Below are 55,800 nucleotides of genomic sequence, written 5' to 3' on the forward strand. Positions count from 1 at the left end.
ATATTGTCACCTTCCATCTAAAGGTAAATAAAATCATGCCAAATATATGCTAAACAAGGGGAAAAATCTCCTTGTTGAAGGTAGGTAAACTTTGGGCATTGTCTGCCAAACTTAGCGTTGCACACCTGTATAGTACAATTATACTATATAGAATTCAGTTGTGTAGGCATAGTCCATCGTAGATATCGCTCTGCAATGAGGTGTTATGCTGCGATCGCGGATTTCTGCCATACTGCTGACTTATTTACGCACCAGGTTTGAAATAATCAAAAAGGCGATCGCCTGAATCTGCGCGAATCAATGCTACAACTACATCTGGTAAGGCGGTTATACTGGGATAAACTAAATAACGTGGTTCCCAATGGGGACGGAACTTCTCTCTGTAGGCGTGCAGTCCCTTGAAATTGTAGAAGCGATTCAAGTGCCCGTAAAGATAGTGCAATCCTCTCTCTAAGCGGCGTGATTCTGGGTTGTCTCCAACTCCTGCAAGGGCAGAAAGACCGAAATTAAAGCTGTCGTAGCCACCCTCTTTAAAATGTTGAAGCAGGGAAATAAATAGAAAGTCCATTGTGCCATTTTCGATGGAAGCGCGATGTCGCATCATGTCAATAGTGGCTTCGTTGAGTTGATACTCCCGGAGAATGTTGGCAAAGGCGCTGATGTTACCTTCAGGATTATGCACCACAGCAATTTCGCACTCTCGCAGGTAAGCTTCGTCAAACCAACCCAAAGAAAAGTGTTTTTCCGAACCCTGTACCATCTTCAGCCATTCATCACTTACAGATTTGAGCTGGTGCAATAAATCATTGGCGATGGGTGGTTGGTAAAACTCGATTTGGTATCCTAGCTTAGTTAGACGACTGATGGATGGTCTAAAGTTTTTCCCGGCTTTACCTTGTAATGTAAAACTTTTCAGGTCAACGATCGCTTCTTCTCCAATCTTGAGTACCTTAAACCCCAATGATCTATAAAGCTCAACATCATCGGGCAAAGTTTGGTAAAACCCTGGATACCAGTCGTTGCGTTGGCAAAACTGCCAGAAAGCAACAATTGTCTCTTTGCGGTCTTCAATGGGGCCTATGGGATCTCCTAATGCGATCGCACCCCTACCTTTAGGAACATAGGCAATTACACTATTACCCGAAGGACTGAAATAATAACTTTTATCATTTAAAAGTGTGATCGCTGCTAAAGAAGAACGTCCATATTGTTCGACAATTTCTTTTGCTCTTTTTCGCTCATTTGGCGTTGCTAAATTACGCCAAAACACAGGTTGCAACAGCATTACCATTGCGTATGTAATAGTAACTCCGGCAATAATATAAATAGAATTAGCAAAAAATTCTCCAAATTTGCTCTTTGGTTGCAGTCCCCAATTATCCTCAATGAAGAACATTGCTAAAGTCTGAAGTACAGCTTCACGCCAATTAAAATTTTCTGAAAATTTGCCGTCTAGCAAGTAAAATCCAATAGTTCCGTATGCCAGAGTAAATAGTAAGGCACCGATAAGCACTCGAACTCCCCGTGCAATGGAAGGACGGTCTGATTGCGCCGTGAAAAAATGGCGCATCAAGATTAACTGCACCAATAGAACTCCAGAGAGGAGACTTTCTTCATAGTCCAGTCCCTTAAGCAAGTGGCTAAAAATGGAAATTACTAGTAAACTAATAGTCAGTAACCATGCTATTCGTTTTCGGCGTAATAAGTTAGTAGCAAGTGTGAGTAAAACAAACCCAGTCAACGCTGCAAATATATGACCACTAGCACGAATATCAAACGGAAAAAATTCTTTCAGCCAGTGATTTCGCCCATATAGGTTAGGTGTCACTGCTGACAACAAATTTACTACTCCGACTAAACCTGTAAGGAAAGCTGCACTCCAAAGTCCAATCTGAGTTTTTAAATTATTGGTCATTAGTCTAAAAGTATTAATTAGAAGTTAGGAAGTTAGGAAGTTAGGAAGTTAGGAAGTTTTTGCTCTACGACTCTCTTTAGAGACTAAAAATAATAAAGAAACCAATTTTACAGGCTGTATTACCTATACCGATTAAGTTTTAATGTTTTGAATTTTCTCCATAACACGTTAATTTTAATGCCTTGTACCAATTCTTTGTGAAACTGCACAAAATTAGTCTTGGTAAGACTTGGGGCTTAGGCAGCTGGTTCTATGCAACCTCACAGCTAATTAGTATTAGCACAAGGGAAGCGGTAGAACCTGATTTTTAAAATTCTAACTCCTAATTCTTAACTCTTAACTTTTTTAAATTGTTCTCCTACATACGAGAGCGAATCTTTAAGATGCTTGTGGAAGTAGTTCCAGCCTATATCTGCACCTGACAAACCATGACCGCCTGGAAAGGCATAAAATACGTGAGCAATGCCTAATTTGTTTAAGGTTTCGTTGAAAGCTTTGGTAGAAGCCAGCAAATTAGTATCGTTCAGACCTGCATCCAGGTAAACACGTAATTGCTTTCTATCTTCAGGTGGTAGCTGTTGCACGATTTGTTGGGGACTATTTTGTGAACCGCTATTATCGGTAAAATAACCGCTATGGCTAAACAGAATATGAAAGTTGTTAAGATAGCGTAACCCGATATTTAGTGCCCCCCATCCCCCAGAAGACAGACCTCCCAACGCCCAAAACTGGGGTTGTTCTAAAGTGCGGTAGCGCGACTTGACAACCTGCACTAATTCTGAGCCAATCAAAGTCCCCATTTTGCCATTCGGCCCATCAAAGTAATCGGGATCGTATAAGGGACTGGAACCGCGATTATCATTACCATCAGGTGTAATCACAAGTGATGGCGGTAATTTTCCAGTTTTATAAAGTTCATGTAGTACGTCTAAGACTGCATACTTATCAGCATAAGCACGGGCATCATCATGACCACCGTGGAGCAAAAATATTACAGGGTAGCGCTTTTGCAGATTTTTATTATAGCCAGGGGGCAAAATCACGCCGTAGTTGCGGACTGCACCCATCGCTTGGGAGTTGAAGGTTGCTAATTGAAACTTCAGCCCAGTATCTGCCTCTTCTTTGGGTGGGTCTAGTTGTGGCGCACCCAAGATAAATACATAATAATAACCAGCAGAAGTTAGGAGTGCGATCGCTCCTACCAAACTAATTAAAAGTTTAGAAATCTTCATATTTATTTGGCGTTCCCAAAAATCACCTCCCGAAGAACTCACTATAGTTAATCTGATGAGAAATGGCAGCAGAGTTTTCCATATTGATGATTGATATTTAAATCTCAACGGTTTTGCAAAATAGAATTATTTCAATTGTTAATTGCTAATTGTTTTGAATATTTTTACGCTCATTAATACCTAAATTAGTAGCCTTATGTGCATGTGCTATTTCAGCAGATTTAAATTGTTTGCCCACAAATGTCAAAGAATCAGCTAAATGTTCTCGCCAGTATTGCCAAGTATGACTGCCAGGAAACTGACGAAACGAATTAGAAACTTTTAGGTTATTTAATACTTTAGAAAAGTTTTTGGCCGCATCGATTTCTTCAATATCTGATGTTCCAGAATCTAGGTAGATTCGCAACCTTTTCTTAGCTGGTGTGGGAATGCTTTTAATATAAGTTATTGGGCTATTTATCGGCCCGCTTTTATCATGAAAATAACCACTATGACTAAATAAAATTGAGAAATGATTCACGTTGTGTAATCCCACATTCATTGCACCCCAACCACCAGAAGATAAACCACCTATTGCCCAAAAATCTGGATTAGTTAGTGTCCGATAACGGCTTTGCACAACTTTTACTAACTCATCGCCCACGGCTGTGGAGACTTTACCGTTAGGGCCATCAATATATTGAGGATCCCAATAGGGACTAGAGCCACGTTTGTCGTTGCCATCTGGTGTGATAATGATGCTGGGTGGCAACTTACCTGTAGTATAAAGTTGTTCCACAGTCTTAAGAGCTTGTCCCTTGCCTTGAATAAACCAATCAGTGGGATTACCATGTCCACCGTGGAGGAGAAAAATTACAGGATATCTTTGTTTTGGATTTTGCTCATAGCCAGGGGGTAAAGAAACGCCGTAAGTGCGACTTGCACCCATTAATTTACTATTGTAGGTTGCAATTTTGTAGGTTAAGTGAGTAGCTAAGTCGCCAGTACTAGACTGGGTTGGAATCACGGAAGGCGTTGTTTGTACATCCGGCTGTTGAGGTGGTTTTGCTACAACAGTTGGAGATAAATTACAGCCAACTAGGGTTAATACTGAAACTAGCAAGAGAATTTTTGATTGTTTGTAGTTCATTTTTGAAGGGCATTGGACAGTCTATGCTGGCAACCATCAAGTTTACGCAAGTAATTTGTCAATGTTGTGTCAACAGGATGTAAACTTTGCGACTTGTTGTAAGTTAAAAGTCAAGAGTTAAAATAAGTTTCTTTACGATGCTTAAAAAGCTGCAAATCAATTTCAGCACACTGTTCGGCTTGTCGTTGCTGGTGCTTTCTTTGTGGGCGATCGCTAACGAACTGCACGAGTATAATTATCGTGACATCCTCAACTCTCTAGCTGCTATCCCCAAAAGCCGCTTAAGCTGGGCAATTTGGCTGACAATCTTGGGCTATCTAGTGATGATTGGGTACGATATTTTGGGTTTTAGTTACATTAATCGTTCCCTAAGTTGGAACAAGATTGCTTTAACCAGCTTTATTAGCTCTGCATTTAGTAATACCATCGGTTTTGCTTTGCTGACTGGTAGCGCTATCCGTTATCGATTTTACTCCAGTTGGGGAGTGTCAGGAGTTGCGATCGCTCAAGTAATTGCTTTTGCCAATTTTACTTTTTGGCTGGGGATGTTTGCCGTTGCTGGTTGCTTATTTCTCATCAATCCCCTGAAAATTCCTACTCAACTACATTTACCTTTTGTCACTGTGCGTCCCATCGGCGTAATTTTTCTGCTATTGGTCGCTGCTTATTTGGTAGGAAGTATTTTTATTAAACAACCGTTAATAATTCGGGGACAAGAATTTCGATTTCCTGATTTTAAGATATCCCTTATCCAGATAGCAATTTCTAGTCTTGATTGGATTTTAGCAGCAGCAGTTCTTTATGCTGTGCTTCCCAGCAATATATCTCTGTCCTATCTGGACTTTTTGGGTATTTACTTACTAGCGATGTTTGCAGGAGTTATTAGTAATGTCCCCGGTGGTTTGGGAGTATTTGAAACTATAATTTTGCTGATTCTCTTATCCAAAGTTTCGGCTGCGGCAATTTTGGGATCAATCCTAGCTTATCGGGGAGTCTATTATTTCTTGCCTTTGCTAGTAGCATCGGGTTTGCTAGGACTTTATGAAATTATATTTAGAACCCGTAATTTAAAAAATATCAATAAACTGTAAAATTCCGCTTCAGTATGAACACTAACAATTAAATACCCGACTTATCGGATAAGTCGGGTATCTTAGGCTTTCAAATAATTCAAATTTATAAACGCTGTTAATTTCAAATGCGATATCTTCACAACTAGCGGCAAAAGTTCATAATTTTTGCTGAGGCGATCGCCAATTTAATTCCATAACAATAGTAACAGTTAGTTGGAAATTTTGAATTAGATTTTCATTAATCATTATCAAAATTCCGTTTTCCAGTTTGAGGATAGGAATAATCATGAAAAACAAAGTATTGTTTGGTGCTATTTTTATAGCAACTTGGGTAGGAACACTGATTCCTGGTGCTTTAGCTGCCTCACCCTGTTCTGTGGGACAAAAGGCTGAGGTTCTTTGGAAGCAAGCATGGTATCCAGCAACGGTACTTAAGGTTAATGATGATAAGTGCTATATTACATACGATGGTTATGATAGTTCCTGGAATGAATGGGTTGGCACTGCACGCTTCCGGGCATCATTTCAAGCTGGAGATTCAGTGAGAATTTTGTGGAAGGGGAAATGGTATCAAGGGCAGGTTTTAGAAGTTAGTAACAATCTTTATAAAATTACTTATGATGGCTACGATAGCTCTTGGGATGAGTGGGTTGAGCCTTCTAGAGTAAGCAGATAAAGAATATTTCTGTCGGTTAACAACTTAAATGTCATCTTAACAAGTTAATATCGCTGGAATATTCAAGGCTATAATCCTCACTGCACCAATGATTATAGCCATTCGCCCTGTATTATGGGGGTTCATTTAGGTTTTGATGCACCAAGTTCTTTGGTTGTCGCTTTCGCTATGCTTTATGCTTACCAAAAAAGTATACCTGGAAATATAAACTTCATTGTGAGTGGGGAACTTTTGGTATTCCAGAAAATTTGTTTACTGATGGTGGAAAGGATTTTCGCTCGGAGCATTTAAAACAAATTGGGTTTCAAATTGGGTTTGAATGCTATTTGCGCTTTAGCGAAGCGGCTTTGAAGGAACCTCGCCTCAGTGAAGGTGGCATTGAAGAACGCAGTTTCGGCACTACAAAACGCCTTGCCATTTCTACCTCCTTATTTAGAAGCAGATCAGCATGTTATTTGTATTTAGTGGGATAGGCTAATAGATGTAATTCTGTCATTTGGCACAGATTATGATATTCTGAGTTTACAATACCATTTTTATGGCGGGATGTGGCGCAGCTTGGTAGCGCACTTCGTTCGGGACGAAGGGGCCGCTGGTTCGAATCCAGTCATCCCGATTTGTTGTTGTAGATTGCCATCAAAACCTATTATCAATAGGAAGCAATAAGAACTGATAAACGACGTGTTTCTTACTCCCTTTAAAGTCAATATATGTGCTGTGGGACTATGGATGCGGTGAAGTGCGTAGGCGCAGCCAGTCGTAGACATCGCCATTTTCCTAGATTAGGCATTAAACAGATAATTTTACCAAATCGCTCTTACTATAGAACCCATTTGACATCTTTTACTGTCTTGAAGTAAAGTGACCGCAAAAGTCGTATCCAGCAGTTATGCCATACTCTAGCAGCCTGACAGACGAAGAATGGATAACCCTCGAACCTTTACTGCCTCAAATATTGCCGACTAAGAAGCAGACGAGACGACCTAACTGCACAAAGCGAGAAATTTTGGATGGGATCTTCTATCAACTCAAGAATGGCTGCAATTGGGAAGACTTGCCCAAGGACTTGCCCCCCTACTCGACGGTATATTGGCATTACAAGCAGTGGCGCTCTGTTGGAGCGCTTGACAAACTGATGAGCATCTTACACGCTCAAGTACGCGAACAGGTGAAAAAAAAGCCAAATGGACAACGTTGCTAATCATCGACTCTCAAGCGGTAAAAAACACCTGTAATGCCAGCGCTGCATCGAAGGGATATTGTTTCTACAAATCGACGAATGGCATTAAAAGGCATCTAGCCGTTGATACCCTGGGGTTCCCTTCTTTACTCACTGCACTAAAGCGAATGTATCTGATGATACGGGTTTGATTGAGATGTTGACTAAAAACATCGATTATTTCAAGTCAAAACCCGTTAATATTCCCAAGATCACCATCCTGCTAGATCACGGTTATCACCCTGAGCATCTGAAGGAGGAGTTAGAAAAGGTTTATCCCCAAATCATGACGAAAATCAGGTTTGAACTTTCGGCAAAACCATCGAAACTAGAATTGAAAGACCAAGGTAAATCTGGGTTTGTTCCCGTTGCTGCCAGATGGGTTATTGAGCGGTCAAATGCTTGGATGGAAAGATGCAAAATCCTCGTCAAGAACTTCGAGAGAACTTTAGCTAATGCGACTGCCAAGGTTAATCTTTGTTTTATTCGGTTGATGGTTAATAGGCTTGCTGCACCTTCTTAGATGTCAAATGGGTTCTATAGTAATAATATCTGATTTTTGAATAAAACTTACGATTAAACCTTATAAAATTGGCTTTCCAGTCTCAGGATATTTTCAAAAATCAAATCCAAATCTTATATTTGCAAAAAATAAGAAAGTTCAAATAATTATCTATCAAACTATTATGCAAATTTTCAATAATTGGAATGTAATTGCTAAGGGTTGGTATATTGCCTGTTCTAGTCATGAAATACCAAAAAGAATAGCAAAATCTGTAGAATTATGTGGCCATAGAATTGCCATTTTTAGAGGTGAAAATGGGCAAGTGCGGGCTTTGGATGCTTACTGCCCTCATTTGGGTACAGATTTAGGGATTGGAAAAGTTGATGGTAATTGGATTCGTTGTAAATTTCATCATTGGGCGTTTGATGAAACAGGTATTTGTCAAAATATACCCTGTCAATCAGAAATTCCTACTCAAGCTAAATTACAGGCTTATGCAACAGAGGAAAAGTATGGATTTATCTGGATTTATCCAGATACTAAAGCACCAGAGAAAGTGGCTGATTTCGATGAGCTAAATACTAAAGAAATTGTTACACAAGCTGATATTGCTTTTGAAAGAAGTTGCCATCATCATATTTGTATGATGAATGGGATTGATGCTCAACATTTAAAAACAATTCATCATTTAGATATCAAAATGGATCTGTCGCTACATTGCAGCGACTTAGGCACGCAAATTGACTTTACAATGCGGGGACAATTCCCTCAAACTACCTTTAGAGAACAATTAGGTCAAAGATTTCTTGGTTCTACATATCAGTATTCAATGCGTTATGCTCATGGTTGCATTGGTTTGTTAACAATAATGAAAGATGTCAGGCTTTTTCCCCCACTATATATGATATATGCTTATACTCCAATTGCCGCTGGAAGAACCAGAATTCAACCGATTTATGTAACTGAAAAACGTAAAGGTATTGTGGGATATCTGCTAAATCAGTTTTTGCTATTCTGTACTCGCTTGGCTTACTATATGCTCCGAGGTGAAGATGGCAAGATTTACGACAATATTCGCTTTAATCCGAAGTTGCTCCTTAGTATCGATCAGCCGTTAGCTCAATATATAGAGTATGTAAACCAGCTAAAACCGTCTCGATGGTCAAAAAATAGAGATATAGAATAGTAAGCTAATTGGAATTTAAGCTGTATAATATATGTCTGTCTGGCTGCTGGATTATCACTAAGCAACAACAATTTTGTGGTTATTTAATCGTGGTTAGCGTTTAATGCAAAGGGACGCAAAGCTATACTCTGCGTCCCTCTGTGTAGACATTACGAATTACGAATTAGCTATGGGTTTAACCTGACTCAGTAAACTGTGTAGTTTTTCGCCTTCAATGACTTCTGTTTCTAAGAGTTGAGTAGCGATCGCTTCTAGCAAGTCTCGATTCTGTCTGAGAATCTCTAAGGCTTGTTCGTGGGCTGTTTCCACGATTTCCTTGACTTCGCTATCAATAGCTTTGGATGTCTCTTCACTCACCGCCCGCCGAGGATTAGCCCCACCATTACCCAAGAACATCGATTGTTGTCCTTGTTGGTAAGCCAATGGCCCTAAGACTTTGCTCATCCCATAAGATGTTACCATCCGTTCTGCCAAGTCAGTTGCTCGTTGCAAATCGTTGGAAGCACCTGTTGTAATACTGTTAAACACAACCTCTTCGGCGGAACGTCCACCTAATAGAGTTGCAATTTGACCCCGCAATTCCTCTTCATTCATCAAAAAGCGGTCTTCAGTTGGTAATTGCAGAGTGTAGCCCAAAGCAGCCATCCCACGGGGAATAATCGAAATCTTTTCTACGCGACCGTTTCCTGTGGTTAGCGCCCCGACCATTGCGTGACCAACTTCATGGTATGCAACAATCTTTTTCTCAGTCTCGTTCATAACGCGACTCTTTTTCTCTAAACCAGCGACTACCCGCTCAATTGCTTCGGCGAAGTCTTCTTGAGCCACACTTTCACGCAGATTACGAGCTGCTAATAATGCGGCTTCATTGACTAAGTTTGCCAAATCTGCACCAGCAAAACCAGGAGTCCGAGTAGCGATCGCTCTTAAATCTACATCATCTCCTAATTTTACCTTTTGAGCGTGAATCTTGAGAATTGCTTCCCGACCAGATAAATCAGGGCGATCTACCAACACTTGGCGGTCAAAGCGGCCTGGACGCAGCAATGCAGAGTCAAGGCTTTCGGGGCGGTTAGTAGCAGCTAAGACAATCACTGTTGCATCACCAGCAGCAAACCCGTCCATCTCCGTTAGTAACTGGTTGAGGGTCTGTTCTCGCTCATCGTTACCACCGTAGAAGCCGTTACTGCTACGAGATTTACCGATCGCATCTAATTCATCAATGAATATAATACAGGGAGCCTGTTTCTTTGCCTGCTCAAACAAATCCCGCACTCTGGAAGAACCGACACCGACAAACAATTCTACAAACTCGGAACCAGAGATACTGAAAAATGGAACACCCGCTTCTCCTGCTACGGCTTTTGCTAAAAGTGTCTTACCAGTACCCGGAGGGCCAACCAACAATACACCCTTGGGAATCCTCGCGCCAATTTGTGTAAAGCGTTCTGGAGTTTTGAGGAAATCCACAATTTCCACTAACTCAGTTTTTGCTTCTTCTACTCCAGCCACATCTGCAAAGGTAATTTTAGCTGATTCGCCTTCAACATAAACCTTAGCTTTACTTTTACCAATGGAAAGCGCACCTTGGGGGCCGCCGCCACCACCACGAGACAGAAAGAATTGCCAAATCCCAATAAAAATCAGTGGTGGAATCACCCAACTTAAGAGGGTTGTAATCCAAGTATTTTTGGGTGGAGGAGTAGCAGCAAACTCAACTCCCTTTTCTTCTAGAAGTTTGGGTAACTCCAAATCAAAGATTGGTGTAGTTGCAAACACCTGTCCCGGTTCGGCATTTTCTGTTTTTAGTTCGTACAGTATCTGGTTTTGACCAACAGAAACCCGGTTGACTTCCCCTTCTTGTACTTGATGAATAAATAAGCTATAAGGAACACCAGTAGGCCCAGAAGCAAATAAACCAGGCAAAAATAAATTTAAGAGCAGGAATATTCCTGATACTGCCAGTAATATATTAGCAACGATCCGAAACCGAGGTGATTTAGGTTGTTCTTTAATTGCCATAGATGTTGTTACCAATCCTTAAAATGAAAACTGTTGAGAATGTGACTTTGTAGGAAAGTCCACTATTTACCATTCACATAGTTGAAGCAACAGCTTATACTGTTTCCAACCAATCAAAAATTTGGGATAATTGATCCAGTGTTACCAGTCCATACTGCCAGAGGGTCATAGCCAGAAAGTTGGGAGTCTGCTCGCAATGTCGCAAAGCAAGAGAAATTGCTCCACCAGAAAGACCCAAATCTTCTTCTAAAAAATGCACCAATTGATCTGTAGCTTTCATCTCAATGTTAAATAATGTTAATTAAGTGAGTCTTGTTTCTGAAAGAGCTTGACTTATGCGGTCTAAAGTCCAGGCTGCATAAATAGTTTTTCTGTTTGTCTTGATTGTTAAGGATACTAAGGCTTCTCATAATTTCTCCCATTTAGCAATGTTTGTTTGCAGCATTTTTTTATTTATGTAACTAAACTTAACAATTAAATTAATCTTTGGGAACTAACAAGCAAATACGGTTTACCGTACTCAAAGACTTAACACCACTGGGAATGAGAAAACTTTAACCAACAGAACGCTGTTAAAGAAGATGCAGAGATTGGAAAATGCAAAGATAAATCCCCATGTCTTCTTATATACTTCCGTGTTATATTCCTTTCCCAGCAATGATTTATCTTTAGATAGATACACGACACGAACAGAGAGATATGTAAGTAAGTCGGTGGAAATAAACCAAACTATCTTACGTAACGTAAATAGGCTTGAAACCCTTACTAGTGATTAGCCAGTTATCTTTAATTACACCGCCCTACTTACAACGGGCTATTCAGTGGTGCAAAAACTTTACCATATACTCCCTTTGGATCTGCGACGCTGAATAGCGATATATACTCAATTTATCTTGAAGTTTTCCAAAATCAAAAATTAATACCCAACACTTAAAATCAAGGATTTTTATTCTCTAGCAATGACAATATCGTTAGATTTAATGACTGCATAAGCTTCTTTTCCCTCAGATAGTTCTAACTCTTCTGCGGAAGCTCTGGTGATAATTGAGGTTAATTCTACTTTATGAATAATCTCCAAAGTTACCTCACTATTAACTGCTCCATAAACAACTCGTTTAACAACACCTTTAAGAATATTGCGAGAGCTAACTTTTAGTGATTTTTTTTGAATACTACTTTCTATATAAGGCTTTTGAGTGTAGTAGATATCTTCCTGTTTTTCCTGCTGAGTTGGTGGTGATATTGGTGCTGGCGAATGCTGAGTGAGACTACGCACGAGTTCTCGCAGAATCTCAGTCTTGGTGCGTTGAGATTGTTCGCAGAACTCCTCTAGAATCTTCCGTTCATCCTCTGAGGTTTGAAATGTAACCCATCCTTGTTCTTTTCTTGGCATAATAATATTATCAGGTTTGGTTATCTTGGTAAAATTTTACCAAGTATTAATTCGATATGTCGTTTTAGTAATAACATTTTTTTTGCGATAATTTTCGGAATTTTTAGCGAAATTAATCAACTAATCCGATCCAGATAACTACATAAATATTTATTTTTTTATAGCTGCAAAATATTTTGTTACTTGAAAATATCAAAGCGTCACTATCTTTATCCTAACTAGGATGGTACGATCTAAGTCTATGGTATTCGTTGAGATAGTGATGCCTCCGATTGGGCTACGCATACGCAAAGGTAATCTGGCAGAAAACCCCACAGGCGATCGCATAAGTGCCATAGGATGATCTAACGTGAGTTCACAACCAGAGGATGAAATACCTAAAATCGCGTTCTCAAGACCTGCGGAGTTTATTTGAGAACAATATCACTATTGAATACGTGGCAGAACCCCTCAAAGCTATGCCAGCTGATGCGGAGGTGACAGAAGTTCTGCATTGGATGCAGGCACGAAATTTTGATGTTATCGGCGTTGAGACAGGAGATATTATTAGTGGTTATGTAGAACGCTCTAGTTTGATGCAAGGCAAAGAAGGCAAATGTAGCGACTATCAACGAGTGTTTCATCCCAAAGAACTAATAGCCATTTCTACCCCACTGATAAAGTTACTACCTATCCTACAACAAACTCCGCGATTGTTTGTCTTAGACTGCAATCAGGTAAGTGGGATTGTTACCTGTGGCGACTTGCAGAAAGCACCCGTGCGAATGCTACTGTTTGGCTTGGTAACGCTGTTAGAAATGAATCTACTGCGGCTGGTGCGGATTTACTATCCCCAAGATTCTTGGCAAAAAGTCCTCAAACCTGAGCGTTTAGAAGTTGCTCAACGGCTATGGCGAGAAAGCCAAGAAAGAAATGAAGCTACCGATTTGTTAGATTATCTGCAATTCTGTGATAAACGAGAGTTGATTTTAAATCAGCCAGAACTTCTCGATCAACTCGGACTAAAATCCAAGCGGTTTGGTGAACGCTTCCTCAAATCTGCTGAACAGTTACGAAACCGATTAGCTCATGCTCAAAATTTAGTTACTGGTTCCTCTTGGACAGAGTTGATTTCTCTAGCAGAAGCGATGGAAAAACTGTTAATCCACTGTGAAGAAGTTGAGTAAAATAGTCCGCTTTTATAATATTAAGCTTTAACGCGGCTTGTTGAGTGAATCACTCACTTGAGTACCTGTATAATTGGGAACCCAACCTTCGGCGATCGCAAAATAGCGTACCGCTTTGCAATTTAACGATGCAGTCGGGCTGCACCAATGCTCAACGTCAGCAGGGATGTAGAGATAGTCTTGTGCCTGAACTAAAAGCTGTACTTGGCTGCCATCGGGTAGCACGAAGCCGTAAATCATTTCTCCTGCCAACACGTAGAGGGGTTCAGCCGCAGGATGAGTATGGTAACGGCCATAGGTTGCTATCAAATGCTGAAGATTAAAGGAAGCTGGATGTATATTTAGCAAGTCACACCAGATAGCGCCATTTTCTTGTTGAATAAATTCAAAAACGCTGTTATGGAGTTCTACACAATAACCTTTCTCAGACTCAGTTAAAACGTCCTGGTCTAACAGATCGGGAAAGAGTAGCGATGTTCCTGGGTCGTAGTGTCTGAGTTGAATGCCAAGAGGTGCAAGTTCACGAGCTATTTCGCCTAAATCACTCTCAATCGTACCGTTGTCAAGTAGTAGGTTAGCCATGACAGAAAGACTAATTAACTGTTAAGAAAAGTATACTCTTCCTTGAAACAAAAAGCCACTATTTCCGACTGACAAACCGGGGTTTGATTTCCCCAGTCCCCATCAACAAAAGAAATTTATCGCCAGAATGATGCTCATTAGTACCACTAACATCTAAGCTAGTACGGGTGAACTATATGAAGCATAGAATGTCTGACTTAATTCTGTTTTGGCATCGGCGCGATTTACGCATTTCTGACAATACGGGACTAGCTGCGGCAAAACGGCAGAGTCCGAAGGTGGTGGGCGTGTTTTGCCTCGATCCGCATATTCTGGAACGGGATGATGTTGCTCCTGTGAGAGTAACTTACATGATTGGCTGTTTGCAGAAACTCCAAGAGCGATATGCTGAAGTTGGTAGCCAGTTATTAATACTCCACGCTAATCCTGTACAAGCGATACCAGCTTTAGCAGAAGCAATAAATGCCAAAGCTGTTTTTTGGAATTGGGATGTAGAACCTTATTCACAAGAACGCGATCGCAATATTATAAACGCCCTCAAAGAAAAAGGCATTGAGTTTATTAACCAAAACTGGGATCAAATCCTCAACTCCCCAGATGAGATCCGCACTGGTGGTAATAGTCCTTACACTGTCTACACCCCCTTCTGGAAAAATTGGATTACCAAACCGAAGGCTCAACCAGTAGAGACACTACAAAATCTTGAAGGGTTAACGGAAGCTGAAAAGAAAACTGCAAAATTTGCAGGTGCGATCGCATTACCTTCAGCAAAAGATTTAGGGTTTATTTGGGATGAACCATTAATTATTGCACCGGGAGAGGCTGCGGCGCAAGAGCGATTAGAAGAATTTACTTATAAAGCTATTACTGAATACCAAGAACAACGAAATTTCCCCGCAGTTGAAGGTACATCGCAACTGAGTGCAGCTTTAAAATTTGGCGTAATTGGCATTCGTACCGTTTGGCAAGCCACCATAGAAGCACTAGAAAACAGCCGCAGTGAAGAAACAGCAGTTAATATTCGCACATGGCAACAAGAATTAGCTTGGCGGGAATTTTATCAACACGCAATGTATAACTTCCCGGAATTAGCTGATGGTGCTTTTCGCGATACCTTTAAGAACTTTCCTTGGGAAACAAACGAAGAACATTTCCAAGCTTGGTGTGAAGGAAGAACAGGCTACCCCATTGTGGATGCAGCAATGCGCCAGTTAAACGAAAGCGGCTGGATGCACAACCGTTGTCGAATGATTGTTGCTAGTTTTCTCACCAAAGACTTACTAATTAATCCCCAATTGGGAGAAAAATACTTTATGCAGAAGTTGATTGATGGTGATTTATCTGCCAATAATGGCGGTTGGCAATGGAGTGCTTCTAGCGGTATGGATCCCAAACCTGTGCGGATTTTTAACCCAGCCAGTCAAACACAAAAATTCGATCCAGATGGGGAATATATTCGGCAATGGGTGTCAGAATTGCGGTCTGTAGATACAGAATATTTAGTTACTCGTAAAATTCCACCTTTAGAACGTCATGCTGTTGGTTATCCTGACCCAATCGTGGATCATAAAGTACAGCAACAGCAGTTTAAACAGCGTTATCAACAGCAAAAAAACATTAGTAATGGTGAGTAAAGTTGTTAGTTTTTTAATAGATATGTCCAGAAATGACGTAGGCGCATGAATTGTGCCTACCCATGATTTTGGTAAAAAGTTTTAGCCTTAACTGAACTGAACTGTATTGCCAGATAAGTTATTAAACCTAACATGATATTACGTCTTCACAGCTACACGAGAAATTGTCCATAAGATGAGCAGGAAGATTAAGTAAATTGCGCCAACCAGCCCAAACTCAATTAGAGGAATATAGGTTACTTCGTAAATTCTGCCCAAGCCGCGTTCAGTCAGTGCATAAACCGCCAGTACACTCACTAAAAAAGCTCCGTAGATAGTACGTTTAGTCCAGATACCCACGGGTAAACCGTGGAGTTGGGTAAGTACTAAAATGCCAAGAAAACCAAAGAGAAATGTTGGCCACTTGCTTTGTCCTAGCATCAAGGATACAACTACACTATGTAAAACCACTGTTATTTCCAAAGAGAACGTCCACCAACGGTTTGTATGAGCGCGGTTAAAGATTAACGACGATTGCAGCAGAAGCAAGAACATATAGAGAAAACCAATTAAGTGCCCCACAGTCGCTTCCATTGGATGATACCAGAAGGTGTAGATAGCAGCGAAGGAGAAAAAATAGCCGTGGTACAGCTTGATAATTTGCAAAAACTGTTGATTGAATGGCACAGAATTGCCAAAAAACAAACCGCGTCGAGGCGTTTCTAAAATCAGTACGAACACTAGTAGAAGTACAACTGCACCTTGAGAAGCCCAAATGGAAGTATCTTGAGCTAAAGCATCGTACCAAATATAGGTTTGGAGGAAGTGTAAAGCGATGAATGCGCCATTAATGGCAAGCATGAGGTAATTAATCGGGTGCAATGCTGATTTGTATTTCAACTGCGATCGCTGCGCCCACAAGATACACGCCCAGATGCTAAACTGATGCCCAAGGTACATACCCCAAGCCGTCGCTCGACTCCAAAAAGTCGGTTGGGGAAGCTTCCAATAGTACCAGTTTAATCCTTGGTCAGGAAGTTTGATGATACTTGCAGGAATGCTCCCACCGATCCAAATTGCATAGGTGAGGAGGATGCTTATAAAAATACCTAAAAATAATATTCGGCGACTTGTCATATTAATTCGTAATGGGCTACGCCCTGATTCCTTAAAGTAATTCTTAATTCTTAATTCTAGGACTTATGCAAGAGTTACGGAATAACGAACCGCAGAGGCGCAGAGAACACGGAGAAATGAAAGTTTGATAGATATTTTGCGTAAGTCCTAAATTCATAATTAAGACCTAGATTGTCAGAGGATGTTTGAAAAGTCCTCTTTTCGAGATCAAAAGTTTTAGATCCCTCTAAGTTTCCCTTAAAAAGGGAGACTTTGATTCCGGTTCCCCCTTTTTTAAGGGGGTTAGGGGGGATCTAAAAGTCCCTAAAATCACAACAAAACACTTTTCAAACAACCTCTCAGGCGATACGCTCTGTCTTGACTTCATATACATTTTTAGTCACTCGAAAACTAAGAGTCAAAGCGACTACCATTACTAAAGTTCCACTTAAAAAAGGAGCATAAATCCCAAATTTCATAAAACTAACTCCTGCCCACGTTGGCCCACCGATGCGTGCTAAGGCAGAGCAAGAACTGGCAATTCCTAATATTTGCCCTTGCTCTTCTGGGGCTGTCATCTGGGATATTAGACTATTCAATATTGGTTGGCTAATACTAATTCCTAATGCCACAAGTGTAGTAGCAACCAATAACAAAATTAAGCTTTGTGAAAATCCAATTAGTAGTAATCCTAAACCTAACCCTAATATTCCCAAGATAAGTAACTTGACTTCGCCAAAATGTTTCTTGAGGAATCCGATTAGTCCTCCTTGAATTATTGTGCTGACAATCCCCATGAAAGCAAAAAGATAACTAGTTTGTTGAGGACCCCAGTTTAATTGCTGCTTAGACCATAAAGCCAATGTAGAGTCCATAGCTGCAACCGCAAAGGTTACTAAAAAGTAGATGCCTAGAAGCACACAAAACTGTGGACGCTGTGACAGTTGTAGTAAGTTCAGCCGTCGCTGACGGTGGCGATGAACTTGGATTTTGGCTTTAGTTTCAGAATTTAGAGATTCTGGAAGTAACATCAAAGCACAAAGCAACGCTAATAGAGATAATCCACCTGCGAACAAGGATGGTAGATGAAAGTTAGCGTTGTTCGGATCTGACCCAATCAGCAGACCTCCAATTGCTGGGCCGAGAATGAAGCCAAGACCAAAAGCTGCTCCGATTATGCCCATGCCACTAGCTCGATTAACTGGTGTGGTAATATCTGCGATGTACGCCTGAGCAGTACTAATATTTCCTGCCATTATCCCCGCAAGACTACGAGCCAGAAACAACATCCATAATGAGTTAGCAAAGCCTAAGCCTGCGTATGCAATTACAGAACCGAATAGAGTCAGTAATAAAATTGGACGACGACCGTAGCGATCGCTAAATCTGCCCCATAATGGTGCAAATAAGAACTGCATTAAAGAATAAATCGCTACAAGCAGAGTGGCTTCATTCGGTTTTGCGCCGAATTGTTCAGCATACAAAGGCAGTATCGGTAGAATAATTCCGAAGCCCAGCAAGTCTATAAATACAGTCAAAAATAAGACAAATAGAGGTCTGCTATGATTTTTGCTCTCCATAGTGCAATTCCCTTTTATAAAAAATATGTGTAACTTGGATTGGTTGTATGCACAGCAGGGAATGCTCGATCGTAAAGATCCATTGAGTGCGATCGGCAATCAGTTCAAGCAAAATGCGTGAATTTGAGCCTGGTTGAGCGAAATAGCGTGAAACAAACCCATTATAAAAATTAAGCCAGTAATACTACTAATAAAAGCAACTACGATCTCATGCTTCCGTATAGCTTTTTGTATCTTAGCTTCTATGATGTGTTCTACTTCTTTGTATGACATTGACTTTAATTTGGCTAAAGATAAAAATTGTGTGTAACTTACGTCTGACAGAAGTTGAGTATTTCTGAAACTTCAAACTTTTTCAATCATGAGTTATTTCGACACTGTGGTAGTGTCAAAATAATTCCTAATTGATAATAAATGTTAGGGAATCTTGCAAATGTTATTATCAATTACAATCAGTATTAGGTGATTTCCGGAAAATAAATTACCAGATAAAGCAATTGAGTAGCTCTGAATTCCCTACTGGAAAAAGGACTCTTTTAACTAGCCCGGTAATTTATTATTCAGAAATATCCTTGGTTCTGGACTCATCACCGATAGCGATTTGGTCAAGTGCGTTGACGTAGTTTCAAAACAGCACCTGAAACACCAAAAGCTAATATCGCCAATGTGTAAGTTGATTCGGGAACTGCAAGAATGCTTACCTGATTGATGGCCAAGCCGAATTGGGGAGCAGAACTGCTAAAAACGAGTCGTGAGATATTTGGAGTGTCGCTACGAATCCCCAAGAACACTGCCGAATTATCTAATGCTAAGGACGAAATATTTGGAACTGAAAAACTACCCAAAAGGTTATTGTTGCTATCAAAAGCGTTGAGAAAAGTTTCAACTTTTGATTTACTAGTGTCTATAGCTATTTGAGTCCCAGCGCCAAGAACAGGCTGGGCAAAACTAATCGTCAAAGGCTCACCGTTTCCCTGAGTACCAGGATCGGGAGTACCAGGAGGAAGAGGAATAAAACCTGTTGGATCTATACCTCCAAAGAGAATAAAATCACCTGGAGCAAAGTTACTGCGAATTCCAGGGGAAGGTAAAGTTTGAAAGATAAATGGTGGAGTAACCCGAGGATTATTAGTTGGAGCTATATTTATATTTAACCCTAAACCACCTTGGGATGTTGCTGAAAAAGAGTTAGGTAAAAAAACAGAAAAGTCAGGAGCAGAGGGATTGAATACTTTACCTAAACTTCCCCAATCCACTAGATCGGTTCCTCCTAAAACAGCGCGTTCAGTTACTAAGAATGTAGCTGCTTTAACTGGCAGTGGAAGAACTGTTAATACAGCTGTAATGGCTGGTAAATATTTAACAGATAATTTAAATAATTTATTTATCATACTAATACCACAAGGGTTACTCCTGAATTACTAAAAAAATAATATCATTAAAATCAAATAATTCAACACCCAGGACGAAGTAATGTATTGCTCTAATTCAGAGAGCTAAACTAACTACTGTGTTGAATGGTTATGTTGCAAAAACTTATCGATGACTGGCTATTAATATTTTTACCAATCTAATATTATTTGTGCCACACGAATTTAGCATGGGTACAGACACAATTGCTCGTGTCTATACCATGCTAAATCTGTTGTTGATTGACTACTAGGTAGTAATTCCACAACAAACTTAAAAAAGCTTTAACTTGTTATGGAGTTGTAACTCGCAGTAATTTTAGACCAACTGAATAGTTAGATTAGATGAGGAATTTTGAATGAAGGCGAATTGATTTCCTAAGAAGGACAAGTCACCGCTTAATGAGTTGTAGGAGAAGTCACTAAGATTAGTAGTACCAAAGCCTCCTTTAGAAACTTGGATTACGTCGCTTTGACCAAAATTGTAATCTGTAATGGTGTCAATACCATCATTAACACTATTGAAAACAAACTTATCTGCACCAGAGCCACCAGTGAGAATGTCAGCACCTTGTCCACCGATAATGGTGTCATTACCGAAGCCACCGGAGATAGTGTCATTACCGGAGCCACCTTCTAATCGGTTATTTTGGCTATCACCAGTAATGCTGTCACCTGCATTGGTACCAATGAGATTATCAAAGTTGAGTACATTAAATGTTATTGTCCCCAAACTAAGAACGTTAAGGGCAGAGATAGTTTGCTCCTGTAAGTTAGCGGTGATAGATACACCAGCAACAGATTGTGAGGAATCTATGGTGTTATTGGCAACGCTAGCATCAGCAATAATTGTTTCTACTTTAAAAACTGTGTCTGTTCCGAAGCCACCAGCTTTAGTGATTTGTCCTACACCTGATAGGGTGATGGCTTTACCTAGCTTGCTGTAGTCTGCGGTATCAAAGCCATCTCCGCCATCAATGCTGTCGTTACCTTTACTGCCCTTGAAGGTATCATCACCTGCACCACCTATCAAGGTGTCATTACCCAGTCCACCATCAATCAGGTCATTACCATCTCTACCATCAATCAGGTCATTACCAGCCAGACCAGTTAATTGGTTATTTTGGCCGTCACCCTTTATGCTGTCATTGTTAACAGTACCGATGACATTAGCAAAGTTGACTACATTAAATGTCAATGTTCCCAAACCAGGAACATTAAGAGCAGAGATAGTTTGGGCTTGGAGGTCAGCAATGGCAGCTACCCCAGACAAGGATTGAGACGCATCTATAGTGTTATTGGCAACACTGGCATCAGCAATTACCTTCTCTACTTTAAAGACTGTATCTGTTCCGAAACCGCCAGCTTTAGTAATTGTCCCTACACCTGAGAGGGTAATTTTTTTGCCTAAGCTGCTGTAGTCTACGGTATCAAAGCCACTTCCGCCATCAATGCTGTCGTTACCGCGACTGCCCCTAAATGTGTCATTGCCGCCATTGCCTGTTAATTTATTATTTTGGCGATCGCCAGTAATGCTGTCACCTTCATTTGTGCCGATGACATCATCAAAGTTAACTACAGTAAATGGCAATGTCCCTAAACCAGGAACATTATTGGCTGTCAAAGTTTGGCTTTGTAGGTTAACTGTGATAGATACACCGGCTAAAGATGCGGAAGCATCTATGGTGTTGTTGACAACATTAGCATCGGCAATAATCTTTTCTACATTCAAGAGTTGGTCTTGTCCCAACCCACCAGCTTTGGTAACTGTCCCTACTCCTGAGAGGGTAATAGTTTGACCGAGTTGGCCGTAGTCTGCTGTATCTGTACCAACTCCACCATCAATGCTGTCATAACCCTGACCACCCTTAAAGATGTCATCACCATAACCACCTAACAACGTGTCATTGCCATCTCCACCATCAATTAGGTCGTTGCCACCTCTACCATCAATCAGGTCATTACCAGCAAGACCAGTTAATTGATTCTTTTGGCCGTCACCCTTAATGCTGTCATCATTAATTGTGCCGATAACATTGTCAAAATTGACTACATTAAATGTCAATGTTCCTAAACCAGGAACATTTAGAGCAGAGATGGTTTGGGCTTCTAGGTCGGCAACAGCAGCCACTCCAGATAAAGATTGAGACGCATCTATAGTGTTGTTGGCAACTTTAGCATCAGCAACAACTTTGTCTACTTTCAAGAGTTGGTCTTGACCCAATCCACCAGCTTTAGTAACTGTCCCCACTCCTGAGAGAGTAATGGTTTGACCTAGTTTGCTGTAGTCTGCGGTATCAAAGCCAGCCCCACCATCAATGTTGTCGTTACCCTGACCACCCTTAAATGTGTCATCGCCATCACCACCGAATAACGTGTCATTGCCATCTCCACCATCAATCAGGTCGTTGCCACCTCTACCATCAATTAGGTCGTTACCAGCCAGACCAGTTAATTGGTTATTTTGGCCGTCGCCTTTAATGCTGTCATCGTTAATTGTGCCGATAACGTTGTCAAAGTTAACTACATTAAATGTCAATGTTCCTAAACCAGGAACATTTAGAGCAGAGATGGTTTGGGCTTCTAGATCAGCAACAGCAGCTACCCCAGACAAAGATTGAGATGCATCTATAGTGTTGTTGGCAACAGTAACATCAGCAACTACCCTTTCTACTTTCAAGAGTTGGTCTTTGCCAAATCCGCCAGCTTTTGTGATTGTTCCTACACCTGACAGGGTGACGCTTTTGCCTAAGTTGCTGTAGTCTGCGGTATCAAAGCCATCTCCGCCATCAATGCTATCGTTACCTCGACCACCCTTGAATGTATCATTGCCGCCATTACCTGCCAACGTATCGTCGCCATCTCCACCATCAATGATGTCATTTCCAAGACCTGCGGAGATATTGTCATTGCCTCCACGACCAGAAATCTGATCGTCACCACTAGTTCCCAACAAAAAGTCATTGTTAGGAGTACCCGTAATAATGGACATAATATATAACCTTGATAGTTTTGGATAGTTTCGCAGATCAAATTTGTTTGATCGCTGTAATACTCGCATATTACAAGGGGATGAATTATAAATTTATGATGAAATCAGCCTAAACATAATTAACCCTGTTTTATATCTCTGGCAAAAGAAAAACCATGAGGATTCAGGCTTTTAAAAAATGCGTTATTGTGCCATAAAAATCGAGAACTAATAAAATTAAGATTTAGGCAATTTATAGAATAATAGTCTTGTTAATCAACGTGGATAGGTAGTTTCAGCCTTTCGTCGCTTCGGGGGCGTAGCCAATCCAGGTGTCAACAAAAGGTAATCAATAAATCTAACTGGAAGCATTAAAACCCATGTCTGGTTATATCGGCTTCTCTGTCAATGTATAAGTTACAAAACTTTATCTTTTTAATAAGTCAAGAGATAATGTACACTACAGATAATATTTTTTAATAAAAAAAATCGTGTTTAATATGAAAATAAAAACTGATAAATTGCCTTAAAATCCTAAGTTGTGAGAGGGTCAATAAAAATATAGGAAGAAATATAGTAAACAAATTAGATATTACACCTAACATAAGCAAGCAAGTTGTGAAGGCACAAAATAGTGGATGTATTGACATTTATTTTGTACTAATTGTGACGTAGTAAGTATTTATACTTTATTTGGGTAGAGCGATCGCTTGTCTTTGACACTTCCTTCCTCAAAAGGGTACGCCAACGTTTTGTAGTACAGCGATCGCACCCAGATAGATATTGCTAAACTTTGAGCCTTGTTTGCATAATTTCGGATACATTACCGCAAATGCGCTGATATTTTATTTTCTCCTCTTCATAAATTCCGCAAAAACACCGTTACGCTATTCGTACTTGTGATCAAAACTTAGAGCATCCAGTTTATTAGGGCGTGTTTATGACCAACCCTGTAACGACGTTTATCCAAGTCAATCTGGAGATGGCTCTAGAGGTAGCTCAAGAATTGGAGCAAGCTCCATACACTCAACTCAGTGCCTATTGTTTAGAGATTTTACGGGAAATAGGATGTCCTGGTACTGAACTCCCAGCTAACTTACAAACTCGCGATCAGCAGCTAAACTTTATCACAGGCTTTGCATCTTATGCATTTGGGGAGGTACAAAGTGTACAGAGCATTAATTGAAGATATCTTCTTTGAGCCAGAAGAAACAGAAGAGACAGAAGAAACAGAAGAAACTACTTTTCCCGCTACAGATAAAGATTTGTTGGTTTTAACAGAAAAATTTTTAGCGTTTGAAATTCCTTCAAAAGTTTTCTTACAGGCTATAGCCATTGCTGATTACGATGGTGCCGCTGCTTTTCGCTACGTTGATAATTATTTGACTAGTCTCAGAAATAAGAAGAAACGTAAGCAGAAGAAACTACTTGTGTTAGGTGCTTCAACTAAGTTTGACAATAATTGATGTGTTTCTTTACAAGCTAATTAACAACCAACCTGATTTAGATAAGATAATTTGCACTACCGATATAGAGACGTTGTAATGCAACGTCTCTATATATATTTGTCCCAGATGATAATTAGAACTTATCTAGACGCATAGGGTTCTCTCAAGACAAACTTGTTCATAGCTTTTACCAGCTATATTCCAAGTGAATTCTGTTTCTACTAATTGTCTGCCGTTGTGAGACAATTGTGAACGCAGATTTGGGCGATCGAATAGTTGACTAATCGCGGTGATGTACTCTGCCGGTTTATTCGCTCGTAATGCTCGTAATGCTTGACTAGCGACATCTACAGCTAATCCTTCTAAGCCGCGATCGCTAGCTACTATCGGTACACCAGCGGCCATTGCTTCTAAAGTTTTATTTTTAATCCCAAACCCAGTCCGCATAGGTACAACACAGATGGTAGATTTATGTAAATATTCAACCATCGAAGGCACACGCCCAATCACATTAACTCCTGGTTTGTTATCAAGTGCTAAAACTTCTTGTACCGGATGAGAACCAACAATATCGAAAGTTGTATTAGGATAAAGTTTTTGGATTTCTGGCAATATTTCGTTACTGAAAAAGCAGACAGCATCAATATTTGCCAAATTATCCATTGCACCAATGAAAATTAAGCGATGTCCACCCGGATCGGCGATCCGGTTGGGAAAAGAAACTAAATCTACGCCATTGGGAATAACAGTAATTTCACTATTGGGGTTAAACTCTTGTAGTTGAATTTTATCTTCTTCTGTTGTCGCGACAATTGCCGAAAATTTAGCACAGTAATTTTGCTCATAACGACGCAAAAGTGGCAGATTAATTTTGTCTCTAAGAGAATTTTCTGAAATGCCTGTTGTTAGTTGGTTCCGACATGTAGCATAAACAGAACTGTGAACATTCACTATGGTTTTTAGCTGTTTCTGAAAATGTGGCTGCACATAAATTTCATTGACGCTATGTTCGCAGGTGATTACATCGCATTTCCCCGCTTCCACCCAGTTATCAATCCATGTTTGCATCTCTACTGAGTAACGATTAAGTACGCTGGGCGGTGTCCCCTGTTGCAAAAATCTCCCAAATCGCTGTATTTTATTCAATATTCCGGTGGTTGCCGAATCTGGCGGCCGTTCAAAAATGGCTAGACGATCGACACAATCGCGTAATCCTGCTACTTCTGCGTCTGTAACATCACCCTCGCGTTGAGTTACGAGGGTAATAGTATGGCGTTGACTCAGATACTTAAGTAAATTAAATGTTCTGACTTGGGTTCCCCCGCGCGTTGGTGGGTAAGGAAAGGTGGAAGAGAGCATTAAAATGTTCATATAAGTGATAAATCAAATGTGATATATACACAATGACCTCATTGAAGGCTATATGTCATCATTTAATTTATGCAAAACGTCTATTGCCCCCTGCCTCTTTAAAGCATAATCAAACCCAGCCTGACACCCACAGCAACAGCCTCGGTGCGGCTAGAGACACTGAGCTTTTGAAAAATGGATGAGAGATGAAATTTGACCGTATGCTCAGAAATATGTAGGCGTTTAGCGATCGCTTTATTCCCCAATCCAGAACCAAGCATTCCTAAAACCTCTATCTCTCGTGGTGTCAAGCTTTGTACGGGATTCGTCACCACTTTTTCGCGGATAGACAGTAATTCTACAGCATCCGGGTGCAGCACTACTAAACCAAAAGCGATCGCCTCCACAGCCACGACAATTTCTAACTCAGTGCTAGTACTGGGCAATATTCCCCGAATACCAGAACGTAATGCCGTCTCTAAATCGATGCTGTCGAGTTCTTCAACAATGGCGATTATTCCTAATGGGTATTGCTTTTCTTGAATAAGTAGCAATTTTTCCCACACCGATTGTTGAAGATTACTACTCAAATCTACCAGTACTACATCTGGTGACAATTGCTCAATTTCCCTTACCAATACATCCAAATCGGATGCACTCCCCACAACCGTCAGCCGAGGATTGGTAGTCACCACAGCTGATAACCCTGCCCGCACTATAGGGGAAGTGGCAACTACCATCACTCGGATCATGTTGCCTCCACAGCAGTTTTCCCAGAATGCACCTCAAGGTAAATCACGAATTGGTGCTTACCGCGTAAGAGTTGTAGCGGCACAGATCCTTTACTGTCATGGAGATATTTGCTTAAATCATTCATGCTAGTGAATAATCGCCCCATAACTCCAATTAAAATATCGCCAACTTGCACACCAGCAGTTTCCGCCGCACTGCCAGGTAAAATTGACAATACTAGTAAACCCAAGCTACGCCTACTTAAAAGTACGGGTTGTAGTGTAACTCCTAGTTGCGGACGATTATTTCTCTGTAAAAAACGCTCAACAGTTTTGCTGGGAACTGCTACAGCTAAACCATTAACAATCATGGTGTTAATTCCCACAACTCGGCCGAGACAGTCGGCAAGTGGCCCCCCAGAATTTCCAGGATACAATTGCAAATCAGCCATTACAGCCTGTGAATTATTTCCATAGATAATCCCTGTTGTCACAGCACCAGTTTCAGCAAAGGGATTACCCACCGCCAAAACTAATTCACCGACTCGCAACGCTTCCGAATTGCCAATGGTTGCAGCAGTTAAATCAGTGGCGACAATTTTTAGGGCGGCTAAATCCTGCTGGGGATCGAATTGTGTACGAACTGCATCAAATATTCTTCCGTCTGCCAATTCCACAGTTGCACGGTTGCTCGTTGCGACATGGGCATTAGTAATAATTAGTCCGTCAGATTGCCAAATTACGCCAGAACCGACTCCCAGAGAGCCGCTTTTTATTTTCACGGTGCGATCGCGTAGTTTATCAGCTACCTCTGTCAATTCAGCAGTGATGTTAGTTAATGTTGTGTTTGCCATGTTATACAATTTTCCTGCATGTCAAAGTAGAATTAGTGGGCTGACAATATAGCGGTTCTCAGTTGAGTAGGTACTGAACCCCACCCCCAACCCCCTCCCCGCTAGCGAGGAGGGGGCTATGACGTACCTTGTATGATTAGGAAACGCTATAGTTTTTAGTCGGGTTGGGATAACTTAGACTGTTGCAAGATATTTAGTCAACCCAACTTTAGAAAGCAAATTCTAAGAGTTCCGAGTTCAGAAGCTCAACGTTCGAGCAAAAAGGTCGAAGTTCCGAGTTCAGAGGCTCAACGTTCGAGCAAAAAGGTCGAAGTTCCGAGTTCAGAGGCTCAACGTCCGAGCAAAAAGGTCGAAGTTCCGAGTTCAGAAGCTCAACGTCCGAGCAAAAAGGTCGAAGTTCCGAGTTCAGAAGCTCAACGTTCGAGCAAAAAGGTCGAAGTTCCGATTTCAGAAGCTCAAATGAATAGAAAATTTAGATAAATTTGACAAAGCTAGTAAAATCCATTCCAAATGGAGATTATTCTTCCTTAGTAGGTCTTTCACCAACTGCGATCGCTAACTCAATTAACACTCCACCCCGGACAACTTGGACATTGACAGCTTTATCAATGCGATCGCTATTATTAAGCAGCGCCAGCACATCACCTGTATCACCCACAGTTACACCATCGAACGTTACCAAAACATCACCAAGCAGCACACCTGCATTTTCAGCAGGCCCGGAAGGCTCAACATTAACGACAATTACCCCAGTTGCAGAAGTTAAATTGAGAGAAGTTTTCAGGTTCTTTGGTAAACGTACAGGTTGCATTCCCACACCCAAGTAGCCTTTTGAAATGCGTCCTTTTGCAACTAATTCGTCAACCACGCGATCGACTGTAGCAGTAGGAATTGTCAGAGCAACGCCACGCCGCCCCGATGTATTCATCCCCACTACAAAACCAGCAGCATCAACCAGAGACCCGCCTGCAAAACCAGAGTAAAGGGTGATATCTGGGCGGATAAATTGGTCAATATTTCCGCCACTCATACTTCGCCAAGCACCACTAACCACGCTCACTGTACCCATCGCCGCCCTTAAATCACCTTCGCTACCTCTTGCCAGCCCTAGCACCAAATGACCAACTTTGAGCGTTTTGGCATCGCCAATTTTTGCCACAGGTATTTCTACATTTTCTAGTTTAAAAACAGCAATATCAGTGCTAGAGTCATGACCGATGAGTGTTACTGGTGCAGTGCTACCATTTGATAGAGTAACAGTGATGTCGTCATAGCGCTGGATCGACTCATCAGAGGTAACAATGATGCCATTCCGCCAGTGAATGCCACTTGGAGAAACACGAGTACCCGCATTAACTGCAACTACAGCACTCCCAGCTTGTTCTACGGTGTCAGCTAAACTATTAGATAAAGCCAGTAATGAAGACATAAGATTTTTGTGCCAACGTTCTTAGATGTTCATATCGTCCCGTTTTCTACACACAGATGCCATCGGAAAAATGGGGAGAATTCACCCTAGAAAAATGGCTAGGGTTTATATAGCAATTCTGAATCAAACGCACAGAAACAACAGAAATGAGATCCCCGATTTCTTAAAGAAGTCGGAAATCTGCGGATTGCAGCGATCGCAAATGAAATGACAGATAAACAAATGCACAACCAATCAGGAGAAATCAACCTGCTCACTCCATCTAGAGAATTACCTCTATATGGCAAGAGAATTTTAGTTACAGCACCGATAAATTATGCTTATAGGTTATCTGAACAAATCATCAGAAAAGGTGGTTTACCTGTTTTAATGCCTACTGTCGAAACCTGCTATTTATCCAACTATACTAAGTTAGATATTGCTCTAAACCAGATAGCCGATTTTGATTGGATTCTCTTCACAAGTAGAAATGGCATCACTGCATTTTTTCACCGGATGAATGATTTAGATATTCCTGTATCTGTAGTGCAAAAATGTCAATTATGTGCTTTAGGAAAAGACGCAGAAAGCCTATTATCTTTTTGTGGCAAGGTCGATTTAATCCCAACAGAATCTAGCCCAGCCGGGATTGTGGCGGAATTAGCGAAACTTCCGCAAATTCACCATAAAAAAGTGCTGATCCCTGCCCCAGAAGTTGTTGGTTTACCCGAACCTGATATCGTACCCAATTTAATTACAGATTTGCAGAAATTAGGCATAGAAGTAACTCGCATACCCACATATATCACGCAGGGCTTAGATAAAAGTATCTACAGTATTGAATTAAACTTGATGCGTCAAGGAATAATCGATGTCATTGCCTTTAGTAGCACAGCAGAAGTAGAAAGCTTTTTGACAATGGTCAACTCGCAAAGCGATTATGAGCGTTGCATTATTGCATGTTTTGGCCCTTATACAACTGCTAATGCGCGGAAGTTGGGTATGGATGTTTCCATCGTGTCCAGGGATTATAGTTCATTTGAGGGATTTGCCGAAGCGATCGCAACATTTTTGTCTCTATGATTTCACTGGAGAGTTTTTGGCCCCACTAACCCCTTAAGAATCTAGAAGATTCTGTATTACCCCACTCCCTACACTCTCTTTTTATCTACCACATTTAACTCTAGACTAGTAGCACATAAACCCGTAGGATCAACAATGTAGTTCACATTTAACTAGGGATTGTTACATGGCAACTTATAAAGTCACATTAAAGACTCCAGATGAAGAAAAAACAATTGAAGTTTCTGATGATGATTACATTCTAGAGATCGCTAACGAAGAAAATGAGATGGACTTGCCTTACTCCTGTAACGCAGGTTCTTGCTCAACCTGCGCCGGTAAGCTGATTTCAGGTACTGTTGACCAATCAGATCAAAACTTCTTAGACGACGATCAAATAGATGCGGGATGGGTTCTTACCTGCGTTGCCAAGCCCACTTCTGACTGTGTAATCCAAACCCATCAAGAAGATGAGCTTAACGGTTAAGTAAGAAAGGTAGATTTAAGATAAGAGCAAATTTTGTAGGGTGCATTAGAACATTAGTTCTAGCGCACCTCAAATCTGAGGTAATGCCGTACTTTCGGCACTAACACCCCTAGAAGATTTCCAATCTTGCACTTTCCTAAGAAAGCTTTATGGGCTAAGTAATTCACACTAAAAAGCGCTCCCTTTTGGGGAGCGCTTTTTATTTGGTTTAATCAATAGCTAGCAGATATGAGGAAATTAGCCAGATCGCGCTAGATTAACTTTGACGACTTTGTTCTTTTCTTCTTCAGCTTTGGGTAGCGTCAGATTCAAGATGCCATCTTTATAATCTGCTGTGACGTTTGTATTTTGAAATCCATGTAGGGTGCGTTAGCGTAGCGTAACGAACTATCCCAGGCTTATGGTGCGTTACAACGTTCCGTCTAAGAGGATGTTTGAAAAGTATTTCGCCGTGATTTTAGGCACTTAGCGATCCCCCCTAACCCACGCCAGTCGCTCCACTTGGGGAGACCCCTTCTCTACGAGACGCTCCGCGAAGGCGCTAGCCTCTCCCTTTGGGAGAAGACCGCGCTGGCTCCCCTTAAAAAGGGAGGAACCGGAATCAAAGTCCCCCTTTTTAAGGGGGATCTAGAACGTTTTGATACCTACACTTTTCAAACAGCCTCTAACACACCCTACAGATACTTGTATTTTTTCAATAATCAAATATGATTCCTATAGGATTTTACAACTCATTGATATTGAGTATAAGTTCGATTTACTAATCAAGTATAAAAGATGGATCTCTCATAATTAAGGTACTTCTTTAATTAATAATATTAAGGAAGCCTGTTGTATTTTATTGCTTTCATAGAGATAATAAAAGACTGTCAACAAAACCCTCACAAAAGATATGTCAAGCAGTTGGATATACCTTATCGCCGCAATCCTTTTTGAGGTTTCAGGCACAACTTGTATGAAGCTATCAGAAGGATTTACTAAAATAGTCCCTTCAGTCTTAATATTTATTTTCTATGGACTTTGTTTTTGTTGTTTGACCCTTGCTCTCAAGAGAATTGAAGTAAGTGTGGCTTATTCCGTCTGGGCTGGATTAGGAACTGTCCTAATTGCAATGATTGGTATTATTTGGTTTCGCGAATCTGCCACACTTATCAAACTTTTGTCAATCGCCTTAATAGTTGTGGGTGTAATTGGCATAAATGCGAGTAAATAATTGAAACATTTATGAATCCAAGAAAGTATCTTTGGATTCATAAATAAATGTGTAGATATGCAATATAGAGGACATGATATTAGACATTGCCTCAAAAAAAATACCTCGCCTATGTTTAAATAGACGAGGTACTCAAAATTTATTAAACCCAGCAGAACGACGATAAAGTAACCAGATAAATAGCGGTGAACCCAGCAATGCGGTGACGGAACCTACTGGTAGTTCAACTGCTCCTAATCTAGAGAGTAAATCTGCAAAAGTTAGTAACCATGCACCTGCAACAGCAGAAAGTGGCAAAACAAAGCGATGATCTGTACCAACTATGAGGCGGACACCGTGAGGGACAACAAGACCGACAAATCCAATCAAGCCACTAATGCTGACTGCACCTGCGGCTAAGAGGGTGGCGACACCACCAATCAACAGGCGCGATCGCGTCAACGAAACCCCCAAACCCACAGCCAAATCATCTCCCAAAGCCAGCACATTAACCGATCGCGCCAGTAAGCATCCCCCGATTAATGCAACAATAATGTAAGGGCCAGCCGTCGAAATTTCTTGCCAACCGCGTCCATTCAGGCTACCAACCAACCAACTAAGCGCAATTTGAATTTGGCCGTCTTCAGCTAAAAGCAGTAATGTACTTTGTACAGCGCCAAATAAAGAACTCACTGCGACTCCGCCTAAAATTAACCGCTCAACCGAAATTCCCGACCCCGCACGACCGAGCAAAATAACGATCGCAGAAGTCAAAATTGCTCCTATCCACGCAGCTAGAGGAATTGCGATCGGGAATATTTGCCAGACAATCATCAGAATCACAACTAATCCAGCACCCGCAGAAATCCCCAAAATAAATGGATCGGCAAGACTATTACGTAACATTCCTTGCAGTAATGCTCCTGACATTCCCAAAGCTGCGCCGACAATGAGAGCCGCCGTAATGCGCGGGAGACGCAAATCCCAGAGAATTGTCTGTTTAACCGGATCGCCTTTGTGGAGTATGGCTTGCCAAAATTCCGACATACTTAAAGGTACTGCTCCTTCAGAAAGCGATAGCGCTAATGTTAGCACCAGTGCTGTACTAAGGAGTAAAACAGCCCAAAGTACGCGGTGTTCAGTAAAAATTGTCTTAAATGGTTTAGCCAAATTACGGTCTAGTCTTTTCATTAATTGTTATTTAAAATCTGACTTTTCACGTCATGTAGAAAAGCTAACGCTAAAGTTAACCCCTGAGCAAGCTTCCTTACTAGGGAATAGAAGCGACGTTTTCTAGATAAAAGTGAAAAGTCAGATATTGGAATGAGTGGAAAAAGAGATTGTGTCTAGTCCTACCGCCAAGTAGAATCAAGGCTCAGTTCACTTAGAACTAAGCTTGATAGATCGGCACAGGGATTAACCACGTCCCCAGTTGCGATCGCGCTCATAACGAAAGTTACGATCGCGAATGTTACGAAGGTTATTATCGCGGTCATTGCGGCGATTATAGTCGTGGTCATTGCGGCGATTATAGTCGCGATCGTTGCGGCGATTATAGTCGTGGTCATTGCGGCGATTATAGTCGTGGTCATTGCGGCGATTATAGTCGCGATCATTGCGGCGATTATAGTCGTGGTCATTGCGGCGATCGTTGTTACCAACGTTGCGAAGGTCGTTCTGGCGGTCATAATCACCATTTCTGTAATGACGACTCTGACGTTCGTAGTTACCATCATCATTGTGTTGATAGCTGTAGTTATCTAACTCAGCAAGATAAGACGCTGGTGTATTAGCCCCAGCTTTTGGAGAAATAGCTAAAGCTGATGCAGATGCTATCAAGCCAGCCAGCAAAATAGAGGTAAAGCGGTTCATAATGTTAGTCAAAAATTATTGACATTAATTGATGCAAGTCCAGTCTGTTTAGGAAGAGCAGATTCCACAAGTCTTTAAATTAATCCTATCAGTCTTGAATAAATCGGAAAGTTTTATTGAGTGCGGTGATTGAGAAAAGTTTTGTTGTCTGTGATACTTTCTGACCTTCCAAATCCCGTGAAAAGTTAAAATTAAATACGTTACGATCGCACCTTTACCAAAACCTACCAGCTAGACAAAACGCACACCAATATATAATTAGTGCGCGTTTGCGGTTAGATTTTAGAAATTCTCGAACTTAGCGATCGCATCTTTCATCTTATCCACCACCTCATCAACAGGGATAACTCCCAATTCTCCAGAGGCGCGGGTACGGATACTCAAAGTATTAGTTTCCACTTCCTTAGCTCCCACCACTGCCATCACGGGTATTTTTTCTTTCTCTGCATTGCGAATCTGTTTACCCAAGCGATCGCCACTGGTATCAACTTCTGCACGGATGCCTGACGTTCTCATCTTCGCCACCACATCTTTAGCAAAGTCTAGCTGTGTATCACCCACTGGGAGTAATCTAGCTTGCACTGGTGCTAACCACAAAGGGAAATCGCCCGCATATTCTTCAATTAAGATCCCAATTAGCCTTTCCAGTGAACCAAAAGGCGCACGGTGAATCATTACTGGACGTTTGCGAACCCCATCTTCAGCGACGTATTCCAACTCAAAGCGTTCTGGCAAATTGTAATCTACTTGCACAGTTCCTAATTGCCACTCCCGATCTAGGGCATCACTAAAGATAAAGTCAAGTTTGGGGCCATAAAAAGCCGCTTCTCCAATCCCTTCAAAATGTTCCATCCCCAAAGTTTCAACTGCCCGGCGAATTGCACCTTCGGCTTTGTCCCAAACTTCATCGGAACCGATGTATTTATCACTAGCACGATCGCGGAAACTGAGTCTAGCTTTAAAGTTCTTCAGTTGCAGACTATTGAATACCGACAAAATCAAATCCACCACACTGAGGAATTCGCTATCTAGCTGTTCTGGGGTAACGAACAGGTGAGAATCATCCACAGTAAAACCGCGCACCCGCGTTAAACCGCCCAATTCCCCTGATTGTTCATAACGGTAAACAGTACCAAATTCCGCCAGTCGCATCGGTAGTTCCCGATAAGAGCGTAACTCACTCTTATATATTTGGATGTGGAAGGGGCAGTTCATCGGCTTCATAACAAAGCCCTGTTCCAGTGCAGCAGCTTCTTGATCGTCTGCCATTAAAGGGAACATATCTTCTTTATATTTCTGCCAATGTCCAGAGGTTTTAAATAAATCTACTCTGGCAATGTGAGGTGTTACTACAGATAAATAACCCCGTTTTACCTGTTCTTGCTTCAGGAAGTCTTCTAAAGTACTCCGCAACAAAGTGCCTTTGGGTGTCCACAAAGGTAAACCCGGCCCTACTAGATCGGAAAATATAAATAATCCCAGTTCCTTCCCTAGTTTGCGGTGATCTCGCCGTAGCGCTTCTTCTTTGCGCCGCTTATATTCAGCAAGTTGTTCTGGACTTTCCCAAGCGGTGGCGTAGATGCGTTGTAATTGGGCTTTGGTTTCATCCCCGCGCCAATAAGCGCCCGCAACGCTTTCTAATTCAATTGCTTTCGGGTTTAATTCACTGGTATTTTCCAGATGAGGCCCGGCACACAAATCCCACCATTCATTCCCCAGGTGGTAAATCGTGATTGGTTCGTTTTTGATATCTGCCAGAATTTCTAGCTTGTAAGGTTCCTTAATTTCCTGAATCCGACTTTCGGCTTCTTCTCGGCTGACTTCTTCCCGAATTACTGGCAATTTGCGATTGATAATCTTCACCATCTCTTTCTTGATGGCTTTGAGATCGTTTTCGCTAAATGGTTCTGGATTGTCGAAGTCGTAGTAAAAACCGTTTTCTATCCAAGGGCCGATTGTAACTTGCGCCTTGGGAAACAGCTTTTGTACCGCCATTGCCATTACATGAGAAGCAGTGTGACGAATCTTTTTTAAGTTCTCCGATTCGCTGGTACGCGGTAAATAGATTTTTTCAACTTGTTCTGACTGTTGTGATTGATTTGATGAATTTGGCGACATTGGCTGCTGAACCGTTGGCGAGGTGATTACAAAAGGTGATTTATCTGAATCTGTAGGCTTACTCAACTATAACGATTTTGGTTTTTGCCAGTTCAGCTTTATCTTCCAACTACTAAATTAATTGCTCGCCGGGGATAAAGATAAATTTTTTATCGGTTAGCTGAGTACTAAATTCAGGATTCCAGGCGACACCGAATAGCCCGTCGTAGACATCGCTAAGTTATCTGATAAATTGCAAGTTGGTGTCAAATACCTCCCATATATATAGATACTTCCTAAAAGAACTGTACAAACCAGATAGCAAGACTATATAATAAATTCTGTGTCATTTGTTACATTTTGTTGCGTTTTTCAAAATTATCAGATGATAATAAATAAAAATAATGTTAAGAAACGTAAATAACGTTAATATTAGTAAGAAAGTTGGAAATATCCTTCTCATTTATGTCAGACTCAAATTTACCAGGGACTGAGTTGCTGAAAACGGTTTTAGAACCTCTGCTAGAAGATTTTCAGCATTGGTTTACGCGATCGCGCCATTTACTCGAAACTGAGCAGCTATCATTTATGAGTGACCAAGAACAATCTGATTTGCTCTTACGTGTTAAACAAGCGCAAGAAGAACTAAGTACGGCAAAGATGCTATTTGCTGCTACCGATAAACAAGTCGGGATTGATATGGCAACATTAATGCCTTGGCATCAATTAGTAACAGAGTGTTGGAATGTCGCAATGCGCTTTCGTCAAGGGCGTGAGTCTAATTAGATTCCGCAGACTACTTAGCAATGTCTAAGCACAAAACGCTAAATCAGTCATTAAAGAGATAGTACAAAAAGCTTAACAATTTCTTAACATTATTTGGATTAACAAAATAATGTATCCTATGTTACCGTAAGTGGAATAACGGTTGACAAATAGCTTCATATAAGTGTAAGCGCATAAAAGTGCGTCAAATAGTCGTCTCAACTGTGAGTAACAGTATCGGCGAAACAAAGCGTTACAAAATAAAGTTTTAAAAATTGCTGTTCTGGAGGAAAATCTAATGTTACACCTACTTTACATTCTTGCTTTTACAATCCTTGCATTTATGGCTGTTGGCAACCTAATTCGTAACCTGATAATGTTCAGTTTTGATCGTGAGCGAACTTACCCAACGAATTCCTCGCCAGTGAATAATCAAGGTAACTATGGTTATTATTCATCGAAGAAACGGTTTGTACCCCATCCAGAGTTATTAGATAGCGCGGGCAACTTAATTAAAGAGCCACTTTTGGTAATGCGTTCGATTAACGTTGAAGATGCGCGTCAACATCTCGATGCACTTTACGAAGCATCCCCAGGACGTAAGAGTGAAAATTCAGAGGAAGCGTAAGCGTAAAAAGGTTAGTTAGGAGAAGTGATTAATCGCGTCTGTAGGTTATGAGTTAGGGTGTAAATCATTGTTGTTTTTGCATCCTTAACGCTTATTTCAACAGAAATTTATTAGCATTATTGAATTTGAGGCGATCGCGTTGGTAGGCTGGTAAGTTAACATTTTGTTGTCCACTTGGCACAAATTTGAGTTGTGAGTACTGCAAGGTTCTGGCACGCATCAAGATTTAGCCCTGAATTGTAACTGTAAGTTTAAAAAAAAAGCGTATTGACAACGTAAATACATCTTGCCTAGACTATGAGGTATGGATGTTTTTTTCGTGCTTAATGGTATCACCTTTATTTGGAACGAGGAGAAAGCTTGGATTAATCCTAGCAATCATGACGGCATAACATTTCAGCAAGCCGTAGAAGCTTTCTTCGATCCGTTTCTAGTGGTGGTTGATGCAAGCCGGAATGATGAGGAGCGGGATGCTGTGATTGGCTTGGACAGACGATGGAATCTTCTGTACGTCGTCTACATTGAGCGTGAAAACGACATGATTCGGATTATCTCGGCTCGGAAAGCGACGCGCAAGGAACGTGAATATTATGAAAGCTGAAGTCTTAAAAAAGCGACTCGACAAAAATCGTCCAATGACAACAATCACAATTCGCATTCCCGAAGATGTGATTGAGGATTTAAAGCGAGTAGCACCATTGTTAGGGTTTTCTGGTTATCAGCCACTAGTTCGTGCTTATATCGGACAAGGACTGAGAGTTGATCTTGAGCGACTTGATGGTGATACTGTTTCTACATTGATTGCCAGCCTGAAACGGCATGGTGTGAGTGATGAGATAATTTGTGAAGCACTCAGCGAAGCTACTGGACAACCCAGTAACAGCTAGTAATGGCAATATTCTTCTGTTATGAGTAGCAGGAGTTACCTGCTTGTAGGTTACTAGCATAGAATAACCTGCGATCTATTATTTAGAAATCTACACACTAGCGATGAAGCAAAATAATACTACGTTGGAGTGGATGGTAGCAAAAAGCCCTGTGCTGAATTTCAAGTCATGCCGATCGCACCAATCATAAAATAAGGAGTAGATCCTTCACCACTCCCTACTCTTTCTATGCTTCGATAACTACCCGCAAATTGCCCCGTTTTTTGGCAACGCGACAAGCAGTCGTAGTCCCAGAACGCTCGAATTCTAAATCGAGGATGGTGGGGCCGACTCGCAAATTATGAAATGACAGACGATTAATCGATTCTGGCAAAGCAGGGTCAATTATTCGCAAGCAGTTATTTTGAGCATCAGGTACTAAGTTGACCATCATTTGCAGCAGTTGGAAGACACTACCAGTAGCCCAAGCTTGGGGAGTACAGGCAACTGGATACTGTACAGGGGCATTATCACCGTTCCGTTCGTAGCCGCAGAATAGTTCTGGAGGACGTTGGTAAGGCTGCCGACTAGTCATATCGAATAAACCTTGGAAAATTTCCAGGGCTTGATCGATCAGACCCAGCGATCGCAATCCCATTGCAATCAGAGCGTTATCATGGGGCCAAACCGAACCAGTGTGATAACCCATTGGATTGTAAGCGGGTGACAAACTGCTGAGGGTGCGAATGCCCCAACCATTAAACATATCTGGCGCTCGCAACCGTTCTGCTACACTATAGGCTCTTTCATGAGTGAAAAGACCCAAATGCAGACAATGACCAGGATTTGAGGTAATACTGTCTACTGGTTTGCCATCTCCATCCAAAGCCAAGGCGCAGAAATCTTGGTCTTCCACCCAAAAATCTAGATTAAAACGAACCTTGAGACTTCTAGCCTCTTCTTGCCAACGATCTGCCAAATCAAGGCGCTTTTTCATCCTCGCTATTTCTGCAAGGCGCATTTTTGCAGCATAGACATAAGCTTGCACCTCACAAAGAGCAATTGGGCCGTTAGCTAATTCTCCCTTGTGGTCTACAATACAGTCACCAGAGTCTTTCCAACCTTGGTTAACCAGACCGCGTTTAGATTTACGGAAGTAGCCGAGGTAACTGGTTTGTTGGGTATTGCGATCGATCCACTCCATTGCTGCTAGAGCATTGGGCCAAAGTAACTCTAAGAGTTCTTGATCGTGAGTCCAAGCATAATGTTCGGCATACAACATTAGCCACAGGGGAGTTGCATCAACTGTACCGTAGTATGGTGTATGGGGAATTTCTTGACAACGAGCCATTTCTCCCAAACGTAACTCGTGCAAAATTTTACCCGGTTCTTCTTCGCGCCATTCGTCGTCATTCTTTCCTTGGTATGTCGCCAGTAATATCAGAGTTTCTCTGGCGATTTGCGAGTTTAACATCAAGGTTTGGGAAGCTGTAATCAGCGAATCCCGCCCAAATAGCGTAGAAAACCACGGCACTCCCGCCGAAACAGTCTTATGCTTACCAAAAGACTGGCGCAACAAATACATATCTTGCTCGGCCCGCTCAATCACTCGATTGAAGGTGCTTTTATCTGAGCTAATGCGGGTAATTTGCTGTACCCAGTTTTGCTCCTCCATCAATTCAGCAGCTTTCGCCTGTCCTAATGTAGTGGCGGCACTTACAGTTGAACTGGATTGGTTATTTTTCAACATATTCACTCGATAACCCAGTTTTTGGGTTTCGTGAGAAGCCAACTCTAGCTGCCAAACAGCAGTGTAACCTTTGAAAGAGTCTGGTTGATGATGTTGGAATAAAATCCGAGATTCCATCACCGATCCATCCAAACCTTGATAGGCTAGTGTTAAGGATTCTTCCCTAAAAGTTGATGGGTCTTTGGGTACTGATGAAACGGCATCGATGATTCCTTCTTCCGTCGTCGGTTCTACTAGACGTAAAAGCCTACCTCGTTTTTCTCTGTCATAACCCCGGACTTCAAACAAATCAACAAAATCTGCATCGAAGCTAAGACTTAGTTCAAAATTAACAGTTGTTGTGCTGTAGTTAGATATCTCTATTTCTTCAAATAGTGCGCCATTGAGGACTATTTCTCGCCGAATTCCGATAGTTTCGGCTCTGAGGCGTTCGTCGATTCTGGGGTTAGTACACAAAGCTGAGAGGGAAAACCCTTTTTCGGCAGTACTACTGAGGAGTACAGGCGATCGCCCTTCAATTTGCAACTCCAAGCGATTCAGAAATCTTGTATCACAACAAAACAGCCCCATACTGGGATTGCCATCGTTGAGGGAACAGCCAGAAATATTCCCGATAGTATCTGTCACGAAAAATAAATCATCATCTTTAACCGTCAGTGTCGGTTGCGATCTTTCACTCACAACACAAGGCCACTCCGGGATAGGTAATTGTTCAGCAGGAATAAAAGTTTTTCCATCCAGGAAAATTTTTTCCGGGGTCATTAGCGTATCCGGTGTCATTAGCCAAAGTTCCGTGTACAGGTTGTAGATTTTGTGGTATTTGGAGAAAAAATCCGCTCTCTAAAAACTTGTTTGAGCTATTCTAGCCAAAATAATTCTTATGTCCTGCTGACAACATAGCAACACTCAAATCCATATAAGTAAATATTTATAAATTTATATTGTATAAGTCTAAACTCAATACAGAAAGCTGGGATTTTTAGATAATTCTCTAGTTGTTGAATTTTCTCAAGATACGAGATATATAATATACTCAGCAAAAATGCGAAATTTCCGCTTCTTATTGGGTAAAGAGAGTATTTCTTCCCTAAACTATTATATGATTTTGTCTTGAATATCTGTGGTGTTTAATTAGACAAATTAGCGATCGCTAATTGATTAATTTACTTTAATCAATAATTATGGATTGATTTATACGGCAGTAATGGTTTTTGGGTAAGAAAATTTATTTGGTATGAATCTCAATTGGGCGATGTCTACGTCGGTCTACGCCGACGTATGAAGTCTTAATTGTCGGTGGTCGTTTGTGAAAATAAAGTCAAAAAGATATAGCAATTAGTTGTCTTGGTACTTAGATTTACCAAATTTTACCTGTGCAAAGATATTTCCAAGTTAGTCAAGAATGTATATTGGGCGTAGTAGGTTGTCAATCAACAAATAAATTTGGTAACAAAATGTTGCGCCTGTTTGGGCGAAAAGCGCATTTTAGCGTTCTTTACATATTGCAACTCTCTATTTAACTTGAGAGTCCCTTGGAATTTGTACAATGCAGCTGTGACGTGGATCTGATCGAGGTTGAGCGTTTAACAATAATTCATGAGCATTTCGACTTCTGTGCTGAGTGATCTGCTAAAGTCCCTACCATACTTGCGGCCCCAGCTATATTTTAAGGCTTCACTAACGGCGCTCTCCCACGCGATGGAAGATCAAGTTTTGGCTGCGACTTTAGCCCAACCCCTTGTAATTGCTAGTTTTCAGCGAGAGCGATTCTACCGCCAAGAAGCTCATCGCTATCAGCGACTTGCCTTGCGAAGTAATCAAATATACGTATTATCTGCTCCAGAAACGGATTTTACCAACAGTTCGGAATACTACGAAAAGATCGCTTTTGAACCAAAGGACGGTTTAAGTCATGAGTGGCATTTGGTGGTGATTGCTGACAATTATGCAACTTGTCTCGTTTGTCGAGAAAGCCTTGGTTCTATTGCTAAAAACAAGCAACTACCAGAACTAAGCCCTAATCTAGATATAGACACAGCCCGAAGATTTGAGGGAGTTTGGACATCAGAAAGGGGAGTTAGCCTCAAAGCAGCCGAATTGCTGTTAGACAGGATTTTGGTTTACAGACCCGAACTGGCAAATAAAATTGAGGAAGCCCGTCAGAGGTTTGGTATTGGACAGCCGCGAAGCAACTCTGGGGCAGAACAGTTTAACGAATATGCTTGTGATATCGATACAGATCCCTTTGTGCAGCGCTTAGTAACTTATTTGCAAGCTAGTCAGTACAAATTGCACAAAGCCTACCGTTCCATTGCTGCTCAAGCACGAAAAGAACGATTAGTCAATTCAATTAGTACTGCGATTCGGCGATCGCTAGATCCTCATGAAGTTCTGCAAGTGGCAGCGCAAGAATTAGGACAACACCTAGAAGCTTGTCGCTGTCTAATTTACCGCGCTCAAGCTACAGATAGCCAAGCCATCATTGAACACGAGTTTTTGAATCCCGGTATTTTATCGGTTCATGGGCAAACCTGGGAGTTAGAGAAAAATTCCCTCTTTCAGGACATCGTGCAACAAGGCGAAGGTGTTTGTATTAGCGATACGCTAAATGACCCTCGTGTGAACAATTCCCCAGGACTTTCCTTGATTGCCAAAAAATTTGCTATTCGTTCTTGGCTGATGGAACCAGTATTTTATCAGGGGCGATTATTGGGCATTGTGGAGTTACATTACTGCCGGATGCCACCGCACGAGTGCCAACCTGGGGAATTAGATTTGGTAGAAGCGATCGCCACCCAAGTCGGAGCAGCCCTGATCCAAGCGGAAGCCTACGCCAACCTAGAAGAACTTAACCAGCAGCTAGAAGCCCTAGATCGCACCCGCAGCAACCTGATAGCCATCACTGGACACGAACTGCGGACTCCCCTATCTACCATTCAAGTGTGCTTAGAAAGTCTCGCTAGTGAGCCAGATATGCCCTTGGAGTTGCAGCAGATTATGCTTAACACTGCGCTTTCCGACTCAGAACGGATGCGAAAATTGGTACAAGATTTTCTCACACTTTCCAACTTAGAAAGCGGTAGAGTGCAATGGCATCCAGAATCTCTCACTTTACAAGAGTGTATAGATTTATCACTCAGTCGCAATCGCAGCCGTTCCTCAACGGAAAAGCCGCCCCAAATCAAGACTCAAATTGCTGAAAACCTTCCTTTGGTTAGGGCTGATGGTGATTGGCTAGTAGAGGTACTGGCAAAACTGATGGACAACGCTTGTAAATTTACGCCCTCTGAAGGAGAAATCACTATTAAAGCGATTTCTAACAGCCATCAAATGGTCGAGGTGACTGTGGCTGACACAGGACGCGGCATCGAACCGAATCGTTTAGAAGTCGTTTTTGACCGCTTCTATCAGGAAGAGGGAGCGCTACGCCGCACCACTGGCGGGACTGGACTTGGTTTAGCTATTTGTCGTCAAATTGTTAATGGCTGGGGTGGAAAAATTTGGGCAGAGTCAACTGGCAAAGATCGGGGTAGCCAGTTTCACTTCACTATCCCGATTGTTCAGAATAGCCACGAGGAAAAGCGGGCAAAAGTCAAGAGTAAATAGGGATTAGTCCTTTGTCATTGAGCATGGGGCATTGGCTTTTAAAAAATGACTAAAACACTAAAAACTGTTACAGTCTATAACGCGATCGCAACACGATCCTGGTTGCAGTGTTAGGATTCCCTAAAAACGTTGAGAGAATCAATCTTTATGGCAGAAACACTCTCTGGAAAAACCCCGCTATTTGCTGGCAGCACCGGTGGCTTGCTAAACAAAGCAATAGTTGAAGAAAAGTACGCTATCACTTGGACTAGCCCGAAAGAGCAAGTTTTTGAATTGCCTACAGGTGGTGCTGCTACTATGCAAAAAGGTGAAAACCTGCTGTATTTAGCCCGCAAAGAACAATGTCTCGCTTTGGGCGGTCAGCAACTCCGTAAAATCAAAATCACAGATTACAAAATTTACCGGATTTTGCCCAACGGAGAAACTACCTTACTTCACCCAGCCGATGGTGTCTTCCCCGAAAAAGTGAATGCAGGTCGTGAAAAAGTGCGTTACGTCCCACGCAGTATTGGGCAAAACCCCAATCCATCACAACTCAAGTTCAGTGGTAAAGCTACCCACGACGCATAGGGAATAGGGACTGGGGATTGGAGACTGGGTACTAGGTACTGGGGACTAGGGACTAGGGACTGGGAGTTGGGGACTAGGGACTAAAAAAAGTTTTCTTAATACCCAATGCCCCATGCCGGATGCCCTAGACCCATATCCAAGCCCCAATCCCCAAGCCCCAATCCCCAATCCCCAATTCCCAATCCCTTAGCTATTTATGGTATTCCCCGATTTCTCTGAATTTTCTCAGCTAGCTCTACAAGGCAACTTTGTTCCGGTATATCAAGAATGGGTAGCGGACTTAGATACGCCCGTATCTGCTTGGTATAAAGTCTGTGCAGGTCAGCCCTATAGCTTTTTGTTGGAATCGATAGAAGGTGGGGAAAAACTAGGACGCTATAGTTTAGTGGGGTGCGATCCACTTTGGGTTTTGGAAGCAAGGGGCGATCGCACCACCCAATTAAACCGCGATGGTTCGCAGGTCGTTTTTGCAGGCGACCCTTTTACAACTTTAGCCCAATGTTTAGCACCTTATCACCCAGTCAAGTTACCACAGCTACCGCCAGGGATTGGCGGATTGTTTGGGTTTTGGGGTTATGAATTGATTAACTGGATTGAGCCGCGCGTGCCAATATATCCACAAGATGAACGAAATATCCCTGATGGGTTGTGGATGCAGGTAGACCACCTATTGATTTTTGACCAGGTGAAGCGAAAAATTTGGGCGATCGCTTATGCTGATTTACGCGACCCCAATGTAGATTTACACGCAGCCTATCAACAAGCGGGCGATCGCGTCACCCAAATGCTCGAGAAGCTATCTCTCCCCCTATCCCCAGAAAAAACTCGATTGGAATGGAAACCGCCAGGAAGTAGAGGGGCAGAGGAGCAGGGGAGCAGAGGGGCAGAGGAGTATAAAAGTAATTTTACCCGCCCTGATTTTTGTGCCAGCGTCCAAAAGGCCAAAGAATATATTACAGCCGGCGACATCTTTCAAGTAGTAATTTCTCAGCGACTATCAACAGCATACACAGGCGATCCCTTTGCCCTTTATCGCTCACTACGTCAGATAAATCCTTCGCCTTACATGGCTTACTTTAACTTCCAAAATTGGCAAATCATCGGTTCCAGTCCTGAAGTGATGGTGAAAGCCGAAACCGATCCAGATGGTGGAGTTCTAGCAACAGTACGCCCCATTGCTGGGACACGTCCACGGGGTAAAACTACCCAGGAAGATGCAGCATTCGCTCAAGATTTACTCGAAGATCCCAAGGAAGTTGCTGAACATGTGATGCTTGTAGATTTAGGACGGAATGATTTAGGGCGTGTTTGTGAAAACGGTAGCGTCAAAGTTGATGAATTGATGGTAGTTGAGCGCTACTCTCATGTGATGCACATTGTCAGCAATGTTGTGGGTAAATTAGCACTTGATAAAACAGCATGGGATTTATTGAAAGCTTGCTTTCCAGCAGGTACAGTCAGTGGCGCACCCAAGATTCGGGCAATGGAAATTATCCACGAGTTAGAGTCTAGCCGTCGGGGTGTTTATTCTGGTGTGTATGGATATTACGATTTTGAAGGACAATTAAATACTGCGATCGCAATTCGCACAATGGTAGTACATGACAAGACGGTTAGCGTGCAAGCTGGTGCAGGTTTGGTAGCTGATTCTGAGCCAGAGAAAGAATACGAAGAGACGCTGAATAAAGCTAGAGGTTTATTAGAAGCAATTCGCTGTTTGCGTTGAACTGGGGAATAGTAATGGCGAAAGTATTGCCTACCTTTAACAGGTTATCATCCCTATATTTTTGTAATAATTAAAGTATTTTAAGACTAGCTTTTTCAACATAGGTGAAATTTTTAGTCAATAAATTTCTGTTTAAGCTCTTTTATCTGTGTTCTCTGTGCCTCTGTGGTTAAATATTTTTTTTAAACCGCAGAGGCATAGGGAACGCTGATAGAAAAAATAATATATTTTAGGAATCACCTTGAAAGGGCTATTACGCACCGTACACAACAATTATGTTGTGTATCAACGTAGCTCTTTTCAGGCAGGTCTAATATCGTTATTCAATGCCTTTACAGTTACTATCCCTTACAACTAATTGCCAACTGGTTTTTATTGGTTAATTGTAAAACCGGGCTTGATATAAGTACAGTAACAGTTCGATTTGCTGTATGAGAATCTAGACCAGACTTTAAAAGTTGATTTATCAATATCCTTCTATTTTGAATTACGTATGTTTTACTTTGAACTGCCAGATGTTTAGAAACAATTTCTGCTACTTCTAAACCCATGTATCCACAGTACCTTGACAAATTAGGAAGCTTTATAAATCCAATCAACATCGAATTTTTTCCAAAGCTAAACAGAGTTTTTAGACGTATTAAACAGTTAAAAAAAGTCCTGGTATCCAAATCCAAGACCTCCATTGAATTTACCACATACTAGAAGTGAACTCACTTGCTCATCCTAATTGGCTGAAGTAAATCGCCCACAGAATTCCAGTTACTCCAATAGCGATTAAGAGGTTGGTAAAAAACCTGCCTAATTCAATTTCTTGTCCCAGTCCCTTATCGTCTTGACCGGCACTGAAAAACAATGACCATGCTTGATTTGCATTGATGGTCTCAAAATTGTTGAAATCAGGTCTAAAAACGACTGCTCCAATCAAATCTTTTCTGGGGTAATCAAAATCAGTTTTCATCAGTTTGCCTCTAAATTGTTTTATTTGTCAACTGGAGAAAATTTGTAAATCTGAAGTCTCTTCTCTAAAAGCTAGTTTGTCCGGTGAAAACTTCCAAGGCAATGAGTAAGACAAAACCAATCATTGCCAAAACATAAATCTGTTGAGTTGACTGCGTTGGTCAATAGTGAACTTTTTATTTGTTATCTGTAAATTAATATAACGTATTGTAAATATTTTTTGCAAATACTTGATAGTATGCAACAGGTGGTAACAACCGTACTAATTAGGTAGGGTATTTCGGATTTGTGCGAGAAGATAAGCGATGTATAGGACGGCGCAATAAGTCCAGTGAAGGATTGTTTGATGTGCGAACGCTCTTGAAAGTCAATTCATACAAAGACATCAATTGCCTTGAATAGAGCTTCAGTAAAACTTATAACTTTTATAAACAAAAATTATCAAAGTAAAAGTGAAGAAGCCTTGCTTATTTGTAACGGAATTGTTATATTTCTTTACACAAAGATACAAAATCCAGATAAATGCGTTAAACCACTGTTAATCAAGGTTTTCTAAATAACCATGCAGTTGGGCCTTCAATGTGCTTTGCCGAGTATCCAAACTCAACCCCGCTTTGGTAAAGCATATCTAAAATGCCCTATACCCAGACTGTTTAGTGACTTTATTAACAGCTAAACGCATTTACTTACGTCTTTGCACATTGGACTTCACATTCTAAGGGACTTGCAAAAAATAAGTTATCCCAAATTATTTCTAGATTTGTAGGGGCGCAAGGACTTGCGCCCCTACATTGGGATATTTTTTTAACTGGAAGTCCTTAATAGAACCGTAATTTTTTTTTGGGAATATCTGCTATGTCTTTTACCATCAAGTCGGCTCAAAGTATTTTTCCCGGCACGTTAGTTGCTGATGTTGTTCCAGCAGTTGTCGAATCATTCTCTCAACTCAATGCTGAAGATCAACTAGCATTACTCTGGTTTGCTTATACCGAGATGGGTAGAAGTATTACGGTTGCCGCTCCCGGAGCAGCTAACATGATCCTCGCACAAGGCTTACTCGAACAAATTAAGCAGATGCCTTTCGAGGCTCAAACACGAGTTATGTATGATTTAGCTAACCGTGCTGACGCTCCCCTCTGTCGTTCCTATGCATCCTTCACCGTGAACATTAAGTTGGGCTTCTGGTATCAGTTAGGAGAATGGATGGCTCAGGGAATTGTCGCTCCTATTCCAGAAGGCTACAAACTTTCTGCCAAGGCTGCTGATGTATTAGAAGCAATCAGGAATGCTGATTCCGGTCAACAAATCACAATTCTCCGCAATACTGTAGTGAGCATGGGATTTGACCCGAATGCTCCCGGTAGTTACAAAAAAGTCTCAGAGCCTGTGTCTCCACCCACTGCACCAGCATTTCGGACTAAAGTCACCATTGAGGGTATCACCAACCCTACAGTGCTTGGCTATATCAACAACATGAATGCCAACGACTTTGATGCCGCTGTTGCTCTATTTATTTCTGAAGGTGCTTTGCAACCTCCCTTTGAAAGACCAATTATTGGTCAAGATGCAATCCGCGCTTATATGCGTGAAGAATGCCAGGGATTAAGGATGATACCAGAGCGTGGTATATCTGAGCCAGTGGAAGATAACTATACTCAAGTTAAAGTCACAGGTAAAGTCCAAACCCCTTGGTTCGGTGCGAGTGTGGGAATGAATATTGCATGGCGGTTTTTGCTCGATCCCCAAGGCAAAATCTTCTTCGTAGCGATTGACTTGCTTGCTTCTCCTAAAGAACTTCTCAATTTAGTACGTAAGTAGAAGCTAGATTAGTTTTGCTTGAGCGTGGAAAATGGCGATCGCTCCTTCACTTATCCACGCTCAAGCTCGCTTATGCTGTTATTGATGGCGTTAAAGTTAGGAGAGAAAAGGGTAACTACGGTATAAAACCTATCAAGTTTGACTCTAATAGCTCTAGTTAACTTTTCACTATATATTTATAAATTTTCTTGCCTACCTACTGACGTTAAAAAAAGTGGCTCTGAATTTCAGAGCCACTTTTAAATCTGTATTTAGAAAACTGACTAACCTTTCACAATATTTTGATACAGATGTGCAAAAGCTTACTTCTTAGCTTCAGCAATAGGAACCCATTCAGTGTGGAAACTTCCGGGCTTATCAAGACGCAGGTAGGTATGTGCGCCGAAGTAGTCGCGTTGTGCTTGAGTCAGATTTTGAGGCAAGCGATCGCGGCGATAGCTGTCAAAATAATCCAAGGATGCGCTAAATGCGGGGACTGGAATTCCAACTGTTGCAGCGGTTGCAATCACTTCCCGCCAAGCAGTCTGTCTGTCAAGAATTGTCTGCTTAAATTCGGGAGCTAATAACAGGTTAGGTAATGCTGGATTTTCGCTAAAAGCCTTCTTAATCTTATTCAAAAAGCGAGCGCGAATAATACAACCACCTTTCCAAATCCGCGCCATTTCGCCCAGATCCAAATTCCAGTTATATGTTTTGGAAGCTGTGGATAGCAACGCCATCCCTTGAGCATAAGAACAGATTTTTGAGCAATAGAGAGCATCACGGACTTTATTGATAAAGTCCTTAGTTTGCCCGTCATACTTGCCACTGGGGCCTGTGAGGACTTTAGATGCTGCAACCCGCTCCTCTTTAATCGAAGATATAATCCGGGCATTAACTGCTGCTGTAATTGTGGGAATAGCAACTCCCAATTCCAATGCAGTTTGCACAGTCCAGCGTCCAGTTCCCTTTTGACCCGCAGCGTCAACAATCAAATCCACCAGGGGTTTATTTGTTTCTGGGTCAATATACGGGAAGATATTCTTCGTAATCTCAATCAAAAATGAATCCAGTTCATCGGTGGTGTTCCATTCAGCAAACACATCATGTAGCTGACTGGGGTTTAATCCAGCGACATTTTTCAGCAAATCGTAGGCTTCAGCAATTAGCTGCATATCGCCGTACTCAATGCCGTTGTGTACCATTTTCACATAGTGGCCAGAACCACCAGGGCCAATGTAGGTTACACAAGGGCCATCATCGACTTGGGCAGCAATTTTGTTGAAAATTGGTGATAGAAACTCGTAAGAGCTTGTTGTACCTCCAGGCATCAGAGATGGGCCATTCAGCGCCCCTTCTTCACCGCCACTGACACCCATACCAAGATACCGAAGCCCAGCGGGTTCTAATTCCTGAGTGCGTCGTTCCGTATCTTCAAACCAAGAGTTGCCACCGTCGATAATGATATCGCCTTCGTCTAACAAGGGTTTGAGTTGAGCAATCACCGCATCCACTGGCTTACCAGCTTGCACCATTACTAGAATTTTGCGGGGACGTTCCAATAAGGCGACGAATTCTTCCAAAGTAAAAGCGGCTTTGACGTTCCTTCCTGGCGCACGCTGCGCCATAAACGCATCCGTTTTTTCGCGGGAGCGGTTGTAAACTGCAATTGGGAAGCCATTGCGCTCCACATTGAGAGCGATGTTCTCGCCCATAACGGCTAATCCAATCACACCAAAGCTTTGTAGTGTCATAAAAAATTTCTGGCTAACTCTTGCAGATCCTTTACCTATAAGGGTAGTCCGATATTTTCCGTTCTCCCCTAAAGAAGACCTTAAGACTTGATATAAACGACAAAAATCCACAACTAACATGGATAATTAATTTTAAATTGTATCTAAATCAACAATTGACTGGCAAAATTTGCAAAATTGAAATAATTAAAAGACGCAGTAAGGAGTAACCAAATAATGCTGGCATTTGTCCTAGCTTTGGTAGTGGGTCTTGGTAGTTTAGCCATTTACATAGCAGCTTTCTTTTTCCCAGAAATCCACCGCAAGAATGATTTTATCTGGAGTGGTGTAGGACTTTTCTACGCTTTGGTTTTATGGGTATTTGCACCACGCATTACTGGAGGTTTGTTGCTGGGTCATGTGGCTAGTGTGGCTCTTTTGGTCTGGTTTGGCTGGCAAACTCTATCATTACGTCGCCAACTGACCCCGCAGGTACAACAAACCCAAGTACCCAGTGCTGAGACGGTAAAAACTGGCATTCAAGAACAGGTGAATAAGTTGTCCCTTCAGGAACGGCTGGTTCAGTTGCAAAAAGGTCTGGGTAGCACCTTTAGTAGCGCGAAAGACAAGGTGCAACAGACTGGGAGTAAAAAGCCACCCACAACCCCCAAACCTGAAGACATTACCTCTGTAAGATCAGAGCAACCTGCTGTTGAGATTATCGACAAAACTATTGTCATACCAGAACCACCAGCAGAGGAGACAGTTACTACTGACACTGAAAAAAAAACTGAGAGTGTACCGGAAGCGATTCCACCACATCCCCCATCTCCTGAGTTGGTGGAAGCAGCGCAACCAGATTTAGAAATTGAGGATGAGCAACCGATTTCTGTAGAAGAAATTGCGCCGGACGCGGTACTCGCTCCCCTAGCAGAAACGCCACCGGAACAAATACCACCTAATCAGGCTGGTTGAATTTAGTAAAACCCAACGTTAACCTAATATAATTTTGGGTTTTACTAAATTCAACCAGCTATTTTAGGGCTAATTTCAAAAAAATTTGTAATTTTTAATGCTCAATCTGAGCCTTTGAGGGCAAATGGTGATGTCTGATGACAAGCTGCAAAGCGGCTACACGCACCATTAGCCATAAAAAATTGCTAGCGAAACGTAGCCTATTCAAGTAATCCCAGTTTTTACGAGATTACTTTGCTTCTCAAAGAGAAGCAACGTCAACACTTGCAATGAAAAAATACTCACCTTTGCCTAAGCCCTGAAAGTGAATTTTATTAACTTTGTCGAACTCACATTCAACAGAAAAGTTATTCAACTCTGGCGCGGAGTGCAGGAGATGGAAAGAGACTTCCAAATCCAACTTGTCGCTCGTTTAAGGGTTCTAGAGCATCATTCCAAAGGCTTTCATAATAAAAGAAAGTTACGCCTAAACCGCGTTCTTGAGCAGCCCGCACTTGAGACTTAATTTGCTGCATGGGAACTGGATTATTTCGTAACCCAGCCATAATACCAATTCCAGTTGGAATTATTTTTTGTGCTTCTTGGATTTCTGGGCGAGAAATATTAGCCACAAAACTTTGTAGATTTGGACGATAAACTTGCACAATTAACTCATCTACAATATTTTGTCGTATCCAACTCAGCCAGTCTTGCAGGTGAAACTTGTAAGCAAAATCATAGTAATTAGGAGAAACAGAAAAAATTGCCTGGGGTTTTCTCTGCTTCACAGCTTGGTTAAGTTGTACCATGAATGCCGTAATTTTATCTGCCCGCCACTTTACCCATGCTGCATCTTGGGGATTAGTTGGAGGGGGATTTTTGGTTTCTTTGGTGTACAAAGCAACTGTATATCGGTCGTAGCCAAATTCATGGGGCAAACTCATGTGATCGTCAAACTGAATACCATCGGCATCATATTGGGTAATAGTTTCCAGTATAAGGTTGGTGATGAACTGTTGTACTCGCGGAAGGAACGGATTGAGCCACATCACCTCACCAGCCGCACCGATAGAAGTTTGACTACCATCCCGCTTTTGTGTGAACCAATCAGGATAATTTAGTGCTAGTTCCGACGTTGGGGGAGCCATGAAACCAAACTCAAACCAGGGAATCACTAGCAGTCCTTTACGATGGGCTTGGTTAATCAGGTCTGCAAGAATATCATGTCCATCTGAACCTTTGTAAACAAAAGGTTGAATACCTGCACGTTGTGCGATCGCACTGGGATACATTACATAACCAGAATTCCACACCACAGGATAAATTGTGTTGAAGTTCAGCCGTCGTAATTGACTCACGGCATCCTGCACTTTCTCGCGATCCTTGAGGGTGTCAAAATCATTGGTGGTCATCCAAACCCCGCGAATTTCCTGACGGGGTAGCTGTGCGATCGCAGGAGTAAAACTATCTACCAGTAATACCGTAACAAAAGATATTAAAATGAGAATCGGAAAAAGATACTTAAGTAGTCGCTGCCAACTTTGAATAATAAAAGGTGATTTCATAAATTTGAATGATGCATTAGCTACCCACACACGGCATTGCTCGCTTTTGCGATTGAATCTACTAACCATATAGTATACAAGTATTTATGCTTAGTACAGGATTGATGAGTTGGTAGTTGTTCGTTCCCTGCTTATGGAACTTTTGCACCAGAAAAACTAAAGCAGACCTATTAAGATGCTATGACGTAGCAAGTAGTCATTAGTGCCCAATAGATATGCCAATTGCTGCCATTTTTCAGTACCCTGTGCTATGCCTTTCTCAGCAGCAATTGGGTCTTTCAGCAATGTCTGCAAAGTTTGGGAAATCATGGAATAAGGAACTTTTTCGTAAAGCTTTACAGGTAAAGTATCCAAGGCTTCACCTAACCACTGGTTAACCCAAAGAATTCCCTCCAGTTTATCTAAAACTGTAAAGTCAGGTGGCACATCCCCAAGCTGCGGATGTTCCCGACAGATTCACATTGATAAAGCGTGGATAAGAACTCTTGCAGAAGTGTTCTGTGGTATACAGCACTTACTGCTGTTATGAAGTACAGTTTATCCCCTATCCGCTACTTCCTATAACCTTTCACGACTAAGAACGTACCTCACAAGAGCGGGAACTGCTGTAATAGAAGCCCTGAAAATTTGTGATTAGCACAATGATATCGCAGTGAGAATAGAGAAAGCCAAACAGCCAAACAGCTTACTTCAAAGAAATTTAAGCGCATGACTTGAGTCAGTCGCCAAACCTTTTGCGATCGACCCGATTGATGTTTAGTATTTTCCTGTCTTATGCCAATCGCTGATTGTACCTTATTTAGCGGGTCTATTATAAAAGACTAACAAAAATTACTGCATGATTTAAAATTGTCGGGTAAGCTGACAACAGCAGTTTCATCCTCAAAACAATGACCGCAAGTAGTCCCACAATTTTAGCCCTGGACTTTGATGGAGTGATTTGCGACGGACTAATTGAATATTTTGAGGTAGCGTGGCGTACCTATTGTGATATTTGGTCGCCAGCTAACGATACACCACCAGATGATTTAGCTTTGAGATTCTACCGCCTGCGACCTGTAATTGAAACAGGTTGGGAAATGCCCGTTTTAATCAAAGCGTTGGTAGATGAAATTCCTGATGATAAAATTCTTCATGAATGGTTAAGCATTGCCCCAAAACTTTTGTTAAATCACAAGCTACAAGCCAGAGAAATTGCTGCGAAACTAGATAATCAACGGGATGAATGGATTACCACCGATTTAGACGGTTGGCTAAGTCTGCATAAATTTTATCCGAGTGTAGTAGAAAAACTCAAATTAACTCTTGACAGTGGAGTTAAGTTATACATTGTTACAACTAAAGAAGGGCGTTTTGTACAAGAGTTACTCAAACAGCAAGGAGTGAATTTACCGACAGCAGCAATTTTTGGTAAAGAAGTCAAGCGTCCAAAATACGAAATTTTGCGAGAATTAAAGCAGGAAGGAGAAAACAAGTCAGTTAGTCTTTGGTTTGTAGAAGATAGACTTAAGACATTGGAGTTAGTCCAACAGCAAACAGACCTTGAAGAGGTGAAACTGTTCCTTGCAGACTGGGGCTATAATACCCAAGCAGAAAGGGAAGATGCCCAAAACGATCCGCGAATTCAGTTGTTATCGCTGTTTCAGTTTGCCAAAGATTTCTCTGCTTGGCTTTAATATATAAATTATGTTGCAATAATCTCTTAATGGCTTCACCCTAAAAGGGCAATACAGTTCAGTTAAGGCTAAAACTCTTTGCCAAAGTCAATTATTCTAACGTAGATGCGGAGCGACTTGCCGCAGGCTAACGCAAAGAATACAAAGAGAAGACATAAATGCTTAACTCAACCGTATTCTCTCAAAGGGCTGATCGTTACCTAGATATTTGTAGCAGTCAAATTGTTGTCCTTACTAACATCACGCCGAAACTTAAGTTCCTGGCTCATAGCTCAAGTGTACTAAAATGACTCTACTTAATCAATTTTTAGAGAATCAAAGGGCTTTAGTTATTAACCCTGAAATTTATTTCAAGGCGGAATGTTAACGAAGCGAGAGATTTATAAAGATGTAGGTAAATACTAAGAAAGTAGAAAAACTCCCAATTCCTAACTCCTAACTTACCTTTATGCTCGATCTAACAAAACTGGCGCGACAAATGCAAGGCTTAAGCCAGCATCTTACTTTAGAAGCTGCTGCCAGTCGCCAGCGTTTAGAATTGGCGCAACAACACCTCAAAAATGCTTATGAGTCTCAACAAGATTTAATCGATCGCCAGGAAAAATGGCGCGATCGCATTCTCTTTGCTAATGCTACCCCAATTGAGCCGCTAGAAACCTGCATCGATATCCCAGTTCCCCCCAAAATTCATACTGTCATCGCTACCGATGGTTCCCAAATTGCCCCCAATCATCACGAAATTGCTTACTGTTATCTCTTAAATATTGGCAGAGTCGTCTTACACTACGGACAAAACCGCCATCCGCTACTTGATAGTTTGCCAGAAGTATTTTATCGCCCAGAAGATTTATATATGTCTCGGCAGTGGGGAATTAGAACCGAGGAATGGATGAGTTTTCGCCGCACTGCTTCCGAAACAACGGTTTTGGCAGAACTTGCATGTGCAGCGAAAGGGGAAGCACCAGCATTGGCGATGGTAGATGGTTCCTTAATTTACTGGTTTTTAGAACAATTACCGATGGATGCACGCGATCGCATTTTACCTCCGATCCTGGAAGCTTGGCAGCAAATGCGTGATGCTCAAATTCCTCTGATGGGTTATCTTAGCGCCTCTCGCAGCATCGAAACAATGAACTTTTTACGCTTATTGGCTTGTCCCCATCCAGTGCCAGACTGTAAAACTCATTGCCCAAATCAGCTAGAAAAAGTACCTTGTAAAATTTTTGAACAGTTGCGAGATACTTCAGTTTGGGCAACCCGACTAAAACCAGGACAACGCAGCACCCTTTGGCGGAGTAATTCTCCGATTCTCGAACTCTACGGCGATCAAAGCATTTACTTTTGCTACGTCCACGTTGGTACCGAAATCGCCCGAATCGAAGTTCCGGCATGGGTAGCGGAGAATGCAACTATGCTAGATCAAGCGCTGGGACTCATGTTAGCACAAGTCCAAAAAGGATATGGCTATCCAGTAGCGATCGCCGAAGCCCATAATCAAGCAGTGGTAAAAGGTGGCGATCGAGCGCGTTTCTTTGCCCTCCTCGAACAACAAATGATTAAAGCTGGTTTGAAAAATGTCGGAACTTCCTACAAAGAAGCCAGAAAGCGTGGGAGTATTGCTTAGCAACTCCTAAGTTAAGCAAATTAAGTCTTTCTAAAAAAACTTTATTTTCATAGATTTTGATCGATATTAGAGTTAGGTTAAAATTAGTCACATTAGGGATTGTACCGACCATAGCAACTTCAACAGTCTGGTAAGTATAAATAGATTATATTTAGTAAAATTTAAACCCTCTAAAACGTAATACTACACCACCTTGAGAGTGAGTTGATTCGCCTTCTTTTAAAGTAGAATCTTCATACTCAAATCCAACCACTTCGACTGAGTAATTGGCGCACTACTAGAAATATAGTCA

Annotated in this window: 48 protein-coding genes, 1 tRNA gene and 1 pseudogene (1 of these 50 cut by a window edge); 24 read left to right on the forward strand and 26 right to left on the reverse strand. The window is 41.5% G+C overall.

Annotation, left to right across the window (positions count from 1 at the left end):
• From V7K55_RS18350 to V7K55_RS18365, 4 genes are all read right to left on the reverse strand, one after another.
• Nucleotides 1–2, reverse strand: partial view of a hypothetical protein gene (locus tag V7K55_RS18350; protein WP_334833815.1) — a 2-nt sliver only. Its footprint begins 1,390 nt before the window's first position; just 2 of its 1,392 coding nucleotides fall inside the window; its start codon straddles the left edge of the window (only 2 of its three bases are visible, at nt 1–2); its stop codon lies beyond the left edge, outside the window.
• 242 nt (nt 3–244) lie between these two features.
• Nucleotides 245–1,915, reverse strand: coding sequence for a phosphatidylglycerol lysyltransferase domain-containing protein (locus V7K55_RS18355; protein WP_334833817.1), 1,671 nt, complete (start codon nt 1,913–1,915; stop codon nt 245–247).
• 329 nt (nt 1,916–2,244) lie between these two features.
• Nucleotides 2,245–3,147 carry an alpha/beta hydrolase gene (locus tag V7K55_RS18360; RefSeq protein WP_334833914.1) on the reverse strand — a complete coding sequence of 301 codons (903 nt, stop codon included), beginning with the start codon at nt 3,145–3,147 and terminating at the stop codon, nt 2,245–2,247.
• A gap of 145 nt (nt 3,148–3,292) precedes the next feature.
• On the reverse strand, nt 3,293–4,276 hold the full coding sequence (locus V7K55_RS18365) for an alpha/beta hydrolase (protein ID WP_334833819.1): 984 nt from the start codon (nt 4,274–4,276) through the stop codon (nt 3,293–3,295).
• 137 nt (nt 4,277–4,413) lie between these two features.
• Between V7K55_RS18365 and V7K55_RS18370 the strand changes: the two genes are divergently transcribed.
• The 6 genes from V7K55_RS18370 to V7K55_RS18395 all read left to right on the forward strand — a co-directional run bounded on the left by V7K55_RS18370 (nt 4,414) and on the right by V7K55_RS18395 (nt 8,935).
• Nucleotides 4,414–5,367, forward strand: coding sequence for a lysylphosphatidylglycerol synthase domain-containing protein (locus tag V7K55_RS18370; RefSeq protein WP_334833821.1), 954 nt, complete (start codon nt 4,414–4,416; stop codon nt 5,365–5,367).
• Nucleotides 5,368–5,635: 268 nt separating this feature from the next.
• Entirely contained in the window at nt 5,636–6,025 is a 390-nt protein-coding gene (locus V7K55_RS18375) for an agenet domain-containing protein (protein WP_334833823.1), read from the forward strand.
• Between the two features lie 542 nt (nt 6,026–6,567).
• A tRNA-Pro gene (locus V7K55_RS18380) sits at nt 6,568–6,641 on the forward strand.
• 273 nt (nt 6,642–6,914) lie between these two features.
• The gene (locus tag V7K55_RS18385; protein ID WP_334833825.1) at nt 6,915–7,226 is read left to right on the forward strand and encodes a transposase; all 312 of its coding nucleotides are present in this window, start codon (nt 6,915–6,917) and stop codon (nt 7,224–7,226) included.
• A gap of 175 nt (nt 7,227–7,401) precedes the next feature.
• Nucleotides 7,402–7,767, forward strand: coding sequence for an IS5/IS1182 family transposase (locus tag V7K55_RS18390; RefSeq protein WP_334833827.1), 366 nt, complete (start codon nt 7,402–7,404; stop codon nt 7,765–7,767).
• 163 nt (nt 7,768–7,930) lie between these two features.
• Complete coding sequence (locus V7K55_RS18395) at nt 7,931–8,935, forward strand: aromatic ring-hydroxylating dioxygenase subunit alpha (RefSeq protein WP_334833828.1); 1,005 nt, start codon at nt 7,931–7,933, stop codon at nt 8,933–8,935.
• A 156-nt stretch (nt 8,936–9,091) separates the two neighbouring features.
• On the opposite strand, the gene ftsH4 is transcribed toward V7K55_RS18395, so the two are convergent.
• The 3 genes from ftsH4 to V7K55_RS18410 form a co-directional block, all read right to left on the reverse strand.
• On the reverse strand, nt 9,092–10,957 hold the full coding sequence (ftsH4, locus tag V7K55_RS18400) for an ATP-dependent zinc metalloprotease FtsH4 (RefSeq protein ID WP_334833830.1): 1,866 nt from the start codon (nt 10,955–10,957) through the stop codon (nt 9,092–9,094).
• Between the two features lie 94 nt (nt 10,958–11,051).
• Nucleotides 11,052–11,237 carry a DUF2949 domain-containing protein gene (locus V7K55_RS18405; protein WP_334833832.1) on the reverse strand — a complete coding sequence of 62 codons (186 nt, stop codon included), beginning with the start codon at nt 11,235–11,237 and terminating at the stop codon, nt 11,052–11,054.
• A gap of 666 nt (nt 11,238–11,903) precedes the next feature.
• A complete protein-coding gene (locus V7K55_RS18410; protein WP_334833834.1) occupies nt 11,904–12,350 on the reverse strand; it encodes a TOBE domain-containing protein in 447 nt (148 codons plus the stop codon).
• A gap of 368 nt (nt 12,351–12,718) precedes the next feature.
• Between V7K55_RS18410 and V7K55_RS18415 the strand changes: the two genes are divergently transcribed.
• A complete protein-coding gene (locus V7K55_RS18415; RefSeq protein ID WP_334833836.1) occupies nt 12,719–13,516 on the forward strand; it encodes a hypothetical protein in 798 nt (265 codons plus the stop codon).
• 27 nt (nt 13,517–13,543) lie between these two features.
• Here the strand turns inward: V7K55_RS18415 and V7K55_RS18420 are convergent, their stop codons facing one another.
• Entirely contained in the window at nt 13,544–14,098 is a 555-nt protein-coding gene (locus tag V7K55_RS18420) for a 1,2-dihydroxy-3-keto-5-methylthiopentene dioxygenase (protein ID WP_334833838.1), read from the reverse strand.
• Nucleotides 14,099–14,286: 188 nt separating this feature from the next.
• On the opposite strand from V7K55_RS18420, the gene V7K55_RS18425 reads away from it, so the two are divergent.
• Nucleotides 14,287–15,732 (forward strand): deoxyribodipyrimidine photo-lyase, 8-HDF type, encoded by a 1,446-nt coding sequence (locus tag V7K55_RS18425; protein ID WP_334833840.1) that lies wholly within the window; start codon nt 14,287–14,289, stop codon nt 15,730–15,732.
• Nucleotides 15,733–15,870: 138 nt separating this feature from the next.
• Here the strand turns inward: V7K55_RS18425 and V7K55_RS18430 are convergent, their stop codons facing one another.
• From V7K55_RS18430 to V7K55_RS18445, 4 genes are all read right to left on the reverse strand, one after another.
• Nucleotides 15,871–16,848, reverse strand: coding sequence for a hypothetical protein (locus V7K55_RS18430; RefSeq protein ID WP_334833843.1), 978 nt, complete (start codon nt 16,846–16,848; stop codon nt 15,871–15,873).
• A 338-nt stretch (nt 16,849–17,186) separates the two neighbouring features.
• Entirely contained in the window at nt 17,187–18,407 is a 1,221-nt protein-coding gene (locus V7K55_RS18435) for an MFS transporter (RefSeq protein WP_334833846.1), read from the reverse strand.
• Between the two features lie 605 nt (nt 18,408–19,012).
• Nucleotides 19,013–19,798 (reverse strand): hypothetical protein, encoded by a 786-nt coding sequence (locus V7K55_RS18440; protein WP_334833848.1) that lies wholly within the window; start codon nt 19,796–19,798, stop codon nt 19,013–19,015.
• A 337-nt stretch (nt 19,799–20,135) separates the two neighbouring features.
• A complete protein-coding gene (locus tag V7K55_RS18445) occupies nt 20,136–22,808 on the reverse strand; it encodes a beta strand repeat-containing protein (RefSeq protein WP_334833850.1) in 2,673 nt (890 codons plus the stop codon).
• Between the two features lie 919 nt (nt 22,809–23,727).
• On the opposite strand from V7K55_RS18445, the gene V7K55_RS18450 reads away from it, so the two are divergent.
• Both V7K55_RS18450 and V7K55_RS18455 read left to right on the forward strand, forming a co-directional pair.
• A complete protein-coding gene (locus V7K55_RS18450; protein ID WP_334833852.1) occupies nt 23,728–23,973 on the forward strand; it encodes a hypothetical protein in 246 nt (81 codons plus the stop codon).
• Nucleotides 23,954–24,253 carry a hypothetical protein gene (locus tag V7K55_RS18455; protein ID WP_334833854.1) on the forward strand — a complete coding sequence of 100 codons (300 nt, stop codon included), beginning with the start codon at nt 23,954–23,956 and terminating at the stop codon, nt 24,251–24,253. The genes V7K55_RS18450 and V7K55_RS18455 overlap by 20 nt, the downstream gene beginning before the upstream one ends.
• A 126-nt stretch (nt 24,254–24,379) precedes the next feature.
• Here the strand turns inward: V7K55_RS18455 and V7K55_RS18460 are convergent, their stop codons facing one another.
• The 4 genes from V7K55_RS18460 to V7K55_RS18475 all read right to left on the reverse strand — a co-directional run bounded on the left by V7K55_RS18460 (nt 24,380) and on the right by V7K55_RS18475 (nt 28,599).
• Nucleotides 24,380–25,606: a glycosyltransferase family 4 protein gene (locus V7K55_RS18460; protein WP_334833856.1), complete on the reverse strand. Its 1,227-nt coding sequence runs from the start codon at nt 25,604–25,606 to the stop codon at nt 24,380–24,382.
• A gap of 98 nt (nt 25,607–25,704) precedes the next feature.
• Complete coding sequence (locus V7K55_RS18465; RefSeq protein ID WP_334833858.1) at nt 25,705–26,337, reverse strand: response regulator transcription factor; 633 nt, start codon at nt 26,335–26,337, stop codon at nt 25,705–25,707.
• Nucleotides 26,334–27,170, reverse strand: coding sequence for a S1C family serine protease (locus V7K55_RS18470; RefSeq protein WP_334833860.1), 837 nt, complete (start codon nt 27,168–27,170; stop codon nt 26,334–26,336). The genes V7K55_RS18465 and V7K55_RS18470 overlap by 4 nt, the downstream gene beginning before the upstream one ends.
• 517 nt (nt 27,171–27,687) lie before the next feature.
• Nucleotides 27,688–28,599 carry a S1C family serine protease gene (locus tag V7K55_RS18475; RefSeq protein ID WP_334833862.1) on the reverse strand — a complete coding sequence of 304 codons (912 nt, stop codon included), beginning with the start codon at nt 28,597–28,599 and terminating at the stop codon, nt 27,688–27,690.
• Nucleotides 28,600–28,806: 207 nt separating this feature from the next.
• Between V7K55_RS18475 and V7K55_RS18480 the strand changes: the two genes are divergently transcribed.
• Both V7K55_RS18480 and V7K55_RS18485 read left to right on the forward strand, forming a co-directional pair.
• Nucleotides 28,807–29,661 carry a uroporphyrinogen-III synthase gene (locus V7K55_RS18480; RefSeq protein WP_334833864.1) on the forward strand — a complete coding sequence of 285 codons (855 nt, stop codon included), beginning with the start codon at nt 28,807–28,809 and terminating at the stop codon, nt 29,659–29,661.
• 166 nt (nt 29,662–29,827) lie between these two features.
• Nucleotides 29,828–30,127: a ferredoxin gene (locus V7K55_RS18485; protein ID WP_094331628.1), complete on the forward strand. Its 300-nt coding sequence runs from the start codon at nt 29,828–29,830 to the stop codon at nt 30,125–30,127.
• Between the two features lie 237 nt (nt 30,128–30,364).
• Here the strand turns inward: V7K55_RS18485 and V7K55_RS18490 are convergent.
• Nucleotides 30,365–30,478, reverse strand: a pseudogene (locus tag V7K55_RS18490) (Hsp20 family protein); the annotation flags it as partial.
• A gap of 541 nt (nt 30,479–31,019) precedes the next feature.
• Here V7K55_RS18490 and V7K55_RS18495 point away from each other — a divergent pair.
• Nucleotides 31,020–31,340 (forward strand): DMT family transporter, encoded by a 321-nt coding sequence (locus V7K55_RS18495; protein WP_334833866.1) that lies wholly within the window; start codon nt 31,020–31,022, stop codon nt 31,338–31,340.
• Between the two features lie 132 nt (nt 31,341–31,472).
• Here V7K55_RS18495 and V7K55_RS18500 read toward each other — a convergent pair whose 3' ends face one another.
• The 3 genes from V7K55_RS18500 to thrS form a co-directional block, all read right to left on the reverse strand.
• Nucleotides 31,473–32,510, reverse strand: coding sequence for a FecCD family ABC transporter permease (locus V7K55_RS18500; RefSeq protein WP_334833867.1), 1,038 nt, complete (start codon nt 32,508–32,510; stop codon nt 31,473–31,475).
• Between the two features lie 225 nt (nt 32,511–32,735).
• The gene (locus tag V7K55_RS18505) at nt 32,736–33,191 is read right to left on the reverse strand and encodes a hypothetical protein (RefSeq protein ID WP_334833868.1); all 456 of its coding nucleotides are present in this window, start codon (nt 33,189–33,191) and stop codon (nt 32,736–32,738) included.
• A 282-nt stretch (nt 33,192–33,473) separates the two neighbouring features.
• Entirely contained in the window at nt 33,474–35,309 is a 1,836-nt protein-coding gene (gene thrS, locus V7K55_RS18510) for a threonine--tRNA ligase (protein ID WP_334833916.1), read from the reverse strand.
• A gap of 444 nt (nt 35,310–35,753) precedes the next feature.
• On the opposite strand from thrS, the gene V7K55_RS18515 reads away from it, so the two are divergent.
• Nucleotides 35,754–36,074 carry a DUF2605 domain-containing protein gene (locus V7K55_RS18515; protein ID WP_334833870.1) on the forward strand — a complete coding sequence of 107 codons (321 nt, stop codon included), beginning with the start codon at nt 35,754–35,756 and terminating at the stop codon, nt 36,072–36,074.
• A 277-nt stretch (nt 36,075–36,351) separates the two neighbouring features.
• Nucleotides 36,352–36,681 carry a DUF2973 domain-containing protein gene (locus tag V7K55_RS18520; RefSeq protein WP_334833872.1) on the forward strand — a complete coding sequence of 110 codons (330 nt, stop codon included), beginning with the start codon at nt 36,352–36,354 and terminating at the stop codon, nt 36,679–36,681.
• A 91-nt stretch (nt 36,682–36,772) separates the two neighbouring features.
• On the opposite strand, the gene V7K55_RS18525 is transcribed toward V7K55_RS18520, so the two are convergent.
• Complete coding sequence (locus tag V7K55_RS18525) at nt 36,773–36,901, reverse strand: hypothetical protein (RefSeq protein WP_334833875.1); 129 nt, start codon at nt 36,899–36,901, stop codon at nt 36,773–36,775.
• 84 nt (nt 36,902–36,985) lie between these two features.
• On the opposite strand from V7K55_RS18525, the gene V7K55_RS18530 reads away from it, so the two are divergent.
• Nucleotides 36,986–37,282: a BrnT family toxin gene (locus V7K55_RS18530; protein WP_334833877.1), complete on the forward strand. Its 297-nt coding sequence runs from the start codon at nt 36,986–36,988 to the stop codon at nt 37,280–37,282.
• Nucleotides 37,272–37,568 (forward strand): hypothetical protein, encoded by a 297-nt coding sequence (locus V7K55_RS18535; RefSeq protein WP_334833879.1) that lies wholly within the window; start codon nt 37,272–37,274, stop codon nt 37,566–37,568. The genes V7K55_RS18530 and V7K55_RS18535 overlap by 11 nt, the downstream gene beginning before the upstream one ends.
• A gap of 226 nt (nt 37,569–37,794) precedes the next feature.
• On the opposite strand, the gene V7K55_RS18540 is transcribed toward V7K55_RS18535, so the two are convergent.
• Complete coding sequence (locus tag V7K55_RS18540; RefSeq protein ID WP_334833881.1) at nt 37,795–40,077, reverse strand: amylo-alpha-1,6-glucosidase; 2,283 nt, start codon at nt 40,075–40,077, stop codon at nt 37,795–37,797.
• An 816-nt stretch (nt 40,078–40,893) separates the two neighbouring features.
• Here V7K55_RS18540 and V7K55_RS18545 point away from each other — a divergent pair.
• The 3 genes from V7K55_RS18545 to trpE all read left to right on the forward strand — a co-directional run bounded on the left by V7K55_RS18545 (nt 40,894) and on the right by trpE (nt 45,199).
• The gene (locus V7K55_RS18545) at nt 40,894–42,903 is read left to right on the forward strand and encodes a DICT sensory domain-containing protein (RefSeq protein WP_334833883.1); all 2,010 of its coding nucleotides are present in this window, start codon (nt 40,894–40,896) and stop codon (nt 42,901–42,903) included.
• A gap of 147 nt (nt 42,904–43,050) precedes the next feature.
• Nucleotides 43,051–43,473: a photosystem I reaction center subunit II PsaD gene (locus V7K55_RS18550; protein WP_334833885.1), complete on the forward strand. Its 423-nt coding sequence runs from the start codon at nt 43,051–43,053 to the stop codon at nt 43,471–43,473.
• 196 nt (nt 43,474–43,669) lie between these two features.
• Complete coding sequence (trpE, locus tag V7K55_RS18555) at nt 43,670–45,199, forward strand: anthranilate synthase component I (RefSeq protein ID WP_334833887.1); 1,530 nt, start codon at nt 43,670–43,672, stop codon at nt 45,197–45,199.
• Nucleotides 45,200–45,920: 721 nt separating this feature from the next.
• Here trpE and V7K55_RS18560 read toward each other — a convergent pair.
• Nucleotides 45,921–46,160, reverse strand: a complete 240-nt coding sequence (locus tag V7K55_RS18560) for a hypothetical protein (protein ID WP_334833889.1) — start codon at nt 46,158–46,160, stop codon at nt 45,921–45,923.
• An 854-nt stretch (nt 46,161–47,014) separates the two neighbouring features.
• Between V7K55_RS18560 and V7K55_RS18565 the strand changes: the two genes are divergently transcribed.
• Nucleotides 47,015–47,977: an orange carotenoid protein N-terminal domain-containing protein gene (locus V7K55_RS18565; protein WP_334833891.1), complete on the forward strand. Its 963-nt coding sequence runs from the start codon at nt 47,015–47,017 to the stop codon at nt 47,975–47,977.
• Between the two features lie 302 nt (nt 47,978–48,279).
• Here the strand turns inward: V7K55_RS18565 and gndA are convergent, their stop codons facing one another.
• A complete protein-coding gene (gndA, locus tag V7K55_RS18570) occupies nt 48,280–49,710 on the reverse strand; it encodes an NADP-dependent phosphogluconate dehydrogenase (RefSeq protein WP_334833893.1) in 1,431 nt (476 codons plus the stop codon).
• Between the two features lie 216 nt (nt 49,711–49,926).
• On the opposite strand from gndA, the gene V7K55_RS18575 reads away from it, so the two are divergent.
• Nucleotides 49,927–50,664, forward strand: coding sequence for a Ycf66 family protein (locus tag V7K55_RS18575; protein WP_334833896.1), 738 nt, complete (start codon nt 49,927–49,929; stop codon nt 50,662–50,664).
• A gap of 347 nt (nt 50,665–51,011) precedes the next feature.
• On the opposite strand, the gene V7K55_RS18580 is transcribed toward V7K55_RS18575, so the two are convergent.
• Nucleotides 51,012–52,208 (reverse strand): glycoside hydrolase family 10 protein, encoded by a 1,197-nt coding sequence (locus V7K55_RS18580; protein ID WP_334833898.1) that lies wholly within the window; start codon nt 52,206–52,208, stop codon nt 51,012–51,014.
• Between the two features lie 156 nt (nt 52,209–52,364).
• Entirely contained in the window at nt 52,365–52,634 is a 270-nt protein-coding gene (locus tag V7K55_RS18585; protein ID WP_334833900.1) for a hypothetical protein, read from the reverse strand.
• A 464-nt stretch (nt 52,635–53,098) separates the two neighbouring features.
• Between V7K55_RS18585 and V7K55_RS18590 the strand changes: the two genes are divergently transcribed.
• Both V7K55_RS18590 and V7K55_RS18595 read left to right on the forward strand, forming a co-directional pair.
• The gene (locus V7K55_RS18590; RefSeq protein ID WP_334833902.1) at nt 53,099–53,884 is read left to right on the forward strand and encodes an HAD family hydrolase; all 786 of its coding nucleotides are present in this window, start codon (nt 53,099–53,101) and stop codon (nt 53,882–53,884) included.
• Between the two features lie 448 nt (nt 53,885–54,332).
• On the forward strand, nt 54,333–55,508 hold the full coding sequence (locus V7K55_RS18595; protein WP_334833904.1) for a DNA double-strand break repair nuclease NurA: 1,176 nt from the start codon (nt 54,333–54,335) through the stop codon (nt 55,506–55,508).
• The last annotated feature ends 292 nt before the right edge of the window (nt 55,509–55,800 follow it).

The sequence above is a fragment of the Nostoc sp. genome (assembly GCF_036919895.1).
Lineage (GTDB): Bacteria > Cyanobacteriota > Cyanobacteriia > Cyanobacteriales > Nostocaceae > Nostoc.

Bases quoted from the DNA above. Each gene is read 5' to 3' on its own strand.
- V7K55_RS18435 (WP_334833846.1), bottom strand. From the start codon at position 18,407: ATGGAGAGCAAAAATCATAGCAGACCTCTATTTGTCTTATTTTTGACT.
- V7K55_RS18450 (WP_334833852.1), top strand. From the start codon at position 23,728: ATGACCAACCCTGTAACGACGTTTATCCAAGTCAATCTGGAGATGGCT.
- V7K55_RS18485 (WP_094331628.1), top strand. From the start codon at position 29,828: ATGGCAACTTATAAAGTCACATTAAAGACTCCAGATGAAGAAAAAACA.
- V7K55_RS18545 (WP_334833883.1), top strand. From the start codon at position 40,894: ATGAGCATTTCGACTTCTGTGCTGAGTGATCTGCTAAAGTCCCTACCA.
- V7K55_RS18390 (WP_334833827.1), top strand. From the start codon at position 7,402: ATGTTGACTAAAAACATCGATTATTTCAAGTCAAAACCCGTTAATATT.
- V7K55_RS18515 (WP_334833870.1), top strand. From the start codon at position 35,754: ATGTCAGACTCAAATTTACCAGGGACTGAGTTGCTGAAAACGGTTTTA.
- V7K55_RS18590 (WP_334833902.1), top strand. From the start codon at position 53,099: ATGACCGCAAGTAGTCCCACAATTTTAGCCCTGGACTTTGATGGAGTG.
- V7K55_RS18560 (WP_334833889.1), bottom strand. From the start codon at position 46,160: ATGAAAACTGATTTTGATTACCCCAGAAAAGATTTGATTGGAGCAGTC.
- V7K55_RS18530 (WP_334833877.1), top strand. From the start codon at position 36,986: ATGGATGTTTTTTTCGTGCTTAATGGTATCACCTTTATTTGGAACGAG.
- V7K55_RS18420 (WP_334833838.1), bottom strand. From the start codon at position 14,098: ATGGCTAACCTACTACTTGACAACGGTACGATTGAGAGTGATTTAGGC.
- V7K55_RS18595 (WP_334833904.1), top strand. From the start codon at position 54,333: ATGCTCGATCTAACAAAACTGGCGCGACAAATGCAAGGCTTAAGCCAG.
- V7K55_RS18405 (WP_334833832.1), bottom strand. From the start codon at position 11,237: ATGAAAGCTACAGATCAATTGGTGCATTTTTTAGAAGAAGATTTGGGT.
- V7K55_RS18535 (WP_334833879.1), top strand. From the start codon at position 37,272: ATGAAAGCTGAAGTCTTAAAAAAGCGACTCGACAAAAATCGTCCAATG.
- V7K55_RS18360 (WP_334833914.1), bottom strand. From the start codon at position 3,147: ATGAAGATTTCTAAACTTTTAATTAGTTTGGTAGGAGCGATCGCACTC.
- V7K55_RS18500 (WP_334833867.1), bottom strand. From the start codon at position 32,510: ATGAAAAGACTAGACCGTAATTTGGCTAAACCATTTAAGACAATTTTT.
- trpE (WP_334833887.1), top strand. From the start codon at position 43,670: ATGGTATTCCCCGATTTCTCTGAATTTTCTCAGCTAGCTCTACAAGGC.
- V7K55_RS18410 (WP_334833834.1), bottom strand. From the start codon at position 12,350: ATGCCAAGAAAAGAACAAGGATGGGTTACATTTCAAACCTCAGAGGAT.
- V7K55_RS18440 (WP_334833848.1), bottom strand. From the start codon at position 19,798: ATGATAAATAAATTATTTAAATTATCTGTTAAATATTTACCAGCCATT.
- V7K55_RS18520 (WP_334833872.1), top strand. From the start codon at position 36,352: ATGTTACACCTACTTTACATTCTTGCTTTTACAATCCTTGCATTTATG.
- V7K55_RS18470 (WP_334833860.1), bottom strand. From the start codon at position 27,170: ATGGCAAACACAACATTAACTAACATCACTGCTGAATTGACAGAGGTA.
- V7K55_RS18465 (WP_334833858.1), bottom strand. From the start codon at position 26,337: ATGATCCGAGTGATGGTAGTTGCCACTTCCCCTATAGTGCGGGCAGGG.
- V7K55_RS18495 (WP_334833866.1), top strand. From the start codon at position 31,020: ATGTCAAGCAGTTGGATATACCTTATCGCCGCAATCCTTTTTGAGGTT.
- ftsH4 (WP_334833830.1), bottom strand. From the start codon at position 10,957: ATGGCAATTAAAGAACAACCTAAATCACCTCGGTTTCGGATCGTTGCT.
- V7K55_RS18365 (WP_334833819.1), bottom strand. From the start codon at position 4,276: ATGAACTACAAACAATCAAAAATTCTCTTGCTAGTTTCAGTATTAACC.
- V7K55_RS18550 (WP_334833885.1), top strand. From the start codon at position 43,051: ATGGCAGAAACACTCTCTGGAAAAACCCCGCTATTTGCTGGCAGCACC.
- V7K55_RS18385 (WP_334833825.1), top strand. From the start codon at position 6,915: ATGCCATACTCTAGCAGCCTGACAGACGAAGAATGGATAACCCTCGAA.
- gndA (WP_334833893.1), bottom strand. From the start codon at position 49,710: ATGACACTACAAAGCTTTGGTGTGATTGGATTAGCCGTTATGGGCGAG.
- V7K55_RS18505 (WP_334833868.1), bottom strand. From the start codon at position 33,191: ATGAACCGCTTTACCTCTATTTTGCTGGCTGGCTTGATAGCATCTGCA.
- V7K55_RS18460 (WP_334833856.1), bottom strand. From the start codon at position 25,606: ATGAACATTTTAATGCTCTCTTCCACCTTTCCTTACCCACCAACGCGC.
- V7K55_RS18540 (WP_334833881.1), bottom strand. From the start codon at position 40,077: ATGACACCGGATACGCTAATGACCCCGGAAAAAATTTTCCTGGATGGA.
- V7K55_RS18445 (WP_334833850.1), bottom strand. From the start codon at position 22,808: ATGTCCATTATTACGGGTACTCCTAACAATGACTTTTTGTTGGGAACT.
- V7K55_RS18355 (WP_334833817.1), bottom strand. From the start codon at position 1,915: ATGACCAATAATTTAAAAACTCAGATTGGACTTTGGAGTGCAGCTTTC.
- V7K55_RS18375 (WP_334833823.1), top strand. From the start codon at position 5,636: ATGAAAAACAAAGTATTGTTTGGTGCTATTTTTATAGCAACTTGGGTA.
- V7K55_RS18575 (WP_334833896.1), top strand. From the start codon at position 49,927: ATGCTGGCATTTGTCCTAGCTTTGGTAGTGGGTCTTGGTAGTTTAGCC.
- V7K55_RS18395 (WP_334833828.1), top strand. From the start codon at position 7,931: ATGCAAATTTTCAATAATTGGAATGTAATTGCTAAGGGTTGGTATATT.
- V7K55_RS18580 (WP_334833898.1), bottom strand. From the start codon at position 52,208: ATGAAATCACCTTTTATTATTCAAAGTTGGCAGCGACTACTTAAGTAT.
- V7K55_RS18480 (WP_334833864.1), top strand. From the start codon at position 28,807: ATGACAGATAAACAAATGCACAACCAATCAGGAGAAATCAACCTGCTC.
- V7K55_RS18415 (WP_334833836.1), top strand. From the start codon at position 12,719: ATGAAATACCTAAAATCGCGTTCTCAAGACCTGCGGAGTTTATTTGAG.
- V7K55_RS18370 (WP_334833821.1), top strand. From the start codon at position 4,414: ATGCTTAAAAAGCTGCAAATCAATTTCAGCACACTGTTCGGCTTGTCG.
- V7K55_RS18475 (WP_334833862.1), bottom strand. From the start codon at position 28,599: ATGTCTTCATTACTGGCTTTATCTAATAGTTTAGCTGACACCGTAGAA.
- V7K55_RS18525 (WP_334833875.1), bottom strand. From the start codon at position 36,901: ATGCGTGCCAGAACCTTGCAGTACTCACAACTCAAATTTGTGCCAAGT.
- V7K55_RS18430 (WP_334833843.1), bottom strand. From the start codon at position 16,848: ATGACAAGTCGCCGAATATTATTTTTAGGTATTTTTATAAGCATCCTC.
- thrS (WP_334833916.1), bottom strand. From the start codon at position 35,309: ATGTCGCCAAATTCATCAAATCAATCACAACAGTCAGAACAAGTTGAA.
- V7K55_RS18425 (WP_334833840.1), top strand. From the start codon at position 14,287: ATGTCTGACTTAATTCTGTTTTGGCATCGGCGCGATTTACGCATTTCT.
- V7K55_RS18565 (WP_334833891.1), top strand. From the start codon at position 47,015: ATGTCTTTTACCATCAAGTCGGCTCAAAGTATTTTTCCCGGCACGTTA.